At 70.2% G+C, this 55,751-nt stretch carries 53 protein-coding genes (1 of these 53 running past the window's edge); 14 read left to right on the top strand and 39 right to left on the bottom strand.

Annotated elements, in window-relative coordinates; genetic code table 11:
* Positions 1–622: the 5' portion of an acyl-CoA dehydrogenase family protein gene (locus EJK15_RS25260; protein WP_138712938.1), read on the bottom strand. It extends 542 nt beyond the left edge of the window; only the first 622 of its 1,164 coding nucleotides appear in the window; its start codon is at positions 620–622; the stop codon falls past the left edge of the window.
* A gap of 126 nt (positions 623–748) precedes the next feature.
* Between EJK15_RS25260 and EJK15_RS25255 the strand changes: the two genes are divergently transcribed.
* Positions 749–2,062: a UDP-glucose dehydrogenase family protein gene (locus tag EJK15_RS25255; protein WP_138712937.1), complete on the top strand. Its 1,314-nt coding sequence runs from the start codon at positions 749–751 to the stop codon at positions 2,060–2,062.
* A 187-nt stretch (positions 2,063–2,249) separates the two neighbouring features.
* Here the strand turns inward: EJK15_RS25255 and purE are convergent, their stop codons facing one another.
* Both purE and EJK15_RS25245 read right to left on the bottom strand, forming a co-directional pair.
* The gene (purE, locus tag EJK15_RS25250) at positions 2,250–2,744 is read right to left on the bottom strand and encodes a 5-(carboxyamino)imidazole ribonucleotide mutase (protein ID WP_276615428.1); all 495 of its coding nucleotides are present in this window, start codon (positions 2,742–2,744) and stop codon (positions 2,250–2,252) included.
* Between the two features lie 211 nt (positions 2,745–2,955).
* On the bottom strand, positions 2,956–4,104 hold the full coding sequence (locus EJK15_RS25245) for a 5-(carboxyamino)imidazole ribonucleotide synthase (protein ID WP_138712936.1): 1,149 nt from the start codon (positions 4,102–4,104) through the stop codon (positions 2,956–2,958).
* 267 nt (positions 4,105–4,371) lie between these two features.
* Between EJK15_RS25245 and EJK15_RS25240 the strand changes: the two genes are divergently transcribed.
* A complete protein-coding gene (locus EJK15_RS25240; protein WP_138712935.1) occupies positions 4,372–4,854 on the top strand; it encodes a GtrA family protein in 483 nt (160 codons plus the stop codon).
* Here the strand turns inward: EJK15_RS25240 and EJK15_RS25235 are convergent.
* The 3 genes from EJK15_RS25235 to EJK15_RS25225 form a co-directional block, all read right to left on the bottom strand.
* Positions 4,838–6,115 (bottom strand): ATP-binding protein, encoded by a 1,278-nt coding sequence (locus EJK15_RS25235; protein WP_138712934.1) that lies wholly within the window; start codon positions 6,113–6,115, stop codon positions 4,838–4,840. The two genes, EJK15_RS25240 and EJK15_RS25235, sit on opposite strands and share 17 nt — an antisense overlap.
* Positions 6,116–6,119: 4 nt before the next feature.
* Positions 6,120–6,788 (bottom strand): response regulator transcription factor, encoded by a 669-nt coding sequence (locus EJK15_RS25230; protein WP_012888073.1) that lies wholly within the window; start codon positions 6,786–6,788, stop codon positions 6,120–6,122.
* Positions 6,789–6,961: 173 nt separating this feature from the next.
* Complete coding sequence (locus EJK15_RS25225; RefSeq protein ID WP_138712933.1) at positions 6,962–7,243, bottom strand: hypothetical protein; 282 nt, start codon at positions 7,241–7,243, stop codon at positions 6,962–6,964.
* A gap of 395 nt (positions 7,244–7,638) precedes the next feature.
* On the opposite strand from EJK15_RS25225, the gene EJK15_RS25220 reads away from it, so the two are divergent.
* Positions 7,639–8,691: a methyltransferase domain-containing protein gene (locus EJK15_RS25220; protein WP_138712932.1), complete on the top strand. Its 1,053-nt coding sequence runs from the start codon at positions 7,639–7,641 to the stop codon at positions 8,689–8,691.
* A gap of 175 nt (positions 8,692–8,866) precedes the next feature.
* Entirely contained in the window at positions 8,867–11,146 is a 2,280-nt protein-coding gene (locus EJK15_RS25215; protein ID WP_138712931.1) for a glycoside hydrolase family 95 protein, read from the top strand.
* 22 nt (positions 11,147–11,168) lie between these two features.
* Here EJK15_RS25215 and bfr read toward each other — a convergent pair whose 3' ends face one another.
* From bfr to EJK15_RS25180, 7 genes are all read right to left on the bottom strand, one after another.
* A complete protein-coding gene (gene bfr / locus EJK15_RS25210) occupies positions 11,169–11,654 on the bottom strand; it encodes a bacterioferritin (RefSeq protein ID WP_138712930.1) in 486 nt (161 codons plus the stop codon).
* A gap of 28 nt (positions 11,655–11,682) precedes the next feature.
* A complete protein-coding gene (locus EJK15_RS25205; RefSeq protein WP_138712929.1) occupies positions 11,683–11,859 on the bottom strand; it encodes a (2Fe-2S)-binding protein in 177 nt (58 codons plus the stop codon).
* 139 nt (positions 11,860–11,998) lie between these two features.
* Positions 11,999–12,619, bottom strand: a complete 621-nt coding sequence (locus EJK15_RS25200) for an MBL fold metallo-hydrolase (RefSeq protein ID WP_138712928.1) — start codon at positions 12,617–12,619, stop codon at positions 11,999–12,001.
* A complete protein-coding gene (locus tag EJK15_RS25195) occupies positions 12,620–13,705 on the bottom strand; it encodes an S-(hydroxymethyl)mycothiol dehydrogenase (RefSeq protein ID WP_138712927.1) in 1,086 nt (361 codons plus the stop codon).
* Between the two features lie 15 nt (positions 13,706–13,720).
* Entirely contained in the window at positions 13,721–14,686 is a 966-nt protein-coding gene (locus tag EJK15_RS25190) for an adenylate/guanylate cyclase domain-containing protein (RefSeq protein WP_138712926.1), read from the bottom strand.
* The gene (locus tag EJK15_RS25185; RefSeq protein WP_138712925.1) at positions 14,683–15,198 is read right to left on the bottom strand and encodes a PH domain-containing protein; all 516 of its coding nucleotides are present in this window, start codon (positions 15,196–15,198) and stop codon (positions 14,683–14,685) included. Before EJK15_RS25185 ends, EJK15_RS25190 begins: the two co-directional genes overlap by 4 nt.
* 69 nt (positions 15,199–15,267) lie before the next feature.
* On the bottom strand, positions 15,268–16,089 hold the full coding sequence (locus tag EJK15_RS25180) for a biotin--[acetyl-CoA-carboxylase] ligase (protein ID WP_138712924.1): 822 nt from the start codon (positions 16,087–16,089) through the stop codon (positions 15,268–15,270).
* Positions 16,090–16,122: 33 nt separating this feature from the next.
* Here EJK15_RS25180 and EJK15_RS70840 point away from each other — a divergent pair, with 33 nt between their 5' ends.
* Together EJK15_RS70840 and fdhD are read left to right on the top strand one after the other, a co-directional pair.
* A complete protein-coding gene (locus EJK15_RS70840) occupies positions 16,123–16,281 on the top strand; it encodes a hypothetical protein (RefSeq protein ID WP_171074517.1) in 159 nt (52 codons plus the stop codon).
* Positions 16,278–17,117 carry a formate dehydrogenase accessory sulfurtransferase FdhD gene (gene fdhD, locus EJK15_RS25175; protein ID WP_138712923.1) on the top strand — a complete coding sequence of 280 codons (840 nt, stop codon included), beginning with the start codon at positions 16,278–16,280 and terminating at the stop codon, positions 17,115–17,117. Before EJK15_RS70840 ends, fdhD begins: the two co-directional genes overlap by 4 nt.
* 38 nt (positions 17,118–17,155) lie before the next feature.
* Here fdhD and EJK15_RS25170 read toward each other — a convergent pair whose 3' ends face one another.
* Positions 17,156–18,979 carry a hypothetical protein gene (locus EJK15_RS25170; protein WP_138712922.1) on the bottom strand — a complete coding sequence of 608 codons (1,824 nt, stop codon included), beginning with the start codon at positions 18,977–18,979 and terminating at the stop codon, positions 17,156–17,158.
* Positions 18,980–19,135: 156 nt separating this feature from the next.
* Between EJK15_RS25170 and EJK15_RS25165 the strand changes: the two genes are divergently transcribed.
* Complete coding sequence (locus EJK15_RS25165) at positions 19,136–20,215, top strand: epoxide hydrolase family protein (RefSeq protein ID WP_138712921.1); 1,080 nt, start codon at positions 19,136–19,138, stop codon at positions 20,213–20,215.
* A gap of 1 nt (position 20,216) precedes the next feature.
* On the opposite strand, the gene EJK15_RS25160 is transcribed toward EJK15_RS25165, so the two are convergent.
* The 3 genes from EJK15_RS25160 to EJK15_RS25150 all read right to left on the bottom strand — a co-directional run bounded on the left by EJK15_RS25160 (position 20,217) and on the right by EJK15_RS25150 (position 25,317).
* Positions 20,217–22,838, bottom strand: a complete 2,622-nt coding sequence (locus EJK15_RS25160) for a phosphoenolpyruvate carboxylase (protein WP_138712920.1) — start codon at positions 22,836–22,838, stop codon at positions 20,217–20,219.
* A gap of 65 nt (positions 22,839–22,903) precedes the next feature.
* The gene (locus EJK15_RS25155) at positions 22,904–24,469 is read right to left on the bottom strand and encodes a hypothetical protein (protein WP_138712919.1); all 1,566 of its coding nucleotides are present in this window, start codon (positions 24,467–24,469) and stop codon (positions 22,904–22,906) included.
* Complete coding sequence (locus EJK15_RS25150) at positions 24,466–25,317, bottom strand: ABC transporter ATP-binding protein (RefSeq protein ID WP_138712918.1); 852 nt, start codon at positions 25,315–25,317, stop codon at positions 24,466–24,468. Before EJK15_RS25150 ends, EJK15_RS25155 begins: the two co-directional genes overlap by 4 nt.
* 215 nt (positions 25,318–25,532) lie before the next feature.
* On the opposite strand from EJK15_RS25150, the gene EJK15_RS25145 reads away from it, so the two are divergent.
* The 5 genes from EJK15_RS25145 to EJK15_RS25125 all read left to right on the top strand — a co-directional run bounded on the left by EJK15_RS25145 (position 25,533) and on the right by EJK15_RS25125 (position 30,433).
* The gene (locus EJK15_RS25145; RefSeq protein WP_138712917.1) at positions 25,533–27,125 is read left to right on the top strand and encodes an acyl-CoA carboxylase subunit beta; all 1,593 of its coding nucleotides are present in this window, start codon (positions 25,533–25,535) and stop codon (positions 27,123–27,125) included.
* The gene (locus tag EJK15_RS25140; protein WP_138712916.1) at positions 27,122–27,331 is read left to right on the top strand and encodes an acyl-CoA carboxylase subunit epsilon; all 210 of its coding nucleotides are present in this window, start codon (positions 27,122–27,124) and stop codon (positions 27,329–27,331) included. The genes EJK15_RS25145 and EJK15_RS25140 overlap by 4 nt, the downstream gene beginning before the upstream one ends.
* 107 nt (positions 27,332–27,438) lie before the next feature.
* Positions 27,439–28,380 carry an NYN domain-containing protein gene (locus EJK15_RS25135; protein WP_138712915.1) on the top strand — a complete coding sequence of 314 codons (942 nt, stop codon included), beginning with the start codon at positions 27,439–27,441 and terminating at the stop codon, positions 28,378–28,380.
* A gap of 143 nt (positions 28,381–28,523) precedes the next feature.
* Positions 28,524–29,924, top strand: coding sequence for a DNA-3-methyladenine glycosylase 2 family protein (locus EJK15_RS25130; protein WP_138712914.1), 1,401 nt, complete (start codon positions 28,524–28,526; stop codon positions 29,922–29,924).
* Positions 29,921–30,433 (top strand): methylated-DNA--[protein]-cysteine S-methyltransferase, encoded by a 513-nt coding sequence (locus EJK15_RS25125; protein ID WP_138712913.1) that lies wholly within the window; start codon positions 29,921–29,923, stop codon positions 30,431–30,433. Before EJK15_RS25130 ends, EJK15_RS25125 begins: the two co-directional genes overlap by 4 nt.
* Before the next feature lie 117 nt (positions 30,434–30,550).
* On the opposite strand, the gene EJK15_RS25120 is transcribed toward EJK15_RS25125, so the two are convergent.
* The 12 genes from EJK15_RS25120 to EJK15_RS25065 form a co-directional block, all read right to left on the bottom strand.
* The gene (locus EJK15_RS25120) at positions 30,551–31,495 is read right to left on the bottom strand and encodes a hypothetical protein (RefSeq protein WP_138712912.1); all 945 of its coding nucleotides are present in this window, start codon (positions 31,493–31,495) and stop codon (positions 30,551–30,553) included.
* Entirely contained in the window at positions 31,492–32,124 is a 633-nt protein-coding gene (locus EJK15_RS25115) for a hypothetical protein (protein WP_138712911.1), read from the bottom strand. Before EJK15_RS25115 ends, EJK15_RS25120 begins: the two co-directional genes overlap by 4 nt.
* On the bottom strand, positions 32,121–34,814 hold the full coding sequence (locus tag EJK15_RS25110) for an AfsR/SARP family transcriptional regulator (protein WP_240777192.1): 2,694 nt from the start codon (positions 34,812–34,814) through the stop codon (positions 32,121–32,123). Before EJK15_RS25110 ends, EJK15_RS25115 begins: the two co-directional genes overlap by 4 nt.
* Positions 34,815–34,883: 69 nt before the next feature.
* A complete protein-coding gene (locus tag EJK15_RS25105) occupies positions 34,884–35,294 on the bottom strand; it encodes an Rv3654c family TadE-like protein (protein ID WP_240777191.1) in 411 nt (136 codons plus the stop codon).
* Positions 35,291–35,716: a TadE/TadG family type IV pilus assembly protein gene (locus tag EJK15_RS25100; protein ID WP_138712910.1), complete on the bottom strand. Its 426-nt coding sequence runs from the start codon at positions 35,714–35,716 to the stop codon at positions 35,291–35,293. Before EJK15_RS25100 ends, EJK15_RS25105 begins: the two co-directional genes overlap by 4 nt.
* Positions 35,713–36,153 (bottom strand): TadE/TadG family type IV pilus assembly protein, encoded by a 441-nt coding sequence (locus EJK15_RS25095; RefSeq protein WP_240777190.1) that lies wholly within the window; start codon positions 36,151–36,153, stop codon positions 35,713–35,715. Before EJK15_RS25095 ends, EJK15_RS25100 begins: the two co-directional genes overlap by 4 nt.
* Positions 36,134–36,370 carry a hypothetical protein gene (locus EJK15_RS25090; RefSeq protein WP_138712909.1) on the bottom strand — a complete coding sequence of 79 codons (237 nt, stop codon included), beginning with the start codon at positions 36,368–36,370 and terminating at the stop codon, positions 36,134–36,136. Before EJK15_RS25090 ends, EJK15_RS25095 begins: the two co-directional genes overlap by 20 nt.
* Positions 36,367–37,290 (bottom strand): type II secretion system F family protein, encoded by a 924-nt coding sequence (locus tag EJK15_RS25085; protein ID WP_138712908.1) that lies wholly within the window; start codon positions 37,288–37,290, stop codon positions 36,367–36,369. Before EJK15_RS25085 ends, EJK15_RS25090 begins: the two co-directional genes overlap by 4 nt.
* Positions 37,283–38,131 carry a type II secretion system F family protein gene (locus EJK15_RS25080; RefSeq protein WP_138712907.1) on the bottom strand — a complete coding sequence of 283 codons (849 nt, stop codon included), beginning with the start codon at positions 38,129–38,131 and terminating at the stop codon, positions 37,283–37,285. Before EJK15_RS25080 ends, EJK15_RS25085 begins: the two co-directional genes overlap by 8 nt.
* Positions 38,132–38,134: 3 nt before the next feature.
* Positions 38,135–39,430 (bottom strand): TadA family conjugal transfer-associated ATPase, encoded by a 1,296-nt coding sequence (locus EJK15_RS25075; protein ID WP_138712906.1) that lies wholly within the window; start codon positions 39,428–39,430, stop codon positions 38,135–38,137.
* Positions 39,427–40,182, bottom strand: coding sequence for a CpaE/TadZ family protein (locus tag EJK15_RS25070; protein ID WP_240777189.1), 756 nt, complete (start codon positions 40,180–40,182; stop codon positions 39,427–39,429). The genes EJK15_RS25075 and EJK15_RS25070 overlap by 4 nt, the downstream gene beginning before the upstream one ends.
* Positions 40,145–40,813, bottom strand: coding sequence for a CpaB family protein (locus tag EJK15_RS25065; protein WP_138712905.1), 669 nt, complete (start codon positions 40,811–40,813; stop codon positions 40,145–40,147). The genes EJK15_RS25070 and EJK15_RS25065 overlap by 38 nt, the downstream gene beginning before the upstream one ends.
* A gap of 321 nt (positions 40,814–41,134) precedes the next feature.
* Between EJK15_RS25065 and EJK15_RS25060 the strand changes: the two genes are divergently transcribed.
* Positions 41,135–46,027 (top strand): FtsK/SpoIIIE domain-containing protein, encoded by a 4,893-nt coding sequence (locus EJK15_RS25060; protein WP_138712904.1) that lies wholly within the window; start codon positions 41,135–41,137, stop codon positions 46,025–46,027.
* 40 nt (positions 46,028–46,067) lie between these two features.
* Here the strand turns inward: EJK15_RS25060 and EJK15_RS25055 are convergent, their stop codons facing one another.
* Both EJK15_RS25055 and EJK15_RS25050 read right to left on the bottom strand, forming a co-directional pair.
* Positions 46,068–47,387 (bottom strand): WXG100 family type VII secretion target, encoded by a 1,320-nt coding sequence (locus tag EJK15_RS25055; protein WP_138712903.1) that lies wholly within the window; start codon positions 47,385–47,387, stop codon positions 46,068–46,070.
* A gap of 5 nt (positions 47,388–47,392) precedes the next feature.
* Positions 47,393–47,776: a hypothetical protein gene (locus EJK15_RS25050; protein ID WP_138712902.1), complete on the bottom strand. Its 384-nt coding sequence runs from the start codon at positions 47,774–47,776 to the stop codon at positions 47,393–47,395.
* A gap of 94 nt (positions 47,777–47,870) precedes the next feature.
* On the opposite strand from EJK15_RS25050, the gene eccB reads away from it, so the two are divergent.
* Positions 47,871–49,301, top strand: a complete 1,431-nt coding sequence (gene eccB, locus EJK15_RS25045; protein WP_138712901.1) for a type VII secretion protein EccB — start codon at positions 47,871–47,873, stop codon at positions 49,299–49,301.
* A 4-nt stretch (positions 49,302–49,305) separates the two neighbouring features.
* Here eccB and EJK15_RS25040 read toward each other — a convergent pair whose 3' ends face one another.
* The 8 genes from EJK15_RS25040 to eccD all read right to left on the bottom strand — a co-directional run.
* Positions 49,306–50,076: a WXG100 family type VII secretion target gene (locus tag EJK15_RS25040; protein ID WP_138712900.1), complete on the bottom strand. Its 771-nt coding sequence runs from the start codon at positions 50,074–50,076 to the stop codon at positions 49,306–49,308.
* The gene (locus tag EJK15_RS25035; RefSeq protein ID WP_138712899.1) at positions 50,073–51,116 is read right to left on the bottom strand and encodes a hypothetical protein; all 1,044 of its coding nucleotides are present in this window, start codon (positions 51,114–51,116) and stop codon (positions 50,073–50,075) included. Before EJK15_RS25035 ends, EJK15_RS25040 begins: the two co-directional genes overlap by 4 nt.
* A complete protein-coding gene (locus EJK15_RS25030; RefSeq protein ID WP_138712898.1) occupies positions 51,113–52,471 on the bottom strand; it encodes a WXG100 family type VII secretion target in 1,359 nt (452 codons plus the stop codon). The genes EJK15_RS25035 and EJK15_RS25030 overlap by 4 nt, the downstream gene beginning before the upstream one ends.
* Entirely contained in the window at positions 52,471–52,854 is a 384-nt protein-coding gene (locus EJK15_RS25025; protein WP_138712897.1) for a hypothetical protein, read from the bottom strand. The genes EJK15_RS25030 and EJK15_RS25025 overlap by 1 nt, the downstream gene beginning before the upstream one ends.
* A gap of 70 nt (positions 52,855–52,924) precedes the next feature.
* On the bottom strand, positions 52,925–53,230 hold the full coding sequence (locus tag EJK15_RS25020; RefSeq protein WP_138712896.1) for a WXG100 family type VII secretion target: 306 nt from the start codon (positions 53,228–53,230) through the stop codon (positions 52,925–52,927).
* A gap of 17 nt (positions 53,231–53,247) precedes the next feature.
* Positions 53,248–53,595: a WXG100 family type VII secretion target gene (locus EJK15_RS25015; protein WP_138712895.1), complete on the bottom strand. Its 348-nt coding sequence runs from the start codon at positions 53,593–53,595 to the stop codon at positions 53,248–53,250.
* 231 nt (positions 53,596–53,826) lie between these two features.
* Entirely contained in the window at positions 53,827–54,270 is a 444-nt protein-coding gene (locus tag EJK15_RS25010; protein ID WP_138712894.1) for a YbaB/EbfC family nucleoid-associated protein, read from the bottom strand.
* Between the two features lie 8 nt (positions 54,271–54,278).
* Positions 54,279–55,751: type VII secretion integral membrane protein EccD (eccD, locus tag EJK15_RS25005; protein WP_338089888.1), on the bottom strand; the 1,473-nt coding region annotated here is incomplete at its 5' end.

Raw genomic sequence — 55,751 nt, 5'->3', positions numbered from 1 at the left:
CCTTGATGCCGAGCTTCCTCTCCTTGGGGCCGAAGGAGACGCCCTCGTCGGATTTTTCTATGACGAAGGCGGAGATGCCTCGCGGGCCGGCCGACGGGTCCGTGACCGCCATCAGCGTGTAGTACTCCGACACGCCGGCGTTCGTGATCCACATCTTGGTGCCGTTGAGGACGTACGCGTCGCCGTCCGCGACCGCCCTCGTCTTCATGGCGGCCGCGTCCGAGCCCGCCTCGGGCTCCGACAGCGCGTACGAGAACATGGCTTCCCCCCTGGCCACCGGGGCCAGGTAGCGGGAGTTCAGCTCCTCCGAGGCCGAGAGGAGGAGCGGGACCGTGCCGAGCTTGTTGACGGCGGGGATCAGGGAGGACGACGCGCAGGCGCGGGCCACCTCCTCGATGACGATCACCGTGGCCAGCGCGTCCGCCCCCGCGCCCCCGTACTGCTCAGGGATGTGTACGGCGTGCAGGTCCGTCGCCACCAGTGCCTTGTAGACGTCCCAGGAGAACTCCTCGGTCTCGTCGGCCTCCGCCGCATGCGGAGCGATCTTCTCGTCGGCCAGGGCCCGGACCGTCTCCCTGAGCATGTCGTGTTCCTCGGCCGGCGCGTAAAGAGGGAAGCTCATGCGTTGAATACTAGGACGTCCGAACATCCTGTTACCAGTCGGTACGGTTTGCGAAGAGGTGCAGGTGGCACGTAGGAGGTAGCGAAAGGCCGGTAGCATGCCTGCGCGATCGAAAGGAGCTCACTCGTGCCATATCGCCTCACGGTGATCGGGACCGGATACCTGGGCATCACGCATGCGGCCTGCATGGCGGACCTGGGATTCGACGTCCTGGGCCTCGATATCGACCCCGACAAGGTCCGCCGACTGAACGGCGGTGAGCTCCCGATTCACGAGCCCGGGCTGGAACCCGTGCTCCGCCGCGGGCTCCAATCCGGCCGCCTTCGCTTCACCACCTCGTACGACGAGGTCGCCGCCTTCGGCGACGTGCACTTCATCTGCGTGGGCACGCCGCAGAAACGCGGTGAGTACGCCGCCGACGTCTCCTACATGGACGCCGCCGTCGAGTCCCTCGCGCCGCTCCTCGACCGCGAATGCCTGGTCGTGGGCAAGTCGACCGTGCCCGTCGGCACCGCGGAGCGGCTCGCGGACAAGCTCGCCAGGCTGGCCCCGGCCGGGATCAACGCCGAGCTGGCCTGGAACCCCGAGTTCCTGCGGGAGGGGTTCGCCGTTCAGGACACGCTGCGGCCGGACCGGATCGTGCTCGGCGTTCGCACCGAGCGCGCGGAGAAGGTGCTGCGCGAGGTGTACGAGCCGCTGGGCGACGTCCCGTTCGTGGTGACCGATTTCGCCACGTCCGAGCTGGTCAAGACCGCGGCCAACGCCTTCCTCGCCACCAAGATCTCCTTTATCAACGCGATGGCGGAGGTGTGCGAGGCGGCCCACGCCGACGTCAAGCAGCTGTCCGAGGCGCTGTCGTACGACGACCGGATCGGCGGACGGTTCCTGAACGCCGGGCTCGGGTTCGGAGGCGGCTGCCTGCCGAAGGACATCCGGGCGTTCATGGCGCGGGCCGGCGAGCTGGGGGCGGACCAGGCGCTGACGTTCCTGCGCGAGGTGGACGCCATCAACAAGCGGCGGCGGGCCCGCATGGTCGACCTGGCCAGGGAGCTGGCCGGCGGCTCCTTCCACGGGTGCACCGTGGGCGTGCTGGGGGCGGCGTTCAAGCCGAACTCGGACGACATTCGCGACTCCCCCGCCCTGGACGTCGCCGTGAACATCGGCCACCAGGGCGGACAGGTCACCGTGTACGACCCGATCGCGCTCGACAACGCTCGTAAGGCTCATCCCGAGCTGAACTACGGCGAGTCGGCTGTTGAGGCCGTTCGCGGGGCGCATGTGGTGTTGCTGCTCACGGAGTGGCAGGAGTTCGTGGACCTCGACCCGGAGGAGCTGGGCGCGGTCGTGGCGACCCGGCGCATCGTGGACGGGCGCAACGCACTGAATGCTGAAGTGTGGCGGTCGGCTGGATGGCACTACCGAGCCCTGGGCCGGCCGTAGCGGGCACCGCCGTAGGCCGGCGCCTGTCCTTCAGGTGCCCAGGTGGCGGACCCACTGGGTGAACAGGGGCCGGTCCGCGGCGGGACCAGAACGGGGTCGAGAGCGGGTTGGGCAGGGCGTGGTGGAGCACTATCGCCGTCACGCCCTGCGCCGCCGCGGAAATGGTTACGGCAGACGGCCTCTCCCGTCAGAGTTCAGCGGCCTCGGCGCGCAGGCGCTCGCCCTTGGCGTACGCCTGCTCCTTGAGCCGCTCCTGAAACTCCTCCATGCGCTCCCGGAGCCCGGCGTCGGAGGCGGCGAGGATGCGTACGGCCAGCAGCCCCGCGTTGCGGGCCCCTCCGACCGCCACCGTGGCCACTGGGACCCCAGCGGGCATCTGGACGATCGACAGCAGGGAATCCATGCCGTCGAGGTATTTCAGCGGCACCGGCACCCCGATCACCGGCAGCGGCGTGACGGAGGCCAGCATGCCGGGCAGGTGCGCGGCTCCGCCGGCGCCGGCGATGATCACCTGGAGACCGCGGGAGGCGGCCCGGCGGCCGTAGTCGATCATCTCGGTCGGCATGCGGTGCGCGGACACGACGTCCGCCTCGAACGGCACCCCGAACTCCGCGACCGCCTCGGCCGCGGCCTTCATCACCGGCCAGTCGGAGTCGCTGCCCATGACGATGCCGATTTTCACGCTGCCTCCTTCGTCGGCAACGTGAAAATCGAGATGCTGCGTCCAACGGTTCGCTCGCTTCGCTCTCTCACTGCTGCCTCCTTCGTCGGCAACGTGAAAATCGAGATGCTGCGTCCAACGGTTCGCTCGCTTCGCTCTCTCACTGCTGCCTCCTTCGTCGGCAACGTGAAAATCGAGATGCTGCGTCCAATGGTTCGTTCGCTTCGCTCTCTCACGTGTACTCCCCGGTGGCGAGGTAGACGGCGGCGTGGCGGGCGCGGGCGCGGACCTCGTCCAGGTTGGAGCCGAGGGCCGTCACATGGCCGATCTTGCGGCCGGGGCGCACTTCCTTTCCGTAGAAGTGCAGCTTGATGCCCGGATCGTGGGCCAGCACGTGCTCGTAGCGCTTGAACAGGTCGGGGTCGTCGCCGCCCAGCAGGTTGGCCATGACGACGACCTGGGCGGTCATCTTGGGGGAGCCGAGCGGCAGGTCGAGCACCGCCCGCAGATGCTGCTCGAACTGCGACGTCGTCGAGCCCTCGATCGTCCAGTGGCCGCTGTTGTGCGGGCGCATGGCCAGCTCGTTGACCACGAGCCCGCGCGCCGTCTGGAACATCTCCACCGCCAGCAGCCCGGTCACCCCCAGCTCGTGGGCGATCTTCAGGCCGATGCGCTGGGCCTGCGCGGCGTCCTCCTGGTCGAGGCCGGGCGCGGGCGCGAGCACCTCGACACAGATGCCGTCCTGCTGCACGGTCTCCACGACCGGGTAGCTGACGCCCTGCCCGTGCGGCGAGCGGGCCACCAGCACCGCCAGCTCCCGCTCGAACGGCACGAACGCCTCGGCCATCAGCTCGGCCCCGGCCGCGAACGCCTCCTCGGCCTCGGCGGCGCTCTCGCACACCCACACGCCGCGGCCGTCGTATCCTCCGCGCACCGCCTTCAGCACCACCGGCCAGCCGTGCTCGTCCGCGAAGCGCGAGACGTCCGCCGCCGCCGACACCCGTGCCCAGGCCGGGCAGGGCACGCCGATCGCGGTCAGCCGCTCGCGCATGACCGCCTTGTCCTGCGCGTGCACCAGCGCGTCGGCGCCGGGGTGGACGGCGTGGCCGCTGTCGGCCAGGGCCCTGATGTGCTCGGTCGGGACGTGCTCGTGGTCGAACGTGATCGCGTCGCACCCCTGGGCGAAATCGCGCAGGACGCCCAGATCGCGGTAGTCTCCGATGCGCGTGTCGACGATCACCCGGGCGGCGCTCTTGTCAGGGGCGTTGGCCAGCACCCGCAGCTCGACACCGAGCGCGATGGCGGGCTGCTGCGACATCCTGGCCAGCTGGCCCGCACCGACGATGCCGACGACCGGTCCAATGGGGCGGTAGGAACTCACGCCAGGTGAGCTTACCGGGACGCAACGACAACTTTTCCACCGTACGCGTTCGGTGGGTGCTGGGCGGTCGTTCCGGGTCGCCTCTCAGGCACGACCGCCCAGCGACCTGCATCGCAGAGTAATCTCCATCTTTCGGAATCGCCGCCCAGAGGGCGATATTTCTAACTGTTCTTTGCGGGGTATGTTCATGAGCCTGACACCGGGCCTCCATCATGGCCGGTACGCTAAGTGGTCCACGCGCGACTAGAGAAGGGACCGAGCAGAGACGTGAGCTTTGTCAGGCGGCTCTACGAGCGGTTCGCGTCCCTTGTCCACGAGCTGGCCAAGTTCGGCAGCATCGGGGCCGTGGCCTTCCTCATCGATCTGGGGTTGCTCAACCTCTGCAGCGTCGTACTGGAATTGGGGCCGCTGACGTCCAAGGTCGCGGCGGCCACGGTCTCCACGACGTTCGCCTACGCGGGCAACCGCTACTGGACCTTCCGGCACCGCGAGCAGAGCGGCCTCCGGCGCGAATACTTCCTGTTCTTCCTGCTCAACGGCATCGCACTGCTCTTCGGAATGCTGACGATCGGCTTCACCACCTACACGCTCAACCTGCACGACACGCTCAGTCTCAACATCGCGAACATCGTGGGCGTCGGGCTCGGCACCCTGTTCCGCTACTGGTCGTACAAGAAGTGGGTGTTCCTGGAGGCCACCGAGCCGATCCCGGTCGAGCTGCCCGAGACCGGGGTCACGCAGGACCGCTGACCACCCGGCTCCTGCCGTCGTCCTCCGCCGGGCGCAGGAAGATGGCGAACGTCGCGGGGCGGCGTCGCACCAGCTCCAGCCGGCCGCCGTCGGCGGCGGCCAGCGCCCGTGCGAGCGTCAGGCCGAGGCCGGTGCCCCCGCCGCCGCTGACGTTCCGTTCGAAGATCTTCGGGGCGATCTCGTCGGCGATGCCCGGGCCCTCGTCCGCGACCTCGATCACCACGTAGTTGTCACCGCTGGTGGTGGTGACGGTGACGGTGCCGCCGCCGTGGCGCAGGGAGTTCTCCAGCAGGGACGCGATCACCTGGCCGAACCCGCCGGTCGTGGCCAACGCCTTCAGACCGCGGGCGCCGTCGAGCCGCAGGGTACGGTGGGCCTCCCGGAAGACCGGCTCCCACTCGGTGACCTGCTGGCCGATCACCTCGTCGATCGCGACCGGCTCGGCCTGGGCGTGGCGCTGGCGGCGGGCCGCGGCCAGCAACTCGTCGATCACAGCGGTGAGCCGCTCGGCCTGGACGATCGCCGCCTCCCCCTCCTCGCGGACCACGTCCGGCTCGTGCGCGGAGGCGACGATCTCCTCCAGGCGCATGGTCAGGCCGGTCAGGGGGGTGCGGAGCTGGTGTGAGGCGTCCGTGGCGAACTCGCGTTCCCTGGTGAGCAGATCGGAGATGCGGGTGGCGCTGCGGTCCAGCACCTGGGCCACGCGGTCCAGCTCGGGAATGCCGTAGCGGTGCTTGCTCGGCCGCGCGTCACCGGAGCCCAGCCGCTCGGCGATCTTCGCCAGGTCCTGCAGGGGCAGCGTCAACCGGCGTGACTGCACGACGGCCAAGCTCACGGCCACCGCCAGGGCGGCGACGGCCAGGGCCACGATGAGGAGCAGGCGAGCCCGTACATCCCGCTCGACCTGATCACGATCACGACTTATCCGGACATAGACGCCGGTGTTGGTCTGGGCATCCTCCGTCATCAGGTGACCGGACGCCGGTGCGGTGCCGACGACGGTCACCCTGAGGGGAGTTCCGCGTTCCCAGATCTGTATATACCTGCCCGGATACTTCTGTTCCAGTTGCTGGGGATCGAGCGGCGTCTCCTGGACGCGGGCGTACTCGACCTCTCCCACGAGTCGTTTGGCTTCCGCCCCGAGCTCCTGAGCCGCCTCGTCGACGATCAGGCGGCTCACCACGACGCCCAGGGGGACCCCCAGCAACAGGACCGCGATTACCGCGACGACCAGCGTGGAGGAGAGCAGTCGACGGCGCATCCGCCTACTCGCGTTCGAACCGGAAGCCGACTCCCCGGACGGTCGTGATGTAACGCGGCTTGGCGGCATCGTCGCCGAGCTTGCGGCGCAGCCAAGAGATGTGCATGTCGAGTGTCTTGGTCGAGCCCCACCAGTTGGTGTCCCACACCTCGCGCATGATCTGCTCGCGGGTGACCACCTTGCCGGCGTCGCGTACGAGCACGCGCAGCAGGTCGAACTCCTTGGTCGTCAGGTGCAGCTCCTTGTCCCCCATCCAGGCGCGCCGGGAGTCCGCGTCGATGCGCACCCCCTGGACGACCGGCGTCTCGGAGGTGCCGCGGCGCAGCAGCGCGCGTACCCGGGCGAGCAGCTCGGCCAGCCTGAACGGTTTCGTGACGTAGTCGTCGGCGCCCGCGTCGAGCCCGACGACCGTGTCGACCTCGTCGACACGGGCAGTGAGTATCAGGACCGGGGTCCCGTGGCCTTCGGCCCGGATCCGGCGTGCCACCTCCAGGCCGTCCATTTCAGGAAGACCAAGGTCAAGAACGATGAGATCGATTCCGCCCGACAGGGCCCTCTCCAGGGCCTGTGGGCCGTCGGGGCTCACCTCGACCTGATAGCCCTCACGGCGTAGCGCACGCGCGAGTGGCTCTGAGATCGAGGTGTCATCCTCGGCGAGAAGTACGCAGGTCATGAAGCGATCGTAGGACCTTAAGCGATCGTTTCCCGGGCACAGCGCGCGGTTTGACTCGTCGTTGACCTATCTATTGACCTGGGCAAACACGGCTAAAGGACGGTTGGTCGTGATTAAATTACCGCGGTCTTCCAGAGGAGATCATCGGCTCATGATTCCCGGAGCCGCGATTCTCAACCCTCTCGAAGGAAGCCGGCCATCGCCTCGACGATTTGCTCGAGGTACGCCGCGTCGGGCAAATGGTACGGATCGTCGAGGACGATCATGCGCGCGGCGCGGCGAAGTGGCGGAGCAGCGAGGCGCGCGGGTCCCGCCGCTTCGACCGTGCCGAACACCCGGAACCTCATCATCGCCCTTTCAGGCCCGTGGCAGCGCTGTGACAGGCGCTCGACAGCCCGGTGTCCGAAGCTGACCGGTGTCTGACGGGTTCGAGCGCGTTCAAGGAGGTACGCCATGCTTGCCAGTCCGTCGCCGCCTGTGGTGACACACTTACCGGTCGATCCCGTACGGCTGAGTCTTCTCCGGCCCGGCGAGACCCGCCCCATCGAGGAGGTGTTCTCCGGGATGTCGGCGCAGTCCCGGCTCCTGCGGTTCATGACGCCCATGCCGCGCCTGACCGGCTCCATGCTGCGGGCCCTCGCCGACCTCCACCCGGACCGTCACGTGGCCGTGGTGGCCCGCCAGGGCCACACCGCCGTGTCCTGCGCCTGCTGGCCAGCCGGGAGGCCGTCACCACGTTCTGTGGCGGTCTCGTCGAGGGACACCTTCCGCTCTGTGTCAAATGACCTTTTCGCCGGGCGGACACCACCGATCCTCGTTCGGGATTAACGGAAAACAAGGGGAGAACATCATGACCACGACCACTGACGAATTCGCCGACCGCCTGTTCAAGGCGGCGCTGGGCACCATCGAGGTGCTCTCGGTGCACATCGGCGACCGGCTGGGCTGGTATCGCGCGCTGGCCGCGCACGGCCCGGCCGACGCGGGGGAACTGACCGCCCGGGCGGGCGGCCACGAGCGGTACGCAAGGGAATGGCTGGAGCAGCAGGCCGCGGCAGGGATCCTGGAGGTCGCCGCGGACGGCCGCTTCGTCCTGCCGAAGGGCGCGGCCGAGGTGCTGACCGACGAGGCCAGCCTGGCCTATCTCGCGCCGCTGGCGCGGATGCTGGCGGGCGCCGCGGTGCAGATGCCCGCCCTCCTGGACGCCTACCGGAGCGGCGGCGGGGTCGGCTGGGCGACGTTCGGGGCGGACGTTCGGGAGTCCCAGGCCGACATGAACCGGCCCTGGTTCGAGCACGCGCTGCCCGACGCCCTCGCCGGGGTGCCCGCTCTCGACGCCGTCCTGCGCCGCCCCGGCGCCCGAATCGCCGACCTCGGCTGCGGCGCGGGATGGTCGTCCATCGCGCTGGCCAGGGCGTACCCGGAGGCCACGGTGCAGGGCGTCGACGTCGACGGGCCGTCCATCGTGCTGGCCGAGCGCAACGCGGCCGCCGCCGGGGTGGGCGACCGCCTCTCCTTCCGCCACAGCGACACCGCGCTCCTCGACGACAGCCGGTTCGACGCCGTCTTCGCCTTCGAGTGCGTACACGACATGGCGCGGCCGGTGGACGCGCTGGCGGCGGCGCGGCGCGCGGTCGCACCCGGCGGGACCGTCGTCATCATGGACGAGGCGGTGGGCGACTCCTTCACGGCGCCCGCGGACGAACTCGAGCGGCTGATGTACGGCTTCAGCCTGCTCATCTGCCTGCCCGACGGGATGAATGACCGGCCGTCGGCGGCGACCGGCACCGTGATGCGGCCGGACACGCTGCGCCGGTACGCGCAGGAGGCAGGCTTCGGCGACATCGCGATCCTGCCGATCCAGGACTTCGGGTTCTGGCGCTTCTACCAGCTGATTCCGTGACCCGCTCGTGGAAGGGCCGTTGCAGCAGGCCGTAGGTGCCGTGCTCGCTCCGACCGCGGCTCGACGGTGACGGGGTGGCGGGCCGCGAGGCTGACCACCGAGCCTGTCACGGCGCTGCCACCGGGCTGCCGGACTTCACCGCGGAGAAGTTCGGAGGTTGTTACCGTGGTGCCCCATGACAGGCTTACCGGCAGACGACCTGACCCTCTGGTACGACCGGCCGGCGACCGACTGGGAGACCGAAGCGCTGCCGATCGGCAACGGGGCGCTCGGCGCGATGGTCTTCGGCGGGACCGACCTGGAGCAGATCCAGTTCAACGAGAAGACGCTGTGGACCGGCGGGCCGGGGTCGCGGCAGGGCTACGACTTCGGCAACTGGACCTCCCCGCGCCCGGAGGCGATCTCCGGGGTGCGCGAGGAGCTCGACCGTGCGGGGCGGATGGCGCCGGAGGAGGTCGCGGCCAGGCTGGGGCAGCCGAAGTCGGGCTTCGGGGCGTACCAGACGTTCGGCGACCTGTGGCTGGACCTGCCCGCGGGCTCCCCTGCCGACTACCGCAGGGAGCTGAGCCTGCGCGAGGCCGTGGCCAGGGTGGGGTACACGGTCGGCGGGGTGCGGCACACGCGCGAGTACTTCGCCAGTCACCCGGGCAACGTGATCGTCGGGCGGATCTCGGCCGATCGGGCGGGCGCGGTGTCCTTCACACTGCGCTGCACGTCGCCGCACGACGACAAGCGGGTCAGCGTCGCGGACGGGCGGCTGACGATGCGCGGGGCGCTCGCGGACAACGGGATGCGGTTCGAGGCCCAGGTGCAGGTGGTCGTGGAGGGCGGCACCCGCACGGACGGAGCCGACCGGATCACGGTGGCCGAGGCCGACAGCGTGGTGTTCGTGCTGTCCGCCGGGACCGACTACGCCCTGGCCTACCCGGCGTACCGGGGCGAAGATCCGCACGCCGCCGTGACGGCCGCCGTGGACAAGGCGGTCGCGCAAGGGTACGACGCGCTCAGGCACTCACACCAGGACGACTGTTCGGCGCTGTTCGACCGGGTGGAGCTGGACCTCGGGCAGGAGATACCGGCGGTGCCGACGGATCGGCTGCTGTCGGCGTACACCGGGGGCGAATCGGCCGCCGATCGGGCGCTGGAGGCGCTGTTCTTCCAGTACGGGCGCTACCTGCTGATCGCCTCCTCGCGGGCCGGATCACTGCCCGCGAACCTGCAGGGCATCTGGAACGACTCCACCAGCCCGGCATGGGCGGGCGACTACCACGTCAACATCAACCTGCAGATGAACTACTGGCCGGCCGAGCAGGCGAACCTGGCCGAGACGGCGCGGCCGTACGACGAATACGTCGAGGCCATGATGGCGCCGGGCAGGCGGACGGCGCGGGAGATGTTCGGGGCCGGCGGGTGGCTGGTGCACAACGAGACGAATCCGTTCGGGTTCACCGGCGTGCACGACTGGGCCACAGCGTTCTGGTTCCCGGAGGCGGCGGCCTGGGTGACGCGGGACCTGTACGACCGCTACCGGTTCAGCGGGGACGTCCGCTACCTACGCGAGACCGCCTATCCGGCGTTGAAGGGGGCGGCGGAGTTCTGGCTGGACACACTGCACACCGACCCGCGCGACGGCACGCTGGTCGTGTCGCCCAGCTACTCGCCCGAGCACGGGGACTTCTCGGCGGGGGCGTCGATGTCGCAGCAGATCGTCTGGGATCTGTTCACGAGCGCCGCGGAGGCCGCGGGCGTCCTGGAGGTGGACGCCGAGTTCCGGACGCGGGTGCTGGACGCGCTGGAGCGGCTGGATCCGGGGCTGCGGATCGGGTCCTGGGGGCAGTTGCAGGAGTGGAAGGCAGACTGGGACGAGCCGGACAACTCCCATCGGCACGTTTCACACCTGTTCGGGCTGCATCCCGGGCGGCAGATCGTCGCGGAAAGCCCCGAGGGCGAGGCCGCCAAGGTCACACTGGCGGCCCGGGGGGACGGCGGCACCGGGTGGAGCAAGGCCTGGAAGATCAACTTCTGGGCGCGGCTGCTCGACGGCGATCACGCGCACCGGATGCTGAGCGAGCTGCTGACGTCCTCGACGCTGGACAATCTGTGGGACACGCACCCGCCGTTCCAGATCGACGGCAACTTCGGGGCCGTCGCGGGCATCGCGGAGATGCTGGTGCAGAGCCAGCACGGGGAGATCCACGTGCTGCCCGCCCTGCCGCCGGCCTGGCCCACGGGGTCGGTGCGCGGGCTGCGGGCCCGCGGTGACGTGACCGTGGACGTCTCGTGGCGCGACGGGGCCGCCGAGAAGATCACGCTGCGTGCGGGGCGTACTGGGGAGATCACGATACGGGCCGCCGGGCAGGTGCACGACGAGCAGGGGGACGAGGTCGGAGGGCGGCGCTCTGGAGACACGCTGAGCTGGGACGCCGAGGCCGGGAGGTCGTACACGATCGGCTGACCAGGGCGTCCCGGGCTCGACGTCAGTCGTCCGCGGACGGCGGCTCGGCGTAGCGGGCCAGGTAGAGCTGCTCGCCGAGGCTCTGGATCAGCGACAGCTCGGTTTCCAGGTAGTCGATGTGGTGCTCCTCGTCCTCGAGGATGTCCTCGAAGATGCGGGCCGAGGTGACGTCGCCCTTCTCGCGCATGAGCTGGATGCCCGGGCGCAGCCGCTGCACCACCGACATCTCCACCTCCAGGTCCGCCCTGAGCTGCTCTTCCACGGTCTGACCGATGTGCAGGGTGCCCAGCCGCTGGTAGTTGGGCAGGCCCTCCAGGAAGAGGATGCGATCGGTGAGGCGCTCGGCGTGGCGCATCTCGTCGATCGATTCTTCGCGGGTGTGCTCGGCGAGTTTCGTGTATCCCCAGTTCGCCTGCATTTTGGCGTGCAGGAAATACTGGTTGATCGCGGTGAGCTCGGCGGTCAACTGCTCGTTGAGCAACTCGATGATCTGCTTGTCGCCCTGCATGTGAACGGGCCCCTTGCTGCTATCCCGGCTATGCGGTCGTCAGTTCTTCAGACCTTTTCAGGATCGCACAGATCTTCCGCACACATCGGGCACAGTCACCACCAGCCCCGGTGGTGTCGCGGACCTGCTTCACGCTGGTCGCCCCGGAGGCGATGCAGTCGTGGACCTCGTTTTCGGTCACAGCACGACAAATGCATACGTACATCCAGGGACGGCCTCTCGCGAAGGTGGGACGCCTTTAGGTAAGGCACACCTAAGATAGCTCACTTTGGTTAGGCTTGCCTACATTGGCTGCGCCACAGTGATGTATCCCTCTGCGAGGGGAAGATTACGGCCAGCCCCTATCAGTGCCCTCGGGTGATCCACTCCTCCAGATGCGGGGCCTCGGCGCCGATCGAGGTCGAGTCGCCGTGGCCGGTGTGCACGACGGTTTCCGCGGGCAGGGTGAGCAGCCGCTTCCTGATCGACTCGATGATCGTGTCGAACGACGAGTACGAGCGGCCGGTCGCCCCGGGGCCGCCCTTGAACAGAGTGTCGCCGCTGAAGACCACGCCGAGCTCCCGCCCGTACACGCAGACCGCGCCGGGCGCGTGGCCGGGCGTGTGCAGGATCTCCAGCGCGATCCCGCCGACCTCGATCCGCTCGCCGTCGGTCAGCGGCTCGTACGGCACCTCGTCGCCGTACTGCTGCTCCCACAGCACCTGGTCGGCGGGGTGGAGCCGGATCGGCGCCCCGGTCTGCTCGGCGAGCGACCGGGCGGCGTTGATGTGGTCGTTGTGCGCGTGGGTGCAGACGATGGCCTTGACCGCGCGCCCGCCCACCCGCTCGGCGATCGCGGCGGCGTCGTGGGCGGCGTCGATGACGACGACCTCGCGGGCGTCGCCGATCAGCCAGACGTTGTTGTCGACGTCCCAGGTGCCGCCGTCGAGCGAGAACGTGCCCGAAGTGATGACGCGATCGATCATCTAGAACGTCACCACCGAACGCAGCACCTCGCCGCGGTGCATCTTGGCGAACGCCTCCTCGACCTGGTCGAGCCCGATCGTCTCGGAGACGAACTTGTCCAGCGGCAGCCGGTTCTGCAGGAACAGGTCGATCAGCATGGGGAAGTCGCGCGACGGCAGGCAGTCGCCGTACCAGCTCGACTTCAGCGAGCCCCCGCGGCCGAACACGTCGAGCAGCGGCAGCTCCAGCGTCATCTCCGGGGTCGGGACGCCTACCAGGACGACCGTGCCGGCCAGGTCGCGGGCGTAGAAGGCCTGCTTGTACGTCTCCGGCCGGCCCACCGCCTCGATGACCACGTCCGCGCCGAAGCCGCCGGTCAGGTCGCGGATCGCCTCTACCGGGTCGCTTTCGCGCGAGTTGACCGTGTGGGTGGCGCCGAAGTCGCGGGCCCAGCCGAGCTTGCGGTCATCCACGTCCACGGCGATGACCTTGGCGGCGCCCGCGAGTGACGCTCCGAGGATCGCGGCGTCCCCGACGCCGCCGCAGCCGATCACGGCCACGCTGTCGCCGCGCGTCACGCCGCCGGTGTTGATCGCCGCGCCGATGCCGGCCATGACGCCGCAGCCCAGTAGGCCCGCGACCTGGGCGGGCGCCTCGGCGGAGACCTTGGTGCACTGGCCGGCGGCGACCAGCGTCTTCTCCAGGAACGCGCCGATGCCCAGCGCGGGCGACAGCTCGGTGCCGTCCTTGAGCGTCATCTTCTGCGCCGCGTTGTGCGTGTTGAAGCAGTACCAGGGGCGGCCGCGCAGACAGGCCCGGCACTGGCCGCAGACCGCGCGCCAGTTGAGGATCACGAAGTCCCCGGGGGACACCTCGGTGACGCCGGGGCCGACCGCCTCGACGACGCCCGCCGCCTCGTGGCCGAGCAGGAACGGGTAGTCGTCGCTGATCCCGCCCTCCCGATAGTGCAGGTCCGTGTGGCAGACCCCGCAGGCCTGCACGGTCACGACCGCCTCACCCGGTCCCGGGTCCGGCACGATGACCGTCTCGAGCGAAACTTCCTGACCCTTGGCTCGGGCGATCACGCCCTGCACTTCGTACGGCATGGCAGCCATCTTGGGTCAGGAGGGTGATCGCCGCAAGACATAGGGCTGCACCACGCCGAGCCCTCTGGCCGGGCGGCGTCTGATCTTGTGGAGTTCGTGGCCGTCCAGCCCTTCGGCCAGCTCCGAGTCCACCAGGACGGTGCCCGGCCGGGCGATCGCGGTGAGCCGGGCGGCCAGGTTGACGGTGGTGCCGAAGACGTCGCCCATCATGGGCACGACCGGGCCGTAGGCCATGCCGACGCGCAGTTCGTCCGTGTCGATCAGGTCGAGCGCGATCGCCGCCGCCTGGGCCGCGGTCGGCGCGGTGAACAGCACCTCGTCGCCCAGTGTCTTGACCAGCCTGGCGCCGTGCGTGGCCACCACGTCGGCGGCCCGCGACTCGAACCCCTCCACCAGCCCGGCCAGCTCGCGCTCGTCCAGCTCCCTGGCCCGCCGGGTGAACGCCACCAGGTCCGCGAAGCCCACCGCCATCGACACGCGGGTCGGCACCAGCTCGTCGTGGCCGTCGGCGAGGGCCAGCAGCCGGGTGCCGGCCGCGGCCAGCTGGGCCCGCCAGACGTGGATCAGCACGTGCTCGAAGTCAGGCAGCAGGCCCTGCGCGGTGTCGAGCGCCTCGGCGAGGTCGCCCCCCGCGGGATCCTTCGGCAGCATCGCGCCCATCATGATCTCGGTCTGCCACTGCGCCAGCCTGGCCGTGGTCTGGCCGAGCGCGCGGGCCATGCGGATGACCGTCTCCTCGTCGAGCAGGCCGCTGTCGAGCATGCTGCGTACCCGGCTCAGGGCACTGACGTCGGCGTCGGTGAACGCCACGGCGTCATCGGCGCGCTGGGCGAACCCCAGCGCCCGCCAGATGCGCCCGGCCAGCTCCTGCGACACGTCGCTCCTGGCCGCGACCTGCGCTCGCGTGTAGCGCGGCGGCAGCCCGAGGAGCAGCCGCTCGATCTCCTCGGCGGTCGGCCGGCCCCGCGGATCCGAGCTCAACGGCCGTCGATCTCGCCGTCCGAGTGATCCTCGACGAGCCTGAACAGGTCGGTCCGGACATCCTGGATCTTCGGGATGTCCCTCAGCACGATCTCCCCTCGCTCGCCGGCGGACTCGACGGTCAGCGTGCCGCAGCCGAGCAGGCGCTCGGGGAACGTCTGGTCGGAGCTGACCGTGTTGACCTTGGCGATCGGGATCTCGTCGGTCGACTTGTTGAGCACGCCTGTGCTGATCGTGAAGCGGTGGGTGGTGAGCACGTAGCCGGTGTTCTTCCACTTCAGGTAGGGCACGAACGACCAGATCGTCAGCAGGACGAGGGCGACGACGACGACGGCGATCCTGGCGTAGAGGGCATTGTCGCCCCAGCTTGCCGGGATGAAGTAGAGCGCGACGCCGGAGGCCGCGGCTATGAGGACCAGCGCGATGAAGGGCGCGATGAGCCGCTTCCAGTGTGGGTGGAAGGATCGGACGCGCCGCTCACCCTGCGTCAGATGATGGTCGGGAAGGGTCATGGCCCAAATCGTGCCACCATCGCCGCCCGGCTGCTACGCCGACGACCCAGTCCGTGGCGCACACATGCCTCAGTCCGTAGCGCGCACATGCACGACGTCCCCCGCGCTCAGCGTGTAGCGCTGGTCCGCGCCCTCCACCTGGAGGTGCCCGGAGTGGTCGATCCCGGTCGCCTTCCCGGTCACCACCTGGTCGCCGGGCAGCTCCACCCTGACCTGGCGGCCGACCGTGGCGCTCGCCGCCAGGTAGGCCGAGCGCAGCCCGGACGCCTCCGCGTCGCCGCCGACCGCCGTCCATTCCCTGTAGTGGGTCTCGATCTCCCTGAGCACGGCCCTGAGCAGCGGATCCCGGTCCACGCAGGCCGCCTCCTCGATGGCCAGCGACGTGGCCGTCTCGACGGGCAGCTCCTCCGGCCTGAGCGACACGTTCAGCCCCATGCCGATGACGACGGCGCCGTCCGCTCGCTCGGCCAGCACGCCGGCCAGCTTGCGCTCGCCGACCAGCAGGTCGTTGGGCCATTTCAGGCGCACGTCGACCTCGGCCAGGCGGCGGACGGCCGAGGCGGCGGCGACGCCGTACATGAGCGGGAGCCAGCCCTGCGTGGCCACCGCGACCTCCGGCCTGAGCAGGATCGAGAACGTCAGCCCCGAGCGGGGCGGCGCCGACCAGGAGCGGCCGAGCCGGCCACGGCCCGCGAGCTGCACCTCCGCCACCAGCACCGCGCCCTCGGCGGCTCCTTCGAGGGCGGCCTCGGCCAGGTCGGCATTGGTGGAGCCGGTGCTCTCGACGACGGTGACGCCCGTCCACAGGGACCCTGGGCGGACCAGGGCGCGGTTGAGCGCCGCCTCGGAGAGGGGCGGGCGTTCGAGGTCGGAGTAGCGGGAGTCGGGCATCCTCCTATCTTTGCAGCGTAGGAAGATGGGGAGATGAGCAGGGAGCGAAGTGAAGGGCCGAGGGACGAGGTCCTTCACGGCCAGGCGCAGATCCACTGGCCGGAGGGCAATGTGCTGCTGGACGAGACCCGCCGATCGCCACAGGCGCGGATCCCCTACTACAACGCGCTCGTCGCTGTGCGGCCGCTGTGAAGACGCGACCAGGACCCACGACCCGCACGCGGATCAGGGAGATCGCCGGATCCGTCGCCACGGACCGCCGCGACGACCTGGCCACGGAGGAGCCGCTGGAGATCCGGCTCACCGCGCCGGACGGCGCCCGCAAGACCGTCGCCATCACCATGCGCACGCCGGGCCACGACTTCGAGCTGGCCGCCGGGTTCCTGCACGGCGAGGGTCTGGTGCGGGCCGGCGAGATCGCGTCGATCGCGTACTGCACCGACGAGGACCTCCCGCCCGAAGCCCGCTACAACACGGTCACCGTACGCCTGCGCGTCCCCATCCCCGACCTGCCCGCGCTCGACCGGCACTTCCTCACCTCCAGCGCGTGCGGCGTCTGCGGCTCGGCCAGCCTCGACGCGCTGCGTGACCGCTGCGTGCCGATCCCCCAGGGCCCGCTGGAGCTCACCCCAGAGCTCCTGTACGGGCTGCCTGACGCCCTGCGCCAGGCCCAGGGGGTGTTCGGCAAGACCGGCGGGCTGCACGCCGCAGGGTTGTTCTCGGCGACCGGCACGATGGTCGGCCTGCGCGAGGACGTGGGACGGCACAACGCGGTCGACAAGCTGGTCGGCTGGTCGGCGCTGGCGGAGCGGCTGCCGCTGGCCGAGCACGTGCTCATGGTCAGCGGCCGGGCCAGCTACGAGATCATGCAGAAGGCGCTGGCCGCGGGCATCCCGGTGGTGTGCGCGGTGTCGGCGCCGTCATCCCTGGCCGTGGACCTGGCCAGGGAGTTCGGTATGACGCTCGTCGGGTTCCTGCGGGGCGAGCGCTGCAACGTGTACGCGGGCCTGGAACGGATCATCGCGTAAGGCGGGCGGATCGTTCACCGGCCGCCCGCCCTACGAGGTCAGTTCTGACAGTGCACGGGGTAGACGGCCTCGATGGCCGGCTTGTTGTGGCTCAGCACCTCGAGTGCCACGACGCCGCTGGTCTTGGTGTGGCGGGTCCAGTGGAAGGCCTGCACCTGCGCGTATCCGCTCTGGCCTACCTTGTGGGTGAAGGGCCCGTCCGGCTTTCCGTCGATGACCCACCGGTAGGTGATCTCGGTTCCGGGGGGCGCGCGGAACGAGCCGTGGACGGTCGGGTACGGCGCCTCGACGCAGTCGCCGTAGTAGGCCACCGGCCAGAACTCGGTGATGCGCACCCCGTCCGGCGAGGGGGTTTGCGGCAGGCACTTCACACTGTAAGGAGCCTCCTTGGCCGGCTTGTTCTGGTTCAGCACCTCGATGCGGGCCACGCCGGTGGTGCTGCTCCTGGCGTTGCTGTACCAGAGGTCGCCGATCGTCTGGTGCCGGCCGGCCTTGACCTGCTTGGTCCTGATCGGGCCCGGCTTGCCGTCCACGACGACGCGGTAGCGGACCTCGGTGTCACGGTCCGTGAGGATCAGCGAGTCCACCCTGAGGCCGATCCCGTTCTCGCACTGGCCCTGGTAGACAGGCGTCAGGATGTGCGGAATGGTCAGCTTCGCGGTCGGCTCGGGGCCCGTCAGGCACTTGTAGGTGTACGTGCGCTCGACTGGCTGGGCCGGGCCGTTCAGGGTCATGAGGCCGAGCGTGTGCGTGCCCTGGGTCTCCTCGGCCCAGGTGGCGTTGACGGCCTGCGACCGGGGCTGCGTGGCTGCGGGGAAGTAGAGGTACTCCTGCTGCCACTGGGTGTTGTCGAGCAGCCACCAGTAGACGACCCTCTGGCCGGGCCCGGCGGGAAGGGTGATGCGGCCGGTGGCCTGGTACGCGATGGGCCCGTCGCAGTATCCCTCGTAGTCGCCCGGCGTGAGGCCGACGATCAGCGGCTCCGGCTTCTGCGCGGGCGGCTCACCGGTCGGCGTGCCCGACGGCGTCGGGCTCGTGGTCGGCGTGCCCGACGGCGTCGGGCTCGTGCTGGGGGTGCCCGACGGCGTCGGCGACGGGCTCGTCGGCGGCTGAGTCGGCTTGCAGGTCACCTGGTAGGCGGCGCGGCCGGAGTCATGGCCGTTCGCGGTGAGGATCTCAACGGCCTTCCAGCCGCTGGTGGAGCTGCCCACGCTCAGCGGCAGCGTGACCTGGCTGCTGCGGGGGCCGCCCGCCGCGAAATAGAGCGACTGGCGCGGACCCTCTCCCGCAGCGCCGTCGATCCACCAGTAGTCGACCTTGGCCGGGGTGCGCGAGACCTGGATGGTGGCGGTGAACGTCACTGTCGTGGGGCAGGCGCCGGTGTAGGTGGCCGGGCTGGCCTTGACGCTCGCCGCGGCGACCAGCGGTTTGCCGGGCGCGTCGGGCATCGGGTGGGAGAAGTCCCACACCGTGGCCGGGCCCGAGCACGTGACGCGGAAGGGGGCCTTGCCGGACAAACCCTTCTTGCCGAGGATCTCGACGGCCTGCCAGCCCGAAATCGTGCGGTCGAAGGTCTGACGATCCTTCACGACCACCTTGCGCGCGCCGTTGACGCGGAAGCTCTTGATGACGCCCTTGCTGCCGTCACCGCGTACCCATCGGTACCGGACGGTTCCCTTGCCCTTGGCCGACACCACGGCGGAGAAACCCACCGTGGTGGGGCAGGCGCCCGACTGCTTGGCCGGGCTCGCCTTGACCTTGGCCACGGCCGCCTTGACGGCGACTGGGGCGGCCGACGCGGGGGAAGCAGCCAGCAAGCCGCCGAGCATCGCGACGCTCAGCAGCAACGCTGTCCTCTTCATGAGGGTCCCTTTCTCTGCATGTAAAGGGCCCCATAGTGACCATGACCACTTGGGGGTCACTTGTGCCTCACTGGTAGCGCAGCTCGGCAGTGGAATAAAGCATTCCGTTCTGCTAAGCTAGAGGAACAGAACGAACCGTTCCGAAAGGGCCGCACCATGAGCATCATCCCCTTCCGCATCGAGATCCCCCAGGCTGACCTCGACGACCTCCAGGCGCGCCTCGCCCTGACCCGCTTCACCGACGAGATCCCCGGCGCCGGCCAGGGCGTCAGCGTCGACAGAGTCAAGCGCCTGATCGGCCACTGGCGCGACGGCTTCGACTGGCGGGCCCAGGAGGCCGGGCTGAACGCGTACCCGCAGTTCACCACCGAGATCGACGGGCAGAACATCCACTTCATCCACGTACGCTCCGACAACCCGAACGCCCTGCCGCTGATCCTCACCCACGGCTGGCCCGGCTCAATCGTCGAATACCTCGACGCCATCGAGCCGCTGAAGCGTCATTTCCACCTGGTCATCCCGTCGCTGCCCGGCTACGGCTTCTCCGGCCCCACCAAGGAGCTGGGCTGGAACAACCTGCGCATCGCCAGGGCCTGGGCCGAGCTCATGGCCCGGCTGGGCTACGAACGCTACGGAGCGGTGGGCAACGACGCCGGCTCGATGATCTCGCCCGAGATCGGCAGGATCGACCCCGAGCACGTGGCCGGGGTGCACGTCACGCAGCTGTTCTCGTTCCCCTCCGGCGACCCGGCCGAGTTCGCGGACCTGAGCGAGGAGGACCAGGCGGGGCTCGCGGTGCTGGACTGGTTCTGGAAGGAGAAGGGCGCCTTCAACGTCCTGCAGTCACAGCAGCCGCAGACTCTCGCCCACGCCGTCGCCGACTCCCCCGCCGGGCTGGTCGGCTGGCTGGCGCAGCTCTTCGACGAGGACCTGGACGACGACTTCGTGCTGACCAACGCCGCGATCTACTGGTTCACCGGGACCGCGGGGTCGGCGCTGCGGTTGTACTGGGAGAACGCCCGCATGGAGCAGCCCAAGCAGCCCACGACCGTGCCGACGGCGCTGGCGATGGGCGAGGGCGACTTCAAGTCCATCCGCCGCTTCGCCGAGCGCGACCACGCCAACATCGTCTCGTGGAAGACGCTGCCGGCCCCGGCGCACGGCCACTACACCGCGCACACCGCGCCCGAGGCGCTCACCTCCGACATCGTCGCGTTCTTCGACGGGCTCCGCTAGCTCAGCCGGTGTTCTGCAGGCCCGCCGCCACCCCGTTGACCGACAACAGCAGGAGCGTGGACAGCCGGTCGCGCTCCTGCTCGGACGGGTTGCCGGTGCGCAGCGCGCGCAGGGCCCGCAACTGCAGGTGTGACAGCGCGTCCACGTACGGGTCGCGGAGCTGGACGGCGCGCGAGAGCACCTTGCGGTTCTCCAGCAGCCGCGTGTGACCCGTCACCTGCAGCACCAGGTCGCGGGTCCGGTCGTACTCCTCCAGCACCTGCCGGGTGAAGTCCTCGCGGCCGCCCAGAGCCAGGTAGCGCTTGGCGATCGAGCGGTCGGTCTTGGCCAGCGACATCTCCGCGTTGTCCAGCATCGCGTTGAACAGCGGCCACTCGGTGTAGGCGGCCCGCAGCTCGTCCAGGGAGCCCACCGAGGCCAGGCCGGCGCCCAGGCCGTACCAGCCGGGGAGGTTGACCCGGGTCTGCGCCCACGCGAACACCCACGGGATCGCCCGCAGGTCGTCGAGCGAGCGCGGCGCGCCCAGGCCGCGGCGGGCCGGACGGGAGCCAAGGCGCAGCGTGCCGATCTCCTCGAGCGGGCTGACCAGGGCGAACCACTCAGGGAAGCCCGGCGCCTCGGTCAGCGCGCGGTACGCATCCTCCGATGCCGTGGCCACCTGCTCGGCCAGGCCCCGGAAGCGCTCGGCGGCGGTCGCGGTGCGGGCGCTCACCGTGGGCGAGGAGGCCAGCAGGACGGCGTTGGTGACTTGCTCCAGGTGGCGGCGGGCGATCGCGATGTGGCCGTAGCGGGCGAAGATGACCTCACCCTGCTCGGTGACCTTGAAGCGGCCCGCGACCGAGCCGGGGGCCTGGGCCAGCACCGCGCGGTTGGCCGGGCCGCCGCCGCGGCCGAGCGCGCCGCCACGGCCGTGGAACATGCGCAGCTTCACGTCGTGCTCGGCGGCCCAGGCGGTCAGCGCCTCCTGCGCCTCGTACAGCCGGAGCGTGGCGGCGGCCGGGCCGAGCTCCTTGGCCGAGTCGGAGTAGCCGAGCATGATCTCCATGCGCCTGCCGGTGGCCGCCAGGCGCTCGCGCACCTGCGGGATCTCCAGCATGCCGGTCAGCACGTGCGGCGAGTTCGCCAGGTCCTGACCGGACTCGAACAGCGGCACCACGTCCAGCACGGGCGCGCGGTTGCCGAGCGCGTGCTGGGCCAGGTCGTAGACGGCCGCGACGTCCTCGGCCGAGCGGGTGAACGAGACCACGTAGCGGGAGCAGGCCGTGACGCCGAACCGCTCCTGGATCCAGCCGATCACCCGGATCGTGGCAAGGACCTCCTCGGTGCGCTCGGACGGCTCGCCGCCGGCCCGCAGCTCCTCCAGCGCGGCCGCGTGGACCTGGGAGTGCTGGCGCACCTCCAGCTCGGCCAGGTGGAAACCGAACGTCTCCACCTGCCAGATGAGGTGCTGCAGCTCGCCGTACGCCTGCCGCGGCGCGGACGCGGCCAGCGACTCCTGCCCCAGCCGCAGGTCGGCCAGCAGCTCGGCCGGCGAGCGGTAGGCGAGATCGAGGTCGCGGCGGTGGGTGGCGGCGATACGCGCGGCCACGAACAGCAGCCACTGCCGGTGCGGCTCACGCGGCGAGCGGGTGGCCAGCTCGGAGACGACCTCGGGGTGCGCGTCCACGGCCGCGGCCAGCGCCGTCTTCAGATCCAGCGAGCAGGGGGCGAACTGGGCGGAGGCGGTGAGCGTGCGGGCGATGCGCGTGCAGGCGGTCTCGAGCGCCGTCAGCACGTGCTCGGCCTGGATCTGGATGGTCTCGCGGGTGACCCTGGCCGTGACGTTCGGGTTGCCGTCGCGGTCGCCGCCGATCCAGCTGCCGTACCGGATGAACGGCCTGGCCTGCGGCGGGCGGGTGCCGGTGCCCTCGTCGAGCGCCGCGTCCAGCGCGCGGTAGACCTGCGGCACCATGCGGAACAGCGTCTCGTCGAAGGCGGCCATGGCGGTGCGCACCTCGTCGAGCGGGTCGAGCTTGGTCGAGCGGAGCTGGGCCGTGCGCCACAGCAGGTCGATCTCCTCCAGCATGCGCCGCTTACTGTCGGCGCGCTCGGAGGCCCCGCGGCCGGGGGTGTTGTACTCGGTGAGCTGGCCGCTGATCCGCTGGATGGCGGTGACGACCGCGCGCCTGCGCGCCTCGGTGGGGTGCGCGGTCAGCACCGGGTGCAGCTCCAGGCCCTCCAGCAGCTCGGCGACGCGATCGTGGCCCAGCTCGTGTACGGCGTGCGCCAGCGACTCCCGCTGCACCCGGCCCTCGGCGTCCCGCTCGCGCAGCGTGCGGATGCGGTAGTGCTCCTCGGCCAGGTTGGCCAGGTGGAAGTAGCACGTGAACGCGCGGGCGACCTGAACGGCCCGCTCGATCTCCCATCCCGCGACCATCTCGCTGATCGCGTCGGCCGAGATCTCGCCCCTGCGCGCCGCGATGACGGCCTTGCGCAGCCGTTCGACGTCGGCCAGCAGATCCTCGCCTCCCTGCTCGGCGAGCACCTGCCCGAGCAGCTTGCCGAGCAGCCGCACATCGTGGCGCAGCTCATCCGGCATCTCGGTCACGGCCGCGCTGCGACGTTCGAGCCCCTGGTCAATCATGTTTCGAAGGGTATCCAGTCCCTCCAAGTGCCCGTAGACCGGTCTCACCCATTGGACTAGACCATTCAGGTGGGCTTCGAGACCGCCGCGACCAGCTCCGGCATCCTGGCGAACCCGATCCTGGCGCCCAGCCGCCGGCCGAGCGCCTCGGCCAGCAGCCCGTAGAACGGCGCCACCACGCACACCCACAAGAACCCGAACAGCAGCGGCACCATGAACGGCAGCGACAGCAGCGCGATGCTGAGCATCGCCCCGATGGAGGAGGCGAACGCCTGCCCGCCCTGCCCGGGAGCGGCGCCGCTGAAGGCGTTCATCCGCTCGGGCACGGTGTAGGGCAGGACGACGCTGGCCACCGAGCCGACGCCGAGCCCGATCCCGAGCGCGCCCCACCCGGCCAGCATCGCCGGCAGGATCGACGCCGGATGGCCGGTGAACACGCCGGTGCCGACGGCGATCACGGCGAGCAGCGGCACCGCGATCAGCGCGCTGGCCAGGTGGCGCCCGGCCAGGTCGGTGGCCAGGCCGCGCTCGGAGCCGAACGTCACGGCGTTCATCCACAGCGAGCGGCCGTCGATGCCGAACGCGTTGCCCGACTGGATGGCGATCATCAGGGCGCCGAGCGTGGTGATGGCGATCGGCACGCCGGGGCCGGGCCCGCCTTCGGCGGTGTTGCCCAGCGAGAACGACAGCACCAGTGTGATCACGATGGCGCTGAACCAGCCCACGCGGAACCTCGGATCGCGCCTGATGTACTTCAGCTCCTTGGTGACCACCGCGGCCAGCGGCCCGTCCGGCACGAGCCGGTCGACCAGGCCGGTCTCCCTGCGAACGGAGGCGGCCTGGGTGGAGACGTCGGGCGTCACCAGCGCGCGGCTCAACGCCTTGATCCACAGCCAGGCGAGCGCCGCCACGAGCAGCGCCAGGAACGCGAGCTCGGCCAGCCCGATCAGGCCGCCGTCCGCGATCGCGTGCGCGGCCATGCCGGGCGGGGTCCACCTGAGCACGGCCGCCATCTGGTGCAGCATCGCCACCGGGTCGCCGAAGCCGCGGTTGATCACCAGATTGGGCAGCTGCGCGAGCACCACCACGAGCAGGGCGGCCACGGCCAGGACGTCACGGCCGCGACGGGTGCGCAACGCGCTGGACAGCGACGTGGTGATCAGCCGCGACGTCACCACGCAGAGCGCGAACTGCAGCAGCACGGCGGGCACCCCGAGCAGGACGCCGCCGGCGCTCGCCGGGAGGGCGACCAGGGCGCCGAACGTGACGATCAGCATCGCGGCGGGCCAGACGCCGGTCACGGACGCGGTGAACATGCCGACCGCCAACCGGCGCGTCCGCAGCGGGAACAGCGACAGCTTGGCGGGATCGAGCGTGTCGTCGAGGCCGAACGCGAGCAACGGCACGATCATCCAGCTGAACAGGAAGAACGCGAATAAGACGATCACGAGCGAGGCTGCGATGCCGGGGGGCGCCAGCCGGAGCAGGCTCATCAGGAAGAAGCCGAGCGCGGCCAGGCCGGTGGCGATGACCATGGTGAAGATGAAGCCCAGCTTGCGCTGGAGGTCGCCGCGCAGGTTGCCGGCCAGCAGCCGGATCTTGAGCTGCGCGAACAGCGCCACCGTGCTCACTGGCGGTCCCCGGGCTCGGCGGCGCGCACGGATGCCTGCTCGGACCCGGCTGAACTCACCGGCGGCTGCTCCGATCCTGCGCCGGCCGGCTTGGCGCCCAGCCAGGTCAGGCCCGCGTCGCGGCTCTGCGGCGAGCCGCCGACCAGCTCCAGGAACGCCTGGTTGAGGCTGCGGCCGTCGCGCACCTGCTCCAGCGGCCCCTGCGCCACGATGTGGCCCGCGCTCATCACCGACACCCAGTCGCAAAGCCGCTCGACCAGGTCCATGACGTGGCTGGAGAAGATGACGGTCGAGCCGGACGCGGTGAAGCGCTGGAGCACCACCGTCAGCGTGTTGGCGCTGACCGGGTCGACGCCCTCGAACGGCTCGTCCAGGAACAGCACCGACGGATTGTGCAGCAGCGCGGCCGCCAGGCCGATCTTCTTGCGCATGCCGGTGGAGTAGTCGACGACGAGCTTGTCGGCCGCGCCGGCCAGGTCCATCACGGCCAGCAGCTCGCCCGCCCGCTGCTCGACCTCGCTCTTGGGGATGCCGCGCAGCCGCCCGGCGTAGAGCAGCAGCTCGCGGCCCGACAGCCGCTCGAACAGCCGCAGCCCCTCGGGCAGCACCCCGATCCTGGCCTTGATCTCGACGGGATCGCGCCAGACATGGAATCCGTCCACCTGGGCCGAGCCGCCGTCGGGGCGGAGCAATCCGGTGATCATGCTGAGCGTGGTCGTCTTACCGGCGCCGTTGGGGCCCACCAGGCCCGCGAAACTGCCGGCGGGAACCACGAGATCGACTCCCGCCACCGCGACTTGCCGGCCGTACCTCTTGAACAGGTCATGGGTGCGAACCGCATCCGTCATGGAACCAATCTATGGGGAGGGGCTAGCCTTGCGCGCATGGCGGAGTGAGCCCGACGCAGTGAGCGGAGTGGAGGCCCGACGCAGGAGGGACTCCGCGGAGCGAATGAGGAGTGGCGAGCGACCAATGAGCACGGAGTGAGCCCGACGCAGTGAGCGGAGTGGAGGCCCGACGCAGGAGGGACTCCGCGGAGCGAATGAGGAGTGGTGAACGACCAATGAGCACGGCAGCTGCGGAGCCGATGCCGGAGAAGCCGGACATCCATACGACTGCAGGGAAGATCGCCGACCTGGAGCGGCGGCTCGACGAGGCCGTGCACGCGGGGTCCGCGGCCGCGGTGGAGAAGCAGCACGCCAAGGGCAAGATGACCGCCAGGGAGCGGGTGCTCGCGCTGCTGGACGAGGGCTCGTTCGTGGAGTTCGACGGGTTGGCCGGGCACCGGTCCACGATGTTCGGGCTGGAGAAGCGGCGGCCGTACGGAGACGGCGTGATCACCGGCCACGGCACCGTCGACGGGCGTCAGGTGTGCGTGTTCTCGCAGGACGTGACCGTGTTCGGCGGCTCACTGGGCGAGGTGTACGGCGAGAAGATCGTCAAGGTGCTCGACCTGGCGCTCAAGACCGGCTGCCCGATCATCGGGATCAACGAGGGCGGCGGCGCGCGCATCCAGGAGGGTGTGGTCGCGCTCGGCCTCTACGCGGAGATCTTCAAGCGCAACGTGCACGCCTCTGGTGTGATCCCGCAGATCTCGCTCATCATGGGCGCCGCGGCCGGCGGGCATGTCTACTCCCCCGCGCTGACCGACTTCATCGTGATGGTGGACCAGACGTCGCAGATGTTCATCACGGGCCCGGACGTGATCAAGACCGTGACGGGCGAGGAGGTCACGTTCGAGGAGCTCGGCGGGGCCCACACGCACAACACCAAGTCGGGCGTGGCCCACTACCAGGCCGCCGACGAGGACGACGCGCTCGACTACGTCAAGGCACTGCTGTCGTACCTGCCGTCGAACAACCTCGACGAGGCGCCGATCTTCGAGGCCGCCGCCGACCTGGAGCCGGATCCCGAGCTTGACGAGCTGATCCCGGACTCGGCGAACCAGCCGTACGACATGCACCAGGTGATCGAGCACGTGCTGGACGACGGGGAGTTCCTGGAGGTCCACGCGCTGTTCGCGCCGAACATCGTGGTCGGGTACGGCCGGGTGGACGGCCAGCCGGTCGGGGTCGTCGCGAACCAGCCCATGCATTTCGCCGGATGTCTGGATATCAACGCATCCGAGAAGGCCGCGAGATTTATTCGAACATGTGATGCGTTTAATATTCCAATACTGACTTTTGTAGATGTACCGGGTTTCCTTCCCGGCACCGATCAGGAATGGAACGGAATCATCCGGCGCGGCGCCAAGCTCCTGTACGCCTACGCCGAGGCCACCGTGCCGCTGATCACGGTGATCACCCGCAAGGCGTACGGCGGCGCGTACGACGTCATGGGGTCCAAGCACCTCGGCGCGGACGTCAACCTGGCCTGGCCCACGGCGCAGATCGCGGTCATGGGCGCACAGGGCGCGGTCAACATCCTCTACCGGCGCGAGCTGGCCGCCGCCGGCGATCCCGACGCCGAGCGCGCCAGGCTCGTCACCGAGTACGAGGACACGCTGGCCAACCCGTACATCGCGGCCGAGCGCGGTTACGTGGACGCGGTGATCCGCCCGTCGGAGACCCGGCCCCAGGTCGTCAGGGCGCTGCGGGCCCTCAGGAACAAGCGGGCGACGCTCCCGCCGAAGAAGCATGGGAACATCCCGCTATGACGCCACATATGCGCGTTGTCCGGGGCGATGCCACGCCCGAGGAGATCGCCGCGTTGGTGACCGCGATCGCCACGCGACGCAGCTCCCACGCCGAACCGGAGGCGCCTCCCGTACCGCGCAGACAAAGGTGGCGAAACCCAGCCAGAGGTATGCGTAACCCTGTCGTCCCAGGGAAGTCGGCATGGCGGATGAGCGCCCTACCCTAGATAGATCCTGGGAATCGGGTGTCAAGTTCCCTGGGAGTTGGGACTATCTAGAGAAAGTAGGCGTATATAGTCAGCCGATCAACTAACACCGCGGCCTGGAGGACGACATGGCCATCCCAGACCTCATGCCGCATCCTGTGGCAGCCAAGTACGCCGTCCTAGTGGATGTCGGTTATCTGTACGCTGCGGCAGGTGAAGTGCTGCTCGGCGCGAAGGAGCGCAAGGAATATCGGGTGGCCGCCGATGAGCTCATCCAGAGTCTACAGAAACATGCAGAGGAACGTATTTCCGGCGAACTTCTGCGGATCTATTGGTATGACGCAGCCCGTGACCGCGTGCCCACCGTCGACCAGAGGGTCATCGCTCAGCTCCCTTGGGTCAAGGTCCGACTTGGCAACCTGAACGCCCGTGGCCAGCAGAAAGGCGTGGACGCGCAGATCAGGAGCGATCTGGAGGCACTGGCCAGGCATCATGCGGTCACCGACACGATCCTGCTGGCAGGCGATGAGGACATGGTTCCGGCGGTCGAGGCGGCTCAGGCGTACGGCGTGCGCATCCACTTGTGGGGCGTCGAGCCGCCGTACGGCACCAACCAGGCCGAGCGCCTGGTGTGGGAGTCGGACACTGTCGAAGTGATCTCCGCTGATTTCCTGAGGCCCTTTTTCAGCCGTGCTCCCCAGCCCGTCCCGGTCACTCCACCCGCCGCCGCTCCCTCGCCCGCCCAGGTGTTCGCCGGGCGCGCACCCGTCAAGCCGCACGCCAAGCCGGGGCAGGTGGCCAAGCTCGGGCCGAGCCGGCCACGCGTGGAGGACGTGGGCGAGCACGTGGCGCAGAAGTGGATACTCACCCGCGGCCGCGACAACATCCGCGACCTGCTGCCCGGGCCGATCCTGCCGACCGTGATCGACACCGAGCTGCTGATCGAGGCGGAGAAGGAGCTCGGCCACTCGCTGCGGCCGTTCCCGGAGGCCCGGGTGTGGCTGCGCGACGGCTTCTGGGCGCGCGTTTATCGCGAGTTCGACCTGGGGGTGGGCGTCTCATCGAAGTAGGGCCCGTCCAGGAGCGCGGGCACCCCTGAGAATCGATGTCCGATTCCCGCCGGTCGCCCGCCATCACCTGCTGACCTGGCGTTTGACCTTGGCGTCCGATTTCCGCCAGTCAGCACGCCTGGGGAGCGCATACCGTCGGAGGCATGTCACCACTCGAGCTCGACTTCGACTCCTGCTACCGGGCCGCCTCGGCCAGGGACGCCCGGTTCGACGGGCGGTTCTACACGGCGGTGACCACGACGCGCATCTACTGCCGGCCGATCTGCCCGGCCCGTACGCCGGCATCCCGCAACGTGCGCTTCTACCGGCACGCGGCGTCGGCCGAGGCCGCCGGGTTCCGGCCGTGCAAGCGCTGCCGTCCCGAGCTCTCCCCCGGTGACCCCGGCTGGGACGTGCGCGGCGACCTCATCGGCCGCGCTCTGCGGCTCATCGACGACGGCGCGGCCGACGATCAGGGCGTCGCGGGGCTGGCCAGGCGGCTGCACATCACCGAGCGGCACCTGCACCGGCTGTTCGTGGCCGAGCTGGGCGTCGGGCCGCTGGCGGTGGCGCGGACGAAGCGGCTGCTGCTGGCCAAGCAGCTGCTGACGGAGACGGGGCTGCCGGTGACGGAGGTGGCGTTCGCGGCGGGGTTCGGGAGCGTACGGCAGTTCAACGCGACGATGCGGGAGACGTACGGCTTCACGCCGAGCGAGCTGCGGGCCACGGCGGGGCGGCTCCAGGTCGCGGACGTGGCGGGCCCGGCGGCGCTGCGGCTCCGGCTGCACCGGCGGGAGCCGTACGACGTGGAGGGGGTCTTCGCGTTCCTGGCCTCCCGGGCGATTCCGGGGCTCGAGGTGGCGGATCAGACGTCCTACGCGCGAGCCGTACCAGGTGGGACGATCACGCTCACTCCGCGACAGAACCACATAATCCTGGACGTCGCGGTGGACGACACCCGGCAGCTCGCCCGCGTCGTGGCCCGCTGCCGCCGCCTCCTCGACCTGGACGCCGATCCCGACGCCATCTCCGAGATCCTCGGCCAGACCTCGCTGGCCTCGCTCGTCGAGGCCCGGCCGGGGTTGCGGGTGCCGGGGACGTTCGACGGGTTCGAGCTGGCCGTGCGGGCGGTCGTGGGGCAGCAGATCTCGGTGGCGGGCGCCCGTACCCTGCTCGGCCGCATCGTCGCCAGGGCCGCCGCACCCGAGAGCCTCTTCCCCACCCCGGCCCAGCTGCTGGAGACCGACCTCACCGGCCTGGGCCTGACCAACCGCAGGATCGACACGCTCAAGGACCTGGCGGCGCGCCTGGCAGAGGGCCGCATCGACCTGGACGGCGGGCAGGATCCCGCGGAGGCGGTGGCCGAGCTGCTCGAGGTTCCCGGCATCGGGCCGTGGACGGCCAGCTACATCGCGCTGCGTGCGCTCCGCGACCCCGACGCCTGGCCCGCGGGCGACCTCGTGCTCAAGAAGCGCATGGCCGCCCTGGGCATTCCGGACGACCACATCGAGCGGTGGCGGCCCTGGCGGGCCTACGCCGCGCTACACCTTTGGAGCTCATCATGATCGCTGCTCAGCTCGTACCGACTCCCGTGGGGCCGCTGGCGCTGCTGGCCCGCGAGGGGGCGCTGGTCGCGGCCGGCTTCACGGCCGAGCCCAAGGAGATGTTCATACGACTCACGCCCGCGCTGCAGGCGGAGGGGCTGGACGTAGTGGACGATCTCGGAGCCGCGTCGGAGGCCGCCCGGGCGTACCTGTCGGGCGACCTGGACGCCCTGGACGCCATCCTGGTCTCCCAGCCAGGCACGCCTACGCGCAAGCGGCTGTATGCGGCGTTGCGCGAGGTCAAGGCGGGGACGACCGTCTCGTATGCGGAGCTCGCCGAGCGGGCCGGGCTGCCGAAGACGGCGGCGCGGGCCGCCGGGTCGGCCTGCGCGCAGAACCTGATCGCGCCGTTCGTGCCTTGTCATCGGGTGCTGCCCAGTGGCGGGGGATATGGCGGGTATTACTACGGCGTACCGGTCAAGGAGTGGCTACTTGCCCACGAATCCGGAGGAATAGCCAACGCAGAGTAACCGAAGTCGGCCGACGGGACGGGTGGCACATGCGCATGCAGCAGCCGGCCCGCGCCCTCGTGCTCAGCCAGAGCGCCACGACGCGGCTAGCGGGGCCGGCCCCGCTAGCCGCGGTCCTCAGTCAGCGGAGGGCTTGACGTTGCTCTGGATCTCACCGACCGACACGTCACGCGTGGTCTCCAGTTGCACGGGCGTGAACTGAAACGGCACCACATTGCCCTGGGCCTGGATCTCAACCGGCCACACCGTGGTGACGGTGAGCGTGTACTGCTCGCGTGGCTGGTCGATCGACGAGCGCAGGTAACGCACGCCGCAGGAGAACGTACCGCCGCTGGTGTACGGCTTGCCCGCGGCTCCACAGCCGCTCTCGGTCACCTCTGCCCGCTCCGGCGTGGTACCGGGATCGATCCTGATGTCCTGGAGGGTAGCTACCAGGGTCACGCTCATGACGCCGGGGAGCTCCGCCGTGACGGTGCGGCGCGGCTCGCCGATGCCTTCGAGCCAGACCCAGGTGGGCAGGTTGACGTAGCTCTTGGCGTCGGGGCTCAGCTTGACGGTGGGCTCGGGCACGGTCAGCGCGGCTCTGGCGATCTGCGCCAGCTGCTCGATCGTGATGCCGGAAGGCGGCGTCTGGCCGGGCGGCACGAACACGCCGAACGGGTCGAGGTCGGCCATGCAGGCCACATGGTTGGGATCGGCCTCGTTGTACGCGGGAGTCCACCACTGCCCCGGCTTGTTCAGTTTGTCCCTGAACTGCTCCAGGAATCGCTCGTGGTTACCCTCGTCGATCCGCGCTCGGTTGGCCGCGTCACGGCCCTTGCTGAACCGGTCGAGCATCTCCTGGGGCGACGGGCCTGGCTCGTACCAGCACGGGCGCGGGATGCGATAGCCGTCGCTCTTGCCGCCCCCGGCGTCGACACGGACGTTGACGCCGGTGTCTCGCCCCACCCACCCCCTTGTGTTGCCGGACTCCTCCTTCTCCTGGGTCGTGCCCTCGCGGGGGCCTGGGGTGGGATTGAGCAACAGCGGCGCCATGAGCAATGCCGCGATCACAGCTTTCATCGGGTGCACCTCTCTCTGGCGGTGACGTAGGACCTGATGCGCCACACCCCGTCGTCGCCACGGCGGACGCCCACGCTCTGGGGGTAGGGGGTGCGCAGCCAGCCGGGTTGGGGGCTGACGGCCTTCCCGGTGCGGGAGGAGACCATCCGGATCCCTGACTCGTCGACGCACGCGCTGACCTGGGCGCCCCTGCCCATCCGCGCGACGACCCGCAGGTTGTAGAGCCGCGCGACCCCGCGCATCGTCCACCCTTCGTCGACGAACGACTCCACCCATTCGCTCGCCTGGACGGCCGCGTCGATCTCGAGATCGCGCTTGTAGATGCGCTGCCCCTCGGCCACGGCCTCGCGGGTGCCGACGTACTGATCGACCATGGGCTTCAGCGCCGGGTGGGAGTCGGCCGGCCACTCCACCCGCAGGCGCAGGCCCTCGGCGACGTCGACGGTCTGGGTGCCGGTCGGCAGCTTCTCGTCCGCGGGCCGCTCGGCCTGTGCCGGGCTGCTCTGTCCGGGCGTGGCCGCCTTCTGCGGCGTGGCGGGCTCGGCCGCCTCCCGAGGCGCGTACGGACGTTCGGCCTGGCCGCATCCCGCCACAGCGAGCAGGGCCAGCGTTAACGCGATTCGTCTCATGCCGACGACTCCCTCACGACGTGGATGCGCCACGTGGGCAGCAGTTCCTCGATCAACGCCTCGGTCTCCGGGGCCATCCCGCCGCCGTACGGGTGCGAGGCGGCCCTCCTGGTCAGGCCCTCGACGACGGCGCGCAGGCGTACGACGTCCTCGGTGGCGTGCGTGGCCCGCAGCAGGTCGCGCCAGAGGCCCTCGTCGTCGGCGGCCAGCAGCAGCGCCGCGCGTACGGCGGCCACGGCCGCGTCCGGCTGGCCGTGCGCGAGCCTGATCTCGCAGAGCTGGTGGGCGGCGTCTGCCACCTCGGCGGCCACGTCGTACTCCAGGTCCTCGGCCGCCAGCCATGCGTACCTGCCGGGCGGCCTGCCGGTCAGCAGCGGGCCTCTGACCAGGCCGAGCGCCTTCTCCAGCAGGACGGCCCTGGCCGTCGGGTCGCCGTGCGAGCGGCGTACGAGCTCCCGGAACAGCGCCCAGTCCGAACGCACCTCGGGACCCAGCCGCAGCCGGCCCGCCTCGTCGGTGAGCAGGTGCTCGGGTCCGAGCCATTCGGCGACCCTGGCGATCGTGGCGTCCCTGACCATGTCCTGCACGCCGCGCGGCCACAGCACCCCGCCGAGCACCACGGGGTGCACGCCGCCCGGATGCGTGGCCAGGTAGACCAGCAGCTCGGTGGCCAGCGCCTGCCGGCCCTCCTCCATCGGGCCGAGGCCGAGGATCTCGATGGGGCCGAGCATCCTGATCTCGACGGCGGGCGGGTGCAGCCCCGCCAGCGGCTCGGCCTCGGGGATGGCTTCCCCGTCGAGCCGTCCGGCCGTGCGGAACAGGTCGACGAGCGCCCGGTAGTGGCGGCGGGGCAGGAGCTGGGCGTCCACCTCGAAGCCCAGCTCGGTGATCTTGGCCTTGCCGTCGTCGGTGATCTCCAGCGTCCAGGTGGCGTGCGGGACGTCGCCCGCCACGACGTACCCGGCGGTGTCCCTGCGGGCCAGCAGCGCCAGGCGGCGCGCCTCCTCGTGCGTGGGCGCGACCGCGGACAGCAGGTAGTGGGCGTCGCGCGGGCTGCCGGAGATGCGTCCGGTCAGCACCTCCCTGCGCGGGGCCGCGGCGGCCTCCAGCTCGGGGAGCGCCTCGGCCAGGCTGCCGACGGCCCTGATCCGGTCGGGCGCGATCGCGGTCAGCTCCTCGCCGAAGCCGACGAGCGTCACGCGCATGCGGTCGGACCAGCGGTTGGTGGAGAGCTCGACGGCGAGGGCGGCCAGCGCGGCCGTGGTCTGCGCCCCGCGTACGTTGATCAGGCCCTGCGCGGCCTCCAGGTCGATCAGCACGCGTCCGCCCGCGTTCGTGCCGATCGAGACCAGCCCCGGGTACGGCGCCCCGCCGGGCTGGTCGCCCAGCAACCGGCCCTCGTGGGCGGGCAGCCGCCACACCTGGCCCCCGTCCTGGGCCGTCCAGGGCGCGGGCGGGTCGGCGTCCGGCGGGTGGACCCACAGGTCGAGCGTGCGCGGCGACAGGTGGGCCGCGTACACGGTAGGCGGCGTGCGGTTCTGCGCCGCCAGCTCGGCGCCGAGCAGCCGCAGGCCGATGTCCAGGATGCGGGCGCCCGGCGCGTCACCGCCCAGCCGGAGCGCGACCTCGGCCTCGGCGGCGTCGCCGCGCGGGCGGGCGATCCGGCGGCCGAACACCCGGCGCCAGAGCTGCTCGCGGCGCCGCCTGGCCAGCACGAGCAGCAGGCCGGCGGCGGCCAGCGAGGCCCCGGCGAGGTATTCGACCAGCTCGTTGCCCTGGCCTTCCTGGACGGCCGGTTGCTGGTCCTGTGGCTTCTGGTCCTGCTGCTCGGGCAGGCGGTGCTTGGCCTCGCCCTCCTTGGTGTCCTTCTGCACCTCGTCCACGGCCTCGCCCCGGGGCGCCTGCGCGCGGCCCGGGTGCTCGCGCAGCGTCTGATCGCGCGGCTGGTCGGCGGGGACGATGTGGACGTTTCTCGCGTCGTCCGGCATGTCGAGCACCCAGCCGGGCCTGATCAGGTCGGCCATCCTGAGGCGGCTGCCGTCCGGCTGCTCCTTCGCCTGATTAAGTCGGTAAATTTCGGGATATCGGCGGCCGTCTCCCAAGCACTTCTCCGCGATCTCCCACAGGCTCTCGTGGTGCCGCCCGTGCGGGGGCTGCACCACGTACACCTTCTTGGTCTTGTTCGTCTCCAGTGTCTTCTCGACGATCGGCGCCGAGTACGCCACCGCCGTCACGGGCGGCGCGGCGGGAGAGGGCGTCAGCTTCGCGATCGGCACGATCATCGCCCCGGTCGTGAAAAGCAGCAGCACGGCCCCGACGAGCTTGTTGGCGAGGGCCTGCGTGCCGCCGGAGAGGGGCACGCGGGCGGGCATGCCGACCCGGCGGACCCCGGCGTAGACCTCGACGAGCACGCACGCGAACAACTGGAACCAGGCCAGCCAGACCAGCAGCACCAGCACGGCCACGATCGTGCTCGGCCCGACGCGGCTGGTGAGCAGGTCGAGGTCGAGCAGTTCGGGAGCGAGTGGCGGCCCGACGAACGTGAGCAGCGCGTACGGCACCCCGCCCACCAGCGCAACCAGCACGACCAGCGCCCCGAGCCCGGCGAACACGTCGCCGGCGGTGCGCCTGGCCGGGATGCGCGCGGACGAGTGCCGCCCCTGTGAACGCGCGGGCTCTCGCGTCGGCATCGCCTCTCCTTTCTCGGGTCCAGCGTCGTGCCTCGTGCGTTCGGCATCCATCGAGTGGTCGGATTCGGTCTATCTCGCTTCGGGCGCGGCGGTGGCCTCGCCGTTCATCTCCGAGCCGGGGAAGCCGATCGCGCTGAGGAAGAACGCCTCCCACCGCACCGACACGGTCACCGTCACCTGCTCCTGGCCCACGGTGCACTCGCCGCTGGTCACGTCGTCGCCGCCCTGCGCCGCGACGATCTCGTCGGCCCTGGCGCACACCTGGTCCTCTCCGAGCAGCCGGGTCTGCCCCGTGGTGCGCAGGTGGTCGACGTCGATCTGGTCGGCGCCGGCCCGCGCGGCCTGCTCGGCCACGTCCGCGGCGCGCAGCCGGGCGTTGATCGCCGACCCGCCGTCCACCAGCAGCCCGGCCAGCAGGAACACGACCACGGAGAACAGCACGGTGAACACCGACATGGATCCCCGCTCGCCGGCCCTCATTCCTCGACCCTCCTGAATTGCTCGAGAGGCACCACGGCCGTGCCGGTCAGCTGCTTGGCGCCGCCGAACCCGAGGAAGCCCAGGTCGAGCTCGCAGGTGACCTCGGCCTGGACCTGGCCTCCCTGCTCCCATTCGGAGCCGTCCAGTGAGACCGACGGGGACCCGCAGGGGCCGGTGAGCGTGCTCTCGGCGATCGCCTCAGCGGCGGCCTCGGCGTCGTCGAACGTACGCTGCACCGACGCGGCCCTGGCGGCGTCCCTGGCCGCCCCGTTGACCCGCCCCTGCGACTCCACGAGCACCCCCGCGCCAGCGAGGAACATGAGGAACAGCAGGAAGACCGGGGCCAGCATGACCGTCTCCACGGCCATGGACCCACGTTCGGGATCCCTGGCCATGGACCCGCGCTCGGGATCTCTGGTCATTGGCAGTCCTCGCCGCCGTTGTCGGGGCGGAAGCACTCGACGGGCCCGCCCGCGGTCGCGGTGATCGTGAACGCGAGCGGCGGCAGCAGCGGGATGACCTGTACGGCGCTGCCGGTCACGGTGACGAAGCGCTCGTCGGGGTCCTTCTCGGACGTCGTGGCCGTGGCGTTGTCGAGCAGGCGGGGCCCGATGGCGCGCACGATGTCGGTGGCCTTCGTCGTGGCCACGCCCTCCCAGTCGCCCGAGTCGATCGGCGCCGACCTGGCCACGCGGGCGCCCTCCTGGGCGGCCGCCTCCGCGACCTGCCGGCCGTGGAACCAGAGCGCCACCTGCACGATGAGAAGCGCCACCGCGAGGATGATCGGCATGAGGATGGCCAGCTCGACCGCCGTCACGCCGCGCTCGCCGTCGCGGGGCCTACGGCTGAGGGTCGCCACCGGTGTCACCGCCGCCGCCGAAACTGCCTTCGAGGTCGTTCTGCCGCTGCTCCACCAACGTTTTGATCAAGGTGGCCAGGCCGAGCGCGACACCGGCGATGATGGCGGTGATGATCACCCATTCGACGGCGGAGGCCCCACGGGTGGGCGCCGTGCGGGCACGGTGGATGCGCACGCCCAGGTAGGCGGTGAGATAGACGATCCATGGATGGTTCATGACGCCCCCAACATCTTCATAGCGGCGGGAAAGCTGAGAAAGATCACGAATCCGGCGCAGAGCAGGAGCTGGGCCACGAGCATCGACTGCGAGCGCTCGCCCGCCCGGCCCTCGATCTCCGCCAGTTCGCGGCGGCGCAACGTGGCGGCCCTGGCCGTCAGCGACGCGCGTACTTTGGCGCCGTCGTCGGCCACCAGGCCGAGCGCGGCGGACAGGTCCCGCAGCTCGTCGACGTTGATCTCCTCGCCGAGCTGGCCGAGCGCCTGCCACGGGGTGATGCCGACGATCCTGGCGCCGCTCAGCGCGTCGCGGATGCGGCCCATCGCCCAGTTGGGCTGCTCGCCGCTGACCGAGACGGCCATCATCAGCGCCTCGGGCACGCCGCGGCCGCCGGCCAGATTCATGGAGACGAGGTCGAGGAACGCGCCCACGACGTGACGGAAGTCGCGCCGCTTGGCCGCCGCGTCCTTCTTCACCTGCAGGTCGGGCAGGAAGAAGAACAGCAGCGCCACGAGCACGGAGGCCCAGAACGGGATGGCGAACGAGGTGCCCCACTCCATGAGCACCAGCCAGCCGAGCAGCAGCGGGAACGCGAGCAGGCCGCTGGCGGCGAGCAGCGCCTTGGTGGCCAGGAACGCCTCGAACGAGCGGCCGACCAGCGTCAGGTCCGCCTTGATCGATCTGGCCTCCCAGCCGCGGGCGCCGTACAGGCGGGCCAGCCGCACGCCCAGGCCGCGGCGGAACGCGCTGACCTCCTCGTCGGGCAGCACGAGCTGAATGCGGGGGGCGCCCGCGTCCTCGCGCACGGCGTCGAGCGCGAGCAGCCGGGCCACCAGCCCCGGGCGGGCCGGGAAGAGCGCTCGCAACAGCACGAACAGGCCGAGCCCCAGTACGGCGCCCGCCAGCGCGCCCTCAACCATTGCCGCTCCCTCCCATCAGCAGCCGCGTCGGCTTGTCGAACCTGGCCAGCCGCCTCATCCACGCGAACCCGGCCCCGAACAGGGCGGCGACGACCACCAGGACGGCCTGGCCGAGGAAGCCCTCGTACTCGGCGACGTACGAGGGGTTGAGCACGACGAGGATCCCGGCGAAGACCAGCGCCGTGATCACGACGATCTGGACGCTGCGCCTGGTCGCGCGGCGTTCGGCCTCGACGCGACGGCGCATGTCGAGCTCCTCGCGGGCCGACACGGCCAGCGCGCCGAGCACGTCGCGCAGGCCGGGGCCGCGCAGCCGGGAGTTGAGTATGAGCGCGGCCACCACCAGGTCGGCCGACGGATCGTCCAGCTCGTCGGCGAAGCGCGCGAGCGCCTCCGGCAGCGCCATCCTGGTGTGCAGCCGGTCGATCATGGACCGGAGGTGGGGCCGGAGCGTGGGTGCGGCGGCCCTGATGGACGACGGGATGGCCTGTTCGAGCCCGGCCGCTCCGGCGATCGTGTCACGCAGCGACTCGGTCCAGGCAGCTAGCCCTTCGAGGCGGTGCATCGCCGCGCGTTCCTCGGCGGCGCCGCCCGACAGCCCGCGCCAGCCGAAAACGAGCAGCACGGTGCCCACCGCCACGACGGGCCAGCCGGTGACCACCAGGACCATGGTGGCGGCCACGGCGGCTATCGCGGTGCGCGTGGTCAGCATCTTGACCAGGTGGCGCTTGGGCTGGGGCGGGCGGGGGCGCAGGCCGTACAGGGAGAGGAAGAACAGGAACAGGCCACCGCCGGCCAGGGCGCCGGCCAGCAAGGCGAGCGGATCGAAGCTGATCGCCATCGGTCACCATCCCCCCGGGGTGTAGCCGTGCGCCATGAGCTCCTCCAGGCAGGAGACCGGCGCGTGCGGCACGGCGGTGCCGTCGGGCCCGGGCACGAACACCTCGCTCGACAGGACGCGGCCGTCGCAGCCGTTGACCTCGCGGATGCTGGAGACGTAGCGGCGCAGGGTGCCGCCGCGGTGGTAGTCGTTGCGCTTCTCGATGAAGACCACGAAGTCGATGGCGCCCGAGATGAGCATGTGGGTGGCGTCGATGGGCAGACGCTCGCTGGCCTGCAGGGCGTACGTGGCGATGCGGTTGAAGACCTCCATGCTGGAGTTGGCGTGGATGGTCGACAGGGAGCCGTCGTTGCCCTGGGTCATCGCGTTGAGCATGGTGACGATCTCGTCGCCGAGCACCTCGCCGACGATGACGCGGCTGGGGTTCATCCTGAGCGAGCGCCTGACCAGCTCGGCCATGGAGATCTCGCCCTGGCCCTCGGAGTTGGGCAGGCGCTGCTCGAAGGCGACGACGTTGGGGTGGAGCTCGGGGAACTGGTCGAGGCCGAGCTCGAGGGCGCGTTCGACGGTGATGAGGCGCTCGGTGGGCGGGATCTCGTTGGCCAGGGCCCTGAGCAGGGTGGTCTTGCCGGCGTTGGTGGAGCCGGCGATCATGAGGTTCTTGCGGGCGGCGACGGCCGCGCTCAGGAACCTCCCCACGTCCCCGCTTATCGTGCCGTTGCCGACGAGATCGGACATGAAGACCTTGCCCAGGCGGGCGCGGCGGATCGAGACCGCCGGCCTGACCGTCACGTCCATGACCGCGCTCAGCCGGGAGCCGTCGGGAAGACGCAGGTCGAGCTGCGGGTTCGCGGTGTCGAACGGCCTGCTCGACAGGCCCGAGTACGCCGCCAGGATCTGGATCAGCTCGATCAGCTCCTCGTCGGACTCGGCGACCGGATCGTGCATGAGCTCCTGGCCGTCGGCGTAGCTGACGAAGACCTTGTCGCAGCCGTTGATGTCGATGTTCTCGACCTGGGTGTCGTCGAGGAGCGGCTGCAGGCGGCCGACGCCGAACAGCGCGGCGTGGATGCCGGCCGCGAGCGCCTCCTCCTCTTCCACCGTGGGCGGCGTGCGGCCGAGGCCGATCTCGTTGCGCGCGTGCTCCTCCAGGACCTGGGAGATCAGCGCCCTGGCGAACTGGCGCTCGTCCTCCCCGGTCATCGCGGGCAGGCCGTTGGCCTGGTCGAGCCTGCGCTGATGCGCCAGCCGGTCGCCGACCTCCTGGCGGAACCGCTTGACCAGCGAGTGATCGATCATCGGTGGCTCACCAGCCTCGCCGCGAGGTCGCGGGCCGTACGGATGAGGAGCGAGCGGTCGAGGCGGCCGCCCCACTGGCCGCGCAGGAGCTCGGCGCCCTTGGGGTCGTACGCGAGGCCGTACACGAACTGGACGCTGGGGCCGACGATCCTGCGTACGTCGTCGATCGAGGCGCGGTAGGCGCGGGGGTCGGCGATCACCACGACGCCGTGCGCCTTGGTGATCTGGAGGCGCTCGCGCAGGTGGGCGACGTGGTCGAGGGTCGCCCTGGTCAGCAGCACGACCTGTTCGGCCTCGGCCAGCAGGTCGCCGAGCTGCTGGTGCGCGCCGAGGCGGCCGCAGTCGGCGATCACGTCGGCGTTCGGGATCGCGGCGAGCGACCTGCCCAGCGGGCCCCACAACCAGGTGAGCCCGGCGGCCTGCTCGCCGTGGGTGAGCCCGGCCAGCACGTCAAGCCCGCCGATGATCTTCTGCGTGTGCTGGTGGATCTGGGCGGGCTCCAGGCCGCGGCGCGCCGTGGCGCCCAGCGTGAGCAGGCCCTTGCCCGGGTTGAGCATGCCGCCGTCGGCGGCGGGCAGCCGGTAGGCCAGGTCACCGCCCGCCGGGTCGCATTCGGCCAGCAGCACCGGCCGCGGCCATACCGCGGCCAGGGCCGTCGCGGCCGTGGTCACCCCTGGCGCGCCCTTGTCGGCGGCCAGCACGATCAGCCCCACGTCAGCGTGCCCCCGGGAGCTCGGCCACCGCGATTTCACCGGTGGAGGCGAACGCCACTATTTCCGGCGCGGCGGCCGCGTCCACGACCACAGTGATCTGGCCGGAATTTCCCGATCTGGTTTTCTCGTTCGTGGCGAAGACGAGCGCGCCGGCGGCGAGGACGCGGGTTTCTCCCTGGCTTGACCGGCTCGGTACGAATATCACCTGGACGCGGTCGCCCTGCTGGATGCCGGCGGGCATTTGCCCCGGCTTGAGCGCCAGCCCGACCGTGGCCTTTCCCTCGCCGAGCTCGGAGCTGGCCCTGACGCCCATCTGGTTCGTCAGCAGGGTGCCGGGGAGGATCGTTACGGCCGCGAAGCTGTCGGTGACCTGCTTGCGCTGCGACCAGCTGACGAAGTCGATGCCCGTATCGGCGATCTTCACCTCTTCGAGCGCCTCGGGCGGGAACTTCTGACCTGCGCCGATCTGCTGGGTGACCCTGATGACGGAGACGCGGTCGCCGCTGCGCAGCACGAGCAGGGTCGTGGCCAGCGCGCCGCCGAGTATGAGCAGGACGGCCAGCGCGGCCAGGGCCGGCTTGCGCTCCCGGGGTGGCACGGGGAGCTTGCGCGAGGCCGGGCCGGACAACCCCGCCGCCGCGTTGGGGGCAGGCTTTTCACTGGTCCTCATGGGTGGGGGGCTCCCAAGGTGAATTGCGGAATCCACGCCATTATGTGGTTCCCGTTGGGACGGCGGGGCCGGAATGCGAGGACCCATGCTTGTTTCGCAGGTGACGGGATGTCAATGGGAATTAACCGATGCCTATTGTTTCTATCGAGTTGACGGATGGCGATTTATCCGGCTAGTCGCCACTCAAGTCACATAGGTCACTTTGTTCACTGACAATTGTGTCCACAGCGCCGGCTTCCCATGCCATTGCCGTCAACCAGCGGGCCTGGCCTCGCTTCGGGCGCTACCTTGGCGCCCGGAGTCGAGCGAGGAGACGGCACCATGCGGATCATGCTCACCGTGCTCGGCGGGCAGCGCGACCGTGACGTCGTGATCGACGGCGACGACACCGCCACGGTGGCGAGGGTGAGTGAGGCGCTCAGCGATCACGAACCTCTCGCGGCGGTCGTCCGGCTGCCCAGATCACGCGCGCCCTACGGCATGTCCGCGGGACCGGCCGGCGCCGAGTTCCACGTGCCCCGCCCCCGCAGGCCCGAGAGAGCCGGCCTACTGGGCGGGCAGGAGCCGGTCATGTGGCGCGACGGCCGCCCGCTCGACCCGCGCGCCCAGGCCACGTCCGTGCTGCGGGACGGCGACAAGGTCACGCTCGATCCCCGTCTGGCCCGCGCCACCGTCATCGAGGAGCCCGGCGGGGTCGCCGAGGTGCGGGTGGTGGGCGGGCCCGCGGCCGGGGCGGTGCACCGGCTGGGGCTGGGCACGCACATCATCGGCTCCGACCCGATGTGCGCGATCGCCGCCGCCGATCCGGTGCTCGCCCCGGAGGCGGTGACCGTACGCGTGACGCCGGACGGGATCACCATCGAGCGGACCTGGCAGCAGCCAGGGGAGGCGCCCAGGCTCAAGCTCAAGGGGCGGTGGGCCGACGAGGTCGCCGAGCTGAACGCGCGGGCCGCCGAGCGGGAGGCGGCCGAGTTCGAGGCCGACTACGGCGAGGTCCCCGAGCTGGACGGCCGGCCGCTCACCGAGCCCGTCGAATGGCCCGACCAGGCAGTTCTGACCTGTGGTTCCTCGGTCTTCGTGCTGACCTCGATCGAGCCCAAGGACGCCCACCTGGCACCGAGGAGCGAGGGCGGGGTGGCCTACAACCGCCCGCCCAGGCTCCGGCGCCCCGAGCCGGAACGCAAATACGTCAAGCCGAAGGAGCCCACCAGGAGCGAGGGCTTGCGCCTGCAGCTGCTGGCCGCGCTCCTGCCCGCCGCGCTGGGGCTGACGCTGGCGATCGCCCTGAATCAGTGGTACTACCTGCTCATCGCTTTCATGACGCCGATCATCATGATCGGGCAGTGGTGGAGCGACCGCCGCCACGGCAAGAAGCAGCACAAGAAGGCGATCAAGGAGTTCAAGGAACGGCTCCAGGCGCACGACGAGGCGGTCGAGCGGGCCAGGGTGGCCGACGAGGCGGCCCGCAGAGCCGACGCGCCGGACCCCGCCCAGGTGCTGCTCACGGCCACAGGTCCGCGCCGGCGGCTGTGGGAGCGCAGGATCCACGACTCCGACGCGCTCAGGCTCAGGGTGGGCCTCGCCGACCTGCCCGCCGACCTGGAGCTGTCGGAGGAGCAGGGCGGGCCCATCGATCCGCCGATCTGCCGTTCCGTGCCCGTGGCGCTGCCCATGCGCAGGCTGGGCGTGGCCGGTGTCACGGGCCGGCGCACCACCGCGACCAGCCTCGCGAGCTGGCTCATCGCCCAGGCCGCCACCCTGCACAGCCCCCGTGACCTGGCCATCGTGGTCGTGTCGGCGCACGCCGACGGCGAGCAGCGGTGGGGCTGGACGCGCTGGCTGCCGCACTGCGCGCCGCGCGCCGGCGAGGAGTGCGTGGCGCTGGCCGGCACCGACCCCGAGTCGGCCGCACGCCGTGTCTCGGAGCTCGCCGCCCTCATCGACGAGCGCCAGAACACCAAGATCCCTGAGCTGGGCAAGATCCCCACCGGCTGGGACGACCTCGGCGGGGCGGAGAAGCCCTCCTTCTCCTCCTACGACGTCCGCCCCTACGACGTGCTGGTGATCCTCGACGGGGCCCAGGTGCTGCGCGGCCTGCCCAACATGCCGCAGGTGCTGCGCCAGGGGCCGCGGTCCGGCGTGTTCACGCTCGCCATCGACGACGACCAGCGCCTGCTGCCGGAGGAGTGCCAGACGGTGGCCACATGCGGCGCCGACGGCCTCGTGCACCTGCGCGGCGGCGGCCTCGACGTCATCGGCCCGGTCCTGGGCGACTTCGTCTCCACCGCCTGGTGCGACCGCCTGGCCAGGGCCCTGGCCCCGATCCGCGACGTGAGCAGGGACGACCCGGCGGGCAACCTGCCCGGCGCGGTACGCCTGCTCGACCTGATGGGCCTGCCCAGCCCCTCGGGCCAGGAACTGGCCGCCCGCTGGCGGGACCGGGGCTCCACCAGCGCGCTGATCGGTGTCGGCCCCGAGGGGCCGTTCTCGGTGGACCTCAAGCTCGACGGTCCCCACGGCCTGATCGCCGGCACCACCGGCGCGGGCAAGTCCGAGCTGCTGCAGACGCTCATCTGCACGCTGGCGGTGGCCAACCGGCCGGACCAGCTGACGTTCGTGCTGATCGACTACAAGGGCGGGGCGGCGTTCAAGGAGTGCGTACGCCTGCCGCACACCGTCGGCATGGTCACCGATCTCGACGGCCACCTGACACAACGCGCGCTCGACTCGCTGGCGGCCGAGATCCGCCGCCGGGAGCGCCTGCTGCTGCGGGCTGGGGCCAAGGACATCGACGACTACACCGGTCCCGCCCTGCCGCGCCTGGTGCTGATCATCGACGAGTTCGCCGCCCTGGTGGCCGAGCTGCCCGACTTCGTCGCCGGTCTGGTCGACATCGCCCGCCGGGGCCGCTCGCTGGGCATCCACCTGATCCTGGCCACGCAGCGCCCGGCGGGCGTGGTGACGGCCGACATCCAGGCCAACACGTCCCTGCGGATCGCCCTGCGGGTGACGGAGCCCGCCGAGTCGTCGGACGTCATCGACACGCCTGACGCGGCTCACATCTCCAAGTCCACGCCTGGCCGTTGCTACGTGCGTTCGGGGGTGGGGGCGGCTATCGCCGTACAGACGGCCAGAGTCGGGGGCCGCAGCCCGATGACGTCTCAAGGGACGCTCGATGGGGCGGCCGGCACCGTCCGGGTGCTCGATGTGAACTGGCGTTCCCTGGGCAGACCGCTCCCGCGTCCTCCCGAGCCGGAGGAGGACTCATCCGTCACGGATCTCACGCTGGTCGCCGACGCCCTCATCGAGGCTTCCCGCCTGGCCGATGTCCCTACCCAGCCCAGCCCCTGGCTGGAGCCCCTTCCCACCCATTTCGTCCTGGACCTCCCCGGCTCTCCGTCGGTCACGGCCCCCGCCCCAACGCCGAGCTCCGCCTCCGCGGCGGCCGGCGCTGCCAGTCCCTTGCCCAGCCCCGCTCCTGCTGCCTCTCAGCTCAACGCGAAAGGGGTCCCCTTCCGCGGCGACCCCATCCGGCCCCGGGTGAAAGGCTCCGGCCGACCCGCATCGGGGAACGCCAGCCATCCAGGGAACGCCGGCGCAGGCGCGATCCCGCCTCCGGAATTCGGCACCGTCCCGCCTCCGGGGGCCGGTGCGTTCGCCGAGGTAGCGCCGCTGCCCTTCGGCGTAACGGACCGTCCGTGGGCGCAGGACCGGCGGCCTCTGGCGCTGGACCTGGCCCACGGGGGTCACCTGCTCATCGCGGGCGCCGCACGCAGCGGCAGGTCGACGGCGTTGCGGACGATCGCCGGATCCATCGCGGCCCATGCCTCACCTGGAGACGTACACCTCCATGCGGTCGACTGCGGATCGGGCGCGCTCCTGCCGCTGGTGGCGATGCCGCACTGCGGCGCCGTGGTGACCCGCGACCAGCTCGACCGGGTGGAACGCCTGCTCACCCGGCTCCGGGCCGAGGTGGGCCGCCGCCAGCAGCTCCTGGCCGAGGCCGGGCACGCCTCCTTGGCCGAATACCGCCAAGCGGGCCACCGGCTCCCCTGGCTCGTGTTCATGCTGGACCGCTGGGAGGGCTTCGTGGCCGCGTTCGAGAGCTACGACTACGGCCGCCTGATCGAGGCGCTGCTCCAGCTTCTGCGCGAAGGCGCGGCAGTCGGGTTCAGAGCTGTGATCACCAGCGACAGGTCGGGGCTGCTCGGCCAGGTCTCCACGGTCTTCGACGACCGGCTGCTTCTCCGCCTTTCGGATCCGTCCGACTACGGCCTGGCCGGTTTCCCGCTCAAGGGTCTCCCCTCGTCGATCCCCCCGGGCCGCGCCCTGTCCATCGGCGACCACGGCATCGTCGAGCACCACATCGCCCTGCTCTCCGCCGACCCGGCGGGCCCCGCCCAGGTCGCGGCCCTCCAGGCCCTGGCCCGCACCGCCGCCATCCCCTCCGGGCAGGCGAAGCCCGGCCCGGAGCACGCGCGACCGCTGCCGGCCGGCAAGGGCGGCCGGCAGCGGGACGGGGAGCCACCGCTGCGCGTGGACGCCCTTCCGATGCGCATCACCGCCGCCCAGGCCCTCGAACTGGATCCGGCCTTCACCCCGCCGTCGCCGCTGTGGGCGCTGATCGGCGCGGGCGGCGACGCCCTTTCCCCGCTCGGGCTCGACCTGCTGGCGTACGGCCCAGGGGCCGTGATCGCCGGCCCGTCCCGCTCCGGCCGCTCGTCGGCCCTGCTGACGGCCGCGCGTTCGCTGATCGAACACGGCACGCCGGTCATCGCCGTCACCCCGAGACGCAGCCCGCTGAGAGACCTGGACGGCACGCTGGCGGTGCTGGACGGCAACGCCACGAACCTGCCGGAGCTGGTCGCGGACCAGCACCACTACGTCGTGCTGGTGGACGACGCCGAGCTGATCAATCCCGATTCCCCGCTGGGAACGGCCCTGGAGGAGGTGCTCCGCTCGGGCAGGGACGGCGATCACGGCCTGCTCATCGCCGGCACGACCGGGGATCTGGCCGTCGCCTACCGCGGTTTCGCGGCGGAGACCCGCAAATCCCGCACGGGCCTCCTGCTCGCGGTGCAGGGCCAGTCCGACGGCGACATCTTCAATATCCGCCTGCCACGCGGCACGGTGGGCGGCCCGCCTGGACGAGGATTCCTCGTGACGACCGGCAACATCACGCCTGTCCAGGCAGCCCTCCCGGACAACGCCTGACGCCCCTTGCCTGCAACGGGGCGGGAGGCCGGCCTCCGGATTACCCGATCTTGCTGTTCACCGCCGAGCCCGTGTCGCCGTCCCAGACGTCGTCGTCCTCATGGAGCCACGTGGTGGATTCGCGGTCCCCGGATTCCTGGGCGCCTGCTCCGCCCATCCCACCCATCGGCATGAATGGCGTGCCCGTGCCGTTGCCGTACCTGCCGCCGGGGCCCTGCGCGCCTGCGGTCGACACCATGCCGCTGCCTCCGCCATACACGCCACCTGGGCCACCGGATGTGCCCACCCCGTACGGCGAGCCGGAGCCGCCGTAGGGATTCGTGGTGGTGGTGGTCCCGGTGGGGGCCGTGGTGGGGGCCGTGGTGGGCCGGTAGTCCTGCAGGCTCGTGTTCGCTCCTGAGCCGGGGTTCTGACCGTTCGGGTTCTGACCGTTCGGGTTGTTCGGGTCCGGCACGTTCGGGTTCTGGCCGTTCGGGTTGTTCGGGTCCGGCACGGTCGGATTGCCGGTCGCGGGGCCGCCAGATGGGTTCGTCCCGGTATTGCCGGGGGTGGTCGGGGGCAAGGAGTCGGTCGGCGGACCCTGGGTACCGAAGGGGGGTCCCGTGGTGTCCCGCCCTCCGGGCGGCATTCCGGACAGATCGGGGTTGCCATACGCGGGGGGTGTCACACCACCGCCCGTGTTACTGCCGTCGAACTGCGAGTAGTCGATCGGGTCGGGCCCCTCCTGCGGCTGCTGCGGAAGACGGATGTCCCGGAGCACCTTCTCCACCGTGTCCGGGATCATGGAGTGGATGTGCGCGAGGTCTTCGCTGAAGGTCTTCAGGTGGAGCCCCGCCAGTTCGTCCGCGGATCCGAAGTCGCCCGTGGCGCTGTCTCCGCCATAGACGCCGGTGTAGGTGCTGTAGAGGTCCGCGATGCTGTCGTTCCAGCTCCCGCCTATCCCGCCCTGGCTTTGGTTCTGCCAGGTCGGCATGACGCCCTTCCAGCCGTCGTTGATGAACTCCTGATGTTTGCGTACCACCGTGGCGAGGGCCGAGACGGGATCGGCCATCTTCTTCAGCTTTTCGGCCAGTTCGCCCATCGTCGCGTAGAGGGTCCTGAGCGCCTGCTGGGCCTCGACCGAGGCCGGGCCCTCCCACACCTTGGCGAGCTCGCCGGCCTGTGTTCTGAGCGCGTCCCTGGCGGTGTTGACGGCGGTGCGGGCGTCGCTGTAGGCGGTCGCCGCCTGTTCGATGCGCGTGACGTCGAAGCCGTTGATGAAGGTGACGACCTCTTCGACGCTCCGGCCGCCCGTCTCGACGCCCCCACCGCCCCAGCACGAAGTCTTCAGCCAGTGGGTCTCCTGCTTGTTCTCTCCCACGCCGATCAGACCCCGCCTTCGTTGGCGACGTTCGTGATCTGATAGTTGCCCGCTCCGGCGTCCACCAGGGCGATCGCGGTGCCGAAGTTCTCCAGGACGTCCTCGTAGACGCTCAGGAACTCCTGATGGCTCGTCGACAGCGTGTTGCCGAGGACGTTGCCGTCCCAGTTGCTGATGCTCAGCAGGTGCTGGCGCACGTCAGCGAGAGAGCCGTACATACTGAGATCCTGGATGGAGCCCTGGCGTTGGCTGTAGCCCCCACCGCCGATGGGCTCCATCACATCGCGCAGCTCTCCGGCGATGTTCGCGATCTTCTTGGCGTCGTACGTCACGCCGTCCCGCTCGGGTTCGAGTCCAGGCCAGTCGCTGGGCGGTTGCGTTTCTCCCACGAGCCTTCCCCCTTGACAGTCGATCAAGCAGCTTACCCGGGAGTTCCTTCGCCGTACAGAAGACTCGTAGTCAACATGCGTAACATAAGGCAATATGCAGACCCAAAAGGATCTTTATCAGGCGCATCGGCTGATGACGCAGCGCCTGGGGCTGGCTCTGCTCCAGGGGGAACCGGACGTGCCGGAGTCCCCTATGCGGAGGCAGAACGTGGCGTCGTTCGCGGGGATTCTCGTCGCGGTCTTGATCGTCGCCGGGTTCGGGATCTGGGGGCTGCTCAAACCGGGGAACGCCACCAAGCTGACCGACGCCGGCCAGCTGCTGATCGAGGAGGAGACCGGCGCCTCGTACGTCTACAACCAGCAGAGCGGAAAGCTGCAGCCGGTGGCGAACTACGTCTCCGCGCGGCTGATGCTGGAAAACGAGGACATCAAGGTCAGGACGGTGTCCGCGGAGTCGCTGGCCCCCTTCGGCCGCGGGCAGAAGGTCGGCATTCAGGGGGCGCCCGACTCGTTGCCCAAGCGGGAGCGGCTGGTCAAGGCGCCGTGGTCGGCGTGCGTGGTGGAAGGGGCCGATGCCACCGGGGGGCGCAAGCCGTTCGTGACGCTCGTGGGCGGGACCGACGTCGGCGGGACGCCTGTGGGCGGCGAGGCGCTGGTCGTCAGCGACGGGCAGCAGAGCTGGGTCCTCTGGGCCAACCAGCGCCTGCGGGTGACGAACGTGGCCCGGCTCACCGACCAGGCGCCGCGCCGCGTGCCCGCCTCGTGGATCAACGCCATCCCAGCGGGCGTGGATTTCGCCGCTCCGAAGATCGCCCAACGCGGTAAGAAGGCCGCCGGCCCCGGCGGCAAGGCGTCACGGGTCGGGCAGGTGTACAAGGTGGCGTCCGTGGCGGGCGCGAGCGAGCGCTGGTACGCGCTGCTCGCCGACGGCCTCGCGCCGATCAACCACACGCAGGCGATGCTGCTGCTCCTGGATCCGGACAGCAAGATCGCCTACGGCCGGCGCCCGGTCCGCGAGACGCTGGTCGACGCGGCGAGCGCCAACGCGATGAAGGCGTCGACCCAGAGCCCCATGAACAACGGCCTGCCGGCCACCATGCCCCGCTTCCGCTCGCCCGGCGTGTCGGCCCCGCTCTGCGCGGTGTACGCGAACACCGCGAAGGGCTCGACCCGGGCCGTGCTGACCACCGGCAGCAAGATCCGCATCCCGACACCGGCGGCGAGCGCCGGTCAGGAGAAGGTCGACCAGGTGCTGCTGCCGACGGGCAGCGCGGTGCTGGCCGGGACCCTGCCGGGCGACGGGCAACTGTCGGCGGTGCAGCAGTACTCGCTGATCACCGACCAGGGCAAGAGGTTCCGGCTGACCTCGGCGGACGTGATAGGCAAGCTCGGGTACGAGGCCACGGACGTCGCGCCGGTGCCCGCCCACCTGCTGCGGCTGATCCCCGACGGCCCGGCGCTGGACCCGGCGGCGGCCAGGACGCCGGTGCAGGAGGTGCAGACCATCCAGCAGAACAGCCAGTGACGGCCTAGGTGTTGTAGAGGTCGCCGGGAGCCGGCGTGTCCATCTTCTCGGTGAGGCCCATACCCTCTTTGTACTGCAGCTCCGGGAATGGGAATTGAGTGCCGGCGCCCCCGAAGAGGTCGCCTCCGCTGAGAGAGGACGGCACCCTGTCGGCCATGGGAAAGAGCTTGCCGGCCGACTCGGACATCGACCCGGCCTGCTGCATGATGAAGCCGAGGGCACCGAGCGCGATGCCGTGTCTCATGAGCATCTTCTTGGTTATGGCGAGCGTGGCCTGACCTCCGACTTTCTCCCACAACAGGTAGGCGGCATAGGCAACGTAGAGCCACGGCCCGCCGAGTCTGGACATTTGGGCCACATACTTCGCGGCCGCCACCACGGCCATGAAGGCAGCGATGGAGGAGACGGCGACGGCGCCTGCCTTGGTGAAGCCTCCATGCGCCGAGACGGCGTCGCCGGCGCCGATGTTGGCGGTGGTGAACTGCTCGAGTGATTTCACATAGGTGGCGTGGGCGCCGTCGAACGACTCGGAGGCACCGCCCTCCCACGTGCCTTTCTCCTTGAGGTGCGTCTTCAGCTCCTCCATCTTCGTCTTCAACTCGTTGAGCTTGTCGGTGTCCCGCCACTTGGTAGCCGAGCCGTCCATGCCCTCGGGGTCGGAGACCATGATGCCGATGGCGAGGGCGGTGTAGGACGCCCAACTGCTCCTGATGAACGCTGCCGAAGTCGTGGCCAGCAGCGCGGCCCCCATGTACGTCTCTTTGTAGACGCTCATATCTCCTCCTGCCCGATCACCTGGGGTGAGATGTCCTCGTCGACGCCCCAGACGCCCTCGTCCTCGGACAGCCCGACGGTGTTCTCACGGTCGCGTCCCTGGTCGCCGCCCGCGCCCGCGCCGCCCATCGGCGCGAAGGGCATCGGCATGCCGCCCATGCCCGCACCCGCCGCGCCCCGCAATCCGGCCGGCAGGACGCCGTTCGCGCCGACGCCCGCACCCGTGCTGGGTCCGCCGATGGTGCCCGGACCTGCGATGGTGCCCGGACCTGCGATGGTGCCGGGTACGCGGGGAGTTGTGCCGGCGTTCGGGTCCAGGCTGGGCAGGTTGCTGTTGAGCGTCGGGGTCGTGGGCTTGAACTCCGACAGATTGGTCTTGGACGGGTCGTTGAGCGCCGAGTCGATGTTGGGGACCTTCATGTCCGCCGGGTCGGTGGTCGGCACGTTCGGCATGTTCTGCTGGGGCAGATCGGTGTTCGGGAGGTTCGTGTTCGGATCCGTGCCTGGCAGATCTCCACCCGGCAGATCTCCACCCGGCAGATCTCCACCCGGCAGGTTCCCCCCTGGCAGATCTCCACCCGGCAGATCTCCACCCGGCAGATCTCCACCCGGCAGGTTCCCCCCTGGCAGATCTCCACCTGGCAGATCTCCACCTGGCAGGTTCGGGGTCTTCAAGCCGCCAGGAATCGGGGAGGTCCCAGGCGGCGGGATGTTGTTGCCGCTCTCATCGTCGGCCACCTGGTAATTCTTGTCGGCATCCGTGAGCCCCGTGATCCAGGTATCCAGGGCGGCGTGCGCCTTTTGCAGCGCGGCGTCCCGGCTCTGGATCGCCTTCTCGTGAGCGTTGTGCACGCCCAGGCCTATCACGCCGAAGTGTGGCCAGGGGACGTGCATGTCGCCGGCGTTCTGCAGGTCCCCGAGAAGCCCTTTCTGGTACTCGATCTGGCTGCCGGCGGACTCGAGCTCGCCTTTGGTGAAGGAGATGCCCGACCCCGGCTGGATGCCGAAGTCCCCCAAGGGGTACGACCCGTAGTCACTCATCCGATCACAGGATCCGTCGTCTCATGGTTGGTCGCCCAGCAACTCGCGTCTTCCGGGACGTAGGTGTTCCGCTCCAGGTCGCCGACCTCGGAGCCGGCCCCGGCCCCTCCCATGAACGGCATGAACGGCATGCCGCCCGGCGCCCCGGTGGTTCCGCGGCCGGACGCTGTCAGCGGCGACTGGCCGCCGAAACCCGGCGAGCCGATCACCGAGGGGACGCCCGGCGAACCGCCGCCCATCGGAGTGGGGACGGTGACGCTGGGCGGCGGGCTGATCGTGGTGGCGGGAGGGGCGATCGTGGCGGTCGGCGGCTGGTAGCTCGCCATGTCCGTCTGGCGCGGGTCGGTGATGTTCGTGCCGTCGGTGGTCGTGCGATTCTGGTCGCCGATGACCGGCGGAACCGTGCCGTCACCGTTGCCCGGGCCGGGGTTCTGCGTCTGGCCGGGATCCGGGGTCGTCGGGGGCGTGGTCGGGCTGCCCGGATCGCCAGGATTGGCAGGGTTGTTCGGGTCGGGATCGGCAGGGCTGCCGGGGGAGGAACCGTCGGGGTTGGAACCGCCGGGAGTGGAACCACCGGGGTTGGAACCACCCGGGTTGGAACCACCGGGGTTGGAACCACCCGGGTCGGACCCGCCAGGGGTGGAACCGCCGACCGAGCCGCCGGGGGTCGGCGCGCCCGAGCCCGGCCCTCCGGAGCCACCACCGCCGTAGTAACCGCTGCCGCCCCCGTTGTCGCTCAGGGGAGTGAAGGTGGGGCCGTCCGTACTGGTGCCGGTGGGATAGTTCGTGTCGCGGGTCTCGGGGGGAGCGCTGGGGATGCTGACCGTCGGAAGCTCGTACGAGACGTCGTGCGGGACCTCTACGGTGAGGATGTTGACGATCTGCTGGTTCAGGTCGTAGAGCGCGCGCTGGGCCTGCACCTTCTCCAGGCCCTCCCGGACGATGTCCTCCTCCGATTGGGTCATCTGGGTCGCCCCCGGGACCGACACCGCCTCGTTGGCCTTGGTCTTGGTGTCGTTGAGTTGCCCCGCGTACGTCTGCAGCGCCCCGCCCATCATGGACAGCTTGCTGGACAGTTCGTTGCCGGAGGCGTGCAGCATCTCCAGCGCGTGGCGGGCCTTGGAGGCGTCCGGCCCCTTCCAGACATCGGCGATCTTCGGGGCGTGGTCCTCAAGAGCCTTGATGGCCTGCTGGATCTTGCTCGCCACATCCTTGTACGACTGCCCGTTGCCCTGGATGGTGGCCGAGTCGGTGCTCTGGAGCAGCCGCTTGATCTCGCTCGCTTCCAGCTTCGGCCATTCGCCCTTGGGCGACCTGTCGAAGGACAGGATGACGACGACCTGCCGCTCAGCCATCAGGCGTTACCCTCGTTCTCCCGGCGCGCCCGATCATGGCTGTCCGCACTCGCCTCCACCGCCTCGACGACCTTCTGATACGCGTCGACGAAGTTCTGGTAGACCTCGGCGAACTTCACGCCCGCGTTACTCGATCCGACGGTCGTGGCGAGGGCCAGAGCGTCGTCCCACATGCCGATCTGGTTTCCCGACAGCCCGCAGCCCGAGATCTGGGCGATGTCACCGTTCGGCTGCCCGCCCTTGCCCAGCAGGCCGTCGAGGCTGCCCCTGAGCTCTTGCGCGACCACTCGCATGCTGGATGGCGAGTTCTCCCGCGCGTCGAACAGGTTGTGGTCGACGGACAGAGGATCGGTGCCCCCGTCCATCGCATCCTTCTGCGTCATCCCTCACCCCTAGCGACAGAGCTCTCGGCCACCGCGACCCAGCGATGACCGAGAGGATGGACGAACCGGGCTAGTCCGTCCAGATGCTGATGTTGCGCTTCTCGGCGCTCTGGTAGTTGCCATTGGCGGTGCTGACCGCCGTCGCGGCCTGGAACAGCTGCTGGGCCATCGCCTTCTCGTGGGCGTCCCACTGCTCGCGCTTACCCTCGAAGAACAGCTTGGCGTCACCCTCCCAGCTCGCCCCGAGCTCCCGCTGGATGTCCCCGTACAGGTCGTCGGTGGCCCGGTCGAGCTCGGTGATGACCTTCTTGAGCTCCTCGTAGGCCTGCTCCATGGAGCCGAACCGGACGAATGTGTAGTCTTCAGACATGGACATGGTGTTCTCCGTCCTGCTCAGCGGTTGGCGTTGATGAGAGAGTCGATCCGACCGGCCTCACCGGATCCCGCGAAGCCGCCGGCGATGTCCATGTTCTGGTCGGCGGCGTTGCGGTAGACACCGGCGCCGATGTTCAGCCGGTCGTAGATGTCCTCCAGGATCTTGATGACCCCCTTGAACTCGCCGTCCCACTGGGTGAGGGCTGCGCTGAACTTCTGCGACGCGCCGCCCTTCCAGCCCTGGGTGGTCAGGTCGGCCTTGATCTGCTCGACGCGCTGCCGCATGCCCTCGATGTACTGGGCGGTGTCCTGGCAGTAACCTGCCGCGTTCGTCAGCTGGGTGGGGCTTGCCCCGTACAGTGCCACTGGACCTCCAAGTCGACATGGCCTTGTCTGCTACGCGGGCGTCACTCTCTGAAAGGAACGAACTACCCCCGTGAACAACATCAAATGGCATGTTAGTCACCATTGACCCCGTAATTCCCAGAAACATCAAATTACGGATAGGTCGCTCTATGGCAACTTTTCGGTAAACATGCTGGTAGAAGGCCTAGTGTGCCCTGACATTCACGGCATCTCGGCTGTGGGTGAGCGGCGTCAGAGCTCCATCCGGCGACGGATCTGGTCGAGCTGCCCCATCACATCCTGGTGGGCGCGATCGTGCATCGCGTCGGCCCGCTTCATCTTGTCGATCGCGGGCTGGGGGTCCTTCATGATCGCCAGTGGGTTGTCCTCCTCGCCGAAGACGTCGCCCGCCGCTTCGAACATCTTGGCCTGGAAGTCGGCCATCGCATCGTGGAGCACAGTCTTGATCAGCTCGGCCAGCTCGCCGGAGGACAGCCGCATCGCCTTGGGGTGCAGCTCCAGCTCCTGTACGCCTTCCTGCCCGCACTCCACGGTGACGTAGCCGTCCTCGTCCTGCGCGCGGCCGACGCAAGTGCCTAGGTTCTCCTGGAACTCCTCCATCAGGGCGAACTGTTTGTCCATGCCCGACATCAGCTTCTCGAGGTCGATCTTCGCGAAATCTCCGAACTCCTGCATCCCTGCTCCTAACCAGACAGTCCGCGAATCCAGGTATAGACCTCCAGCACGCCCAGGGCGAGCGGGAAGAGCTGGACGATCAGCGCCACGTCCAGGATGTCGGCCGCGCGCCCCCAGAACGGCGAGGGCTTCCCCGTCGCCAGCCAGAGCCCGATGCCCACGGTCATCAGCGCCAGCCACAGCACCCCGATGGCCACGGCCAGCGACCCGACGACCCCGCCCTGGCCGACCAGCGACAGCGCGAGCATGGCGTACCCTGCCAGGCCCGTGCCGATGAGCCAGATCCGCTGCCCGAGCCCGCGGAAGACCCGGGCCCGCATGATCAGCGTGAGCGACAGCGACACCGTCATGGCGGCCGCCACCCAATCACGATCGAGTACCAGCAGCACCTGCGTGATCAGCACCGAGAGCCCGATCGCCGCGATCATGCCGGTGGCGTAGCGCTGCGCGACCCTGGTGCGCTCCTGGACGGCCGCGGCGTCCAGGCGCTGGTTGTCGCTGCGGAGCTCCTCCGCCGTGGTCGGCATGGCCGGCAGCGGCACCTTGGCCAGCCTGAACGACAGTGTGGGCACCAGCGGGCTGAAGGCCAGCAGCACCGCGACGGCCACGGCCGCCACCCCGGCCGGCGGCGCCGACCACACCATCACCACCGCCGAGCAGATCGCGCCGGCGGTCGCGGCGACGGCCGTGCCGAGGAAACCGGGAACGCCGTCGGAGATCAGCGCGCCGCCGACGGCGGCCACCAGCGCGGTGCAGGCCAGCGCCGCCAGCAGATGCGGCGCGCCGAACCCCGCCGCGACCCCGGGCGCGAACAGGCCGGCGACGAACCCGTACGGCAGCGCCGCGTGCCCGATCAACGCGCCGGCCAGCGAGTCGCCCACCGCCCGGGACAGCAGCGTGCCGGTGACCACCAGCAGCAGCGCCAGTAACCCGGCCACGATCGTGACCGTCAGGCCCGGCATGTTGGAAACGGCCAGGCCGAGCGCGCCCAGCATGAGCAGCCCTGTCGCCCCGCTGGCGCCCATGATCCTGGTGTGCTTGGCCGACCAGACGCCGCGGCCTCCCTTTACCCCGGTGGCGACCACGTCGGCCACGTCGTCATAGAGAGCGACCGGCAGGACCGCCTCGCGCGGCCTGAGGTAGAGGATCTCGCCGTCGAGCACGCCCAGCGAGCCCAAGCTCTGGCCCTGGTCGAGCGGCGCCCCGCCGAGCCGCTGCAACGTCCACCCGGGAGCTGCGGCCGACTCGCCGCCCACCTCGCCGAGCACGCGGAGCAGGCCGGGCAGCACGTTCGGCAGCGGGATGTCGGCGGGCAGCGCCAGGTCGGCCTTGCGCCGCGGGCCGACGATCGTCACATGGCATTGGGTCGGCAGCGGCATCGGCACCTGCGCCAGAGCACCCTGCTGGAAGGGACCCTGCGGGGGTGGCGGGCCGGGGAAGCCGGGCTGCGGGCCGTACATCGGCTGTCTCTTATACACCTC

The organism is Nonomuraea basaltis, from assembly GCF_005893125.1.
GTDB classification, from domain to species: Bacteria; Actinomycetota; Actinomycetes; order Streptosporangiales; family Streptosporangiaceae; genus Nonomuraea; species Nonomuraea basaltis.
This window is presented reverse-complemented; position numbering and strand designations above follow the sequence as displayed.

What these genes read in the sequence shown, in the direction of transcription:
- EJK15_RS25235 (WP_138712934.1), bottom strand. Translation starts at nt 6,115, where the DNA reads ATGCGCCGTCGACTGCTCTCCTCCACGCTGGTCGTCGCGGTAATCGCG.
- EJK15_RS25230 (WP_012888073.1), bottom strand. Translation starts at nt 6,788, where the DNA reads ATGACCTGCGTACTTCTCGCCGAGGATGACACCTCGATCTCAGAGCCA.
- EJK15_RS25225 (WP_138712933.1), bottom strand. Translation starts at nt 7,243, where the DNA reads ATGGCGTACCTCCTTGAACGCGCTCGAACCCGTCAGACACCGGTCAGC.
- EJK15_RS25220 (WP_138712932.1), top strand. Translation starts at nt 7,639, where the DNA reads ATGACCACGACCACTGACGAATTCGCCGACCGCCTGTTCAAGGCGGCG.
- EJK15_RS25215 (WP_138712931.1), top strand. Translation starts at nt 8,867, where the DNA reads ATGACAGGCTTACCGGCAGACGACCTGACCCTCTGGTACGACCGGCCG.
- bfr (WP_138712930.1), bottom strand. Translation starts at nt 11,654, where the DNA reads ATGCAGGGCGACAAGCAGATCATCGAGTTGCTCAACGAGCAGTTGACC.
- EJK15_RS25205 (WP_138712929.1), bottom strand. Translation starts at nt 11,859, where the DNA reads ATGTACGTATGCATTTGTCGTGCTGTGACCGAAAACGAGGTCCACGAC.
- EJK15_RS25200 (WP_138712928.1), bottom strand. Translation starts at nt 12,619, where the DNA reads ATGATCGATCGCGTCATCACTTCGGGCACGTTCTCGCTCGACGGCGGC.
- EJK15_RS25195 (WP_138712927.1), bottom strand. Translation starts at nt 13,705, where the DNA reads ATGCCGTACGAAGTGCAGGGCGTGATCGCCCGAGCCAAGGGTCAGGAA.
- EJK15_RS25185 (WP_138712925.1), bottom strand. Translation starts at nt 15,198, where the DNA reads ATGACCCTTCCCGACCATCATCTGACGCAGGGTGAGCGGCGCGTCCGA.
- EJK15_RS25180 (WP_138712924.1), bottom strand. Translation starts at nt 16,089, where the DNA reads ATGCCCGACTCCCGCTACTCCGACCTCGAACGCCCGCCCCTCTCCGAG.
- EJK15_RS70840 (WP_171074517.1), top strand. Translation starts at nt 16,123, where the DNA reads ATGAGCAGGGAGCGAAGTGAAGGGCCGAGGGACGAGGTCCTTCACGGC.
- EJK15_RS25170 (WP_138712922.1), bottom strand. Translation starts at nt 18,979, where the DNA reads ATGAAGAGGACAGCGTTGCTGCTGAGCGTCGCGATGCTCGGCGGCTTG.
- EJK15_RS25165 (WP_138712921.1), top strand. Translation starts at nt 19,136, where the DNA reads ATGAGCATCATCCCCTTCCGCATCGAGATCCCCCAGGCTGACCTCGAC.
- EJK15_RS25160 (WP_138712920.1), bottom strand. Translation starts at nt 22,838, where the DNA reads ATGATTGACCAGGGGCTCGAACGTCGCAGCGCGGCCGTGACCGAGATG.
- EJK15_RS25150 (WP_138712918.1), bottom strand. Translation starts at nt 25,317, where the DNA reads ATGACGGATGCGGTTCGCACCCATGACCTGTTCAAGAGGTACGGCCGG.
- EJK15_RS25145 (WP_138712917.1), top strand. Translation starts at nt 25,533, where the DNA reads ATGAGCACGGCAGCTGCGGAGCCGATGCCGGAGAAGCCGGACATCCAT.
- EJK15_RS25140 (WP_138712916.1), top strand. Translation starts at nt 27,122, where the DNA reads ATGACGCCACATATGCGCGTTGTCCGGGGCGATGCCACGCCCGAGGAG.
- EJK15_RS25135 (WP_138712915.1), top strand. Translation starts at nt 27,439, where the DNA reads ATGGCCATCCCAGACCTCATGCCGCATCCTGTGGCAGCCAAGTACGCC.
- EJK15_RS25130 (WP_138712914.1), top strand. Translation starts at nt 28,524, where the DNA reads ATGTCACCACTCGAGCTCGACTTCGACTCCTGCTACCGGGCCGCCTCG.
- EJK15_RS25125 (WP_138712913.1), top strand. Translation starts at nt 29,921, where the DNA reads ATGATCGCTGCTCAGCTCGTACCGACTCCCGTGGGGCCGCTGGCGCTG.
- EJK15_RS25120 (WP_138712912.1), bottom strand. Translation starts at nt 31,495, where the DNA reads ATGAAAGCTGTGATCGCGGCATTGCTCATGGCGCCGCTGTTGCTCAAT.
- EJK15_RS25115 (WP_138712911.1), bottom strand. Translation starts at nt 32,124, where the DNA reads ATGAGACGAATCGCGTTAACGCTGGCCCTGCTCGCTGTGGCGGGATGC.
- EJK15_RS25110 (WP_240777192.1), bottom strand. Translation starts at nt 34,814, where the DNA reads ATGCCGACGCGAGAGCCCGCGCGTTCACAGGGGCGGCACTCGTCCGCG.
- EJK15_RS25105 (WP_240777191.1), bottom strand. Translation starts at nt 35,294, where the DNA reads ATGAGGGCCGGCGAGCGGGGATCCATGTCGGTGTTCACCGTGCTGTTC.
- EJK15_RS25100 (WP_138712910.1), bottom strand. Translation starts at nt 35,716, where the DNA reads ATGACCAGAGATCCCGAGCGCGGGTCCATGGCCAGGGATCCCGAACGT.
- EJK15_RS25090 (WP_138712909.1), bottom strand. Translation starts at nt 36,370, where the DNA reads ATGAACCATCCATGGATCGTCTATCTCACCGCCTACCTGGGCGTGCGC.
- EJK15_RS25085 (WP_138712908.1), bottom strand. Translation starts at nt 37,290, where the DNA reads ATGGTTGAGGGCGCGCTGGCGGGCGCCGTACTGGGGCTCGGCCTGTTC.
- EJK15_RS25080 (WP_138712907.1), bottom strand. Translation starts at nt 38,131, where the DNA reads ATGGCGATCAGCTTCGATCCGCTCGCCTTGCTGGCCGGCGCCCTGGCC.
- EJK15_RS25075 (WP_138712906.1), bottom strand. Translation starts at nt 39,430, where the DNA reads ATGATCGATCACTCGCTGGTCAAGCGGTTCCGCCAGGAGGTCGGCGAC.
- EJK15_RS25065 (WP_138712905.1), bottom strand. Translation starts at nt 40,813, where the DNA reads ATGAGGACCAGTGAAAAGCCTGCCCCCAACGCGGCGGCGGGGTTGTCC.
- EJK15_RS25060 (WP_138712904.1), top strand. Translation starts at nt 41,135, where the DNA reads ATGCGGATCATGCTCACCGTGCTCGGCGGGCAGCGCGACCGTGACGTC.
- eccB (WP_138712901.1), top strand. Translation starts at nt 47,871, where the DNA reads ATGCAGACCCAAAAGGATCTTTATCAGGCGCATCGGCTGATGACGCAG.
- EJK15_RS25040 (WP_138712900.1), bottom strand. Translation starts at nt 50,076, where the DNA reads ATGAGCGTCTACAAAGAGACGTACATGGGGGCCGCGCTGCTGGCCACG.
- EJK15_RS25035 (WP_138712899.1), bottom strand. Translation starts at nt 51,116, where the DNA reads ATGAGTGACTACGGGTCGTACCCCTTGGGGGACTTCGGCATCCAGCCG.
- EJK15_RS25030 (WP_138712898.1), bottom strand. Translation starts at nt 52,471, where the DNA reads ATGGCTGAGCGGCAGGTCGTCGTCATCCTGTCCTTCGACAGGTCGCCC.
- EJK15_RS25025 (WP_138712897.1), bottom strand. Translation starts at nt 52,854, where the DNA reads ATGACGCAGAAGGATGCGATGGACGGGGGCACCGATCCTCTGTCCGTC.
- EJK15_RS25020 (WP_138712896.1), bottom strand. Translation starts at nt 53,230, where the DNA reads ATGTCCATGTCTGAAGACTACACATTCGTCCGGTTCGGCTCCATGGAG.
- EJK15_RS25010 (WP_138712894.1), bottom strand. Translation starts at nt 54,270, where the DNA reads ATGCAGGAGTTCGGAGATTTCGCGAAGATCGACCTCGAGAAGCTGATG.